Origin of the sequence: Rhodanobacter sp. FW104-R8 (genome assembly GCF_001617365.1) — a bacterium.
GTDB lineage: Bacteria > Pseudomonadota > Gammaproteobacteria > Xanthomonadales > Rhodanobacteraceae > Rhodanobacter.
In genome coordinates, this window is sequence record NZ_LVJR01000003.1 from 1 (window position 1) to 55,078 (window position 55,078).

Genomic DNA, 55,078 nt, shown 5'->3' on the forward strand with positions numbered 1-55,078 from the left:
CTTCGGCGTCCTCAAGTCCGGCAAACCGTTCGACCCAATCCTTCATGGGGCTTGATCTCGATAACAGTATCTACGCGAGCGACAACTCAGCCGGAGCGGTAGTTGTCCACCTCGCGATAACGCCGCGCATACAGCGCGAACGCCAGCGCGGCGAGCAACGCGAACGCGGCGAAGAAGAACATCTGGAACGCGGTGACGCTGAGCCCCGAACGCGCGATCGAGCCGGTTACCGCGTCGTTGCGCACCGCCGCGTTGGCCAGCAGTACCCACAGGTTGCCGGCCGTGGTGGTGAGGTTCCAGAAGCTCATCACCACGCCCTTCATCGACGCCGGCACCTGGCTGTAGGCGAACTCCAGCCCGGTCGCCGAGACCAGCACCTCGCCGAAGGTGAGCAGCGCGTACGGCAGCACCTGCCACACGATCGACAGCGGGTCGCCCCCGTCGATCACCACCTGCAGGCCGCCCACCACGATCCAGGCCAGGCTGCTGAACGCGATGCCCGCGGTCATCCGGCGCAGCGCGGTGGGCTCGTAGCCGAGGCGGCGCAGCAGCGGATACAGCACCAGGTTGTTGAACGGGATCAGCACCATCACCAGCAGCGGGTTCAGCGCCTGCATCTGCGCGGGGTGGAACCACGCGGGCATACTCATCTCGCCGCCCTGCACCACCCAGGTCGAAGCCTTCTGGTCGAACAGCGAGAAGAACGGCGTGGTCAGCGCGAAGATCACCAGCACGCGCAGCACATTGCGTGCGCCGTCCACCGCTGCGTCCGGATGCAGGCCGCGGGCCCGCTCCATCTGCAGCCAGGCACCGCCGCCGACGCCGCCGATCAGCGCCACCAGCGCGAGGCAGGCGACGATCACGAAGCCGAGCGAGCCGATCAGGCTGAAGCCGCCCAGCGCCACCAGCACGCCGGCGGCCGCGATCCACAAACCGGGCCGCGCCTGCCCGGGCCGGCGGGTCAGCAGTGCGGTGCGCAGCACCTGCGAGAACGCGTCGGGGTCCGGTGGCGGCGGCGGCAGCATCACGTACTGCCGGCGGCCCAGCCAGAACACCACGGTGGCGATGAACATCAGGCCGCCGGGAATGCCGAACGCCACCGCCGCGCCGAAGTGGTGCAGGAACAGCGGCATCAGCAGCGAGGCGAAGAACGAGCCGAAGTTGATGATCCAGTAGAACGCGTCGAACACCACCTTCGCCAGGTGTTTGTTCGACCGGTCGAACTGATCGCCCATGAACGACGCCACCAATGGCTTGATGCCGCCCGCGCCCAGCGCGATCAGGCCCAGGCCGGTGAAAAAGCCGAGGCGGTTGTGCTCGAAGATCGCCAGGCAGGCATGGCCGAGGCAATACACCAGGCTCATCCACAGCACGGTGTGGTACTTGCCGAAGAAGCGGTCGGCCAGCCAGCCGCCGAGCAGCGGGAAGAAGTACACGCCGATCACGAAGGTATGGAACACGTCCTTCGCCGCCAGCGTGCGCTGGCCTTCGGGCATGTACAGCAGCAAGGTGATCAGGAACGGGTGAGGATGTTGCGCATCCCGTAGAAGGAAAAGCGCTCGCAGCCTTCGTTGCCGATGATGTACGCGATCTGCCGCGGCAGGCGGCCCGCGGTGCGCTCGGGGTTGGTGTTCATGCTCGACTCCGGATCGGGGCGACGCGGTCTCGGCGTCACGCGACCCCGCAGTGTGCGCAATTTCTTGCGATCACGGAACCCCAAACCTCAGCCCGATCGCACCGCCGGCCGCCGCCGCCCTGCTAAGCTCGCGTCGCATCCATCCACCTACGAGTCTGCATGCGCCCACTCAAGCCGCTGATCCTGCTGGCAATCATCATCGTCACGTTGGCGCTCTGGAACCGCCACGGCAGCACGCCGCAACCCGGGATCGCGCCCACCGCCAGCGCGCCCAGCCAAGCATCGGCCACGGCCTCCCCGGCGGACGCGCTGCCGCCCGAGGCGCACGACACGCTGGAGCGAATCGCCCGCGGCGGCCCGTTCGAGCGCAGCCAGGACGGCGCCGTGTTCGGCAACTATGAAGGCCTGCTGCCGAAACAGCCGCGCGGCTACTACCACGAATACACGGTGGCCACGCCGGGCGCGCGCAACCGCGGCGCGCGGCGCATCATCACTGGCGGCACGCCGCCGGTGGTGTGGTACTACACCGACGACCACTACCGCAGCTTCCGCCGCCTCGAGGCGGCCCGATGAACGCGCACGGCTTCGACCTCGACCTGACCCGCTCCAGCCAGAACGGGGTGTACTTCGTCGGCACCGACGACCTGGACCGGCTGGCCCGCGCCGCCGCGCGCGAGGAACTGCGCGTGTGCCGCACCGACCTGGCCGGCTGCCACGGCAAGGACGAACTGCTGCGCCGGCTCGCCGCATCGCTGCAGTTGCCCGCCACGTTCGGCCACAACTGGGACGCGCTGGCCGACTGCCTGCGCGATCTCGGCTGGATGCCGGCCTGGGGCTACGTGCTGCTGTTCGACCATGCCGACCAACTGCTGCAGGCTGCGGAGGCGGACTACAACACCCTGCTCGGCATCCTCGACGACGCCGCCACCTTCGGCGGCGAGCGCGACCTGCCGTGGTTCGCGTTCCTGGCGCTGCCCGACAGCGCTTTCGACGAACACCCTGCCGCCTGATTCCCGCACCCCGGACACCCATGCAAACCATCGACTTTGAACTGGAAGGCGACTACGTCGAACTCAACATGCTGCTCAAGCTGGTCGGCCTGTGCGACAGCGGCGGCGCCGGCAAGGCGATCGTGGCCAGCGGCGCGGTGCACGTCGACGGCGCCATGGAGCTGCGCAAGACCTGCAAGATCCGCGCGGGCCAGGTGGTCGGCATCGACGACGTGGAGATCCACGTGCTGGCTGATCCCCACCCTGCCGACACGCGCCTCGGGTAGGAGCCCGCTCGCGGGCGATGCCCTGCTTTTGCGAATCCCGGCTTTCAACAGACGAATGTCTGGTCATCCCGGCTGCAAGAGCATCGCCCGCGAGCGGGCTCCTACCTTTCCCGGCGATACGGGTCAGCCCGGCAATTGACCCAGGCGCCGGTCCAGCGCCTCGCCGGGCGGCAGGCGCAACAGGAACTCTTCTTCCAGCGCGTGGCGGATGTCGGCCACGCCATCCAGTACGTACCGCACGGGCTCCTGGCCGAGCCAGCGCACGGTGTACTCGTGGTTGAGCAGGCTCATGCGCCGGTCGGCGGTGGTGCGCGCCACGATCAGGTTGCTCGGGAAGCGCGACGCCGGGTGCGTGGACACGTAATGGTTGGCCACCACGTAGTCGATCATCTGGCTGGGCCGCAGGTCGAAACGGTACAGCGTCAGCCACTGTCCACGCACCAGCGACTGCATGCGCCAGTCGCCGTCGCGCACGACCAGCCGGAACGGTTCGTGGCCGGTCGGCTGCTCGATGTCGGCCTGCAGGCGCAGGGCGCCGGTCAGCACCTGGTTGCCGAAGCCGACGTCCGCCAGCCAGCTTTCGCCGCCCAGATCGACGCGCAGCAGCATGTGGGTCTGCGCGGTGACGGCATCTTCCGGGTGCTGCCACAGCACGCGTGCGATCAGCCCCGACACTTCGAAGCCGATCGTCCGCAGCGCCGCGGCGAACAGCAGGTTCTGCTCGAAGCAGTAGCCGCCGCGGCCGTCGTGCACCAGTTTCCGCTCCAGCGCCGGCGTATCCAGTTCGACCGGCAGGCCCAGCAGCGGGTTGAGGTTCTCGAACGGGATCGCGGCCACGTGCGCCACCGCCAGGCCGCGCAAGGTGGCCACGTCGACGGCAACGTCGCCGCGCCAGCCGATACGCCCCAGATAGGCGCCCAGGTCGATGGAACCATGCATTCCGTGCTCCTTGAAGGTCGACTGGCCGTGATGGTACCGGGCCGGTCGATGCGGTACAGGTAACCGGTGGCACACGGCCGGCGAAGGACAGGTATCGGACCACCCGATGACCATTCCGGCGAGGCGCAGCATGATCCGTCGCAGCACATTCCAGGTCCTGTCGCTGGCCGCCCTGCTGATGCTGGGCGCGAGCGCGTGCCAGCCGGTGTCCGCCGCCAGCGGCGCGCTCACGGCGCCGACGGTCGATGCCCCGAAGGCCACCGTCCACGGCGAGCAGGTCGCGGTGCTGGCCGGCGGCTGCTTCTGGGGCGTCGAAGCGGTGTTCGAGCACGTCAAGGGCGTGCATGAGGTGGTCGCCGGCTATTCCGGCGGCAACGCCGCCAGCGCGCATTACGGCGAGGTCAGCGACGGCGATACCGGCCACGCCGAATCGGTGCAGGTGCACTACGACCCGGCCGAGGTCAGCTACGGCACGCTGCTGCGGGTGTTCTTCTCAGTCGCGCTCGACCCCACCGAACTGAACCGGCAGGGCCCCGACGTGGGCAGCCAGTACCGCTCGGTGATCTTCTACGGCAACGACGAGCAGAAACGCATCGCCGGCGCGTATATCGCGCAACTCGCCGCGGCCAAAGCCTTCCCCGCACCGATCGTGACCCAGCTGGTGCCGCTGCAGGCGTTCTACCCGGCCGAGGCGTACCACCAGCACTATTTCCAGCACCACCCGGACAACCCGTACATCGTTTTCAACGACGCGCCAAAGGTGGCGCGCCTGCAGCGCTTGTTCCCGACGCTGTACCAGCCGGACCGGCAGGTCGTGGAAGTCCGGCTGCACTGACTTGCCCGCACCGACATGCCCGGGGCGACACGCCCCGTCTTGCGCGAAGCGGCACAGCCCCCATCTCGGGAGTTCCGCGCAAGCCGCGCCGACGACCTGACGACGTCACCACGTGCCGCCCCACCATTCCGCCGAACCCGCCGAATCGACCGAACTCACCCGCAGTTTCCTGGGCGTGTTCCGCTACAGCGGGCGCGCGCTGGAACTGGTGTGGAGCACCAGCCGGCCGCTGACCATCGCGCTGGCGCTGCTGACCCTGGTCGCCGGCCTGCTGCCGGCCGGCGTGGCGTACGTCGGCGCGCACATCGTCGATGCGGTGGTGAACGCCAGCAAGGCATGGACCGCCAGCGGCCGTGCCTCCCTGCGCCCGGTGTTCGAATGGGTGGCGCTGGAAGGCGTGCTGGTGGCCGCGCTGGCCGGTGCGCAGCGCGGGCTGTCGATGTGCCAGTCGCTGCTGCGCGCGCAACTGGGGCAGCGTGTCAACGTGATGATCCTGGAGAAGGCGCTGACGCTGCAGCTGGCGCACTTCGAGGATTCGGAGTTCTACGACAAGCTCACCCGCGCCCGCCGCGAGGCGTCCAGCCGGCCGCTGTCGCTGGTGACGCGCACGTTCGGGCTGGGCCAGAACGCGATTTCGCTGCTCAGCTACGGCAGCCTGCTGCTGCAGTTCTCGCCGTGGGCGGTGGCCGTGCTGCTGCTGGCCGGGCTGCCGGCATTCTTCGCCGAGACGAAATTCTCCGGCGACGCGTTCCGGCTGTTCCGCTGGCGCTCGCCGGAAACGCGCATGCAGCTGTACCTGGAAACCGTGCTGGCGCGCGAGGACCACGCCAAGGAAGTGAAGCTGTTCGGCCTCGGCCCGCTGCTGCTGGGCCGCTACCGCGGCATCTTCGACAAGCTCTACCGCGACGACCGCGACCTCACCGTGCGCCGCGAGAGTTGGGGCTTCGGGCTGGGCCTGCTCGGCACGCTCACGCTGTACGGCGCGTATGCATGGATCGCCGCCAGCACCGTTGTCGCGCGCATCACGCTGGGCCAGATGACGATGTACCTGATGCTGTTCCGCCAGGGCCAGTCGGCGGTGTCGGCGATGCTGTCGGCGATCGGCGGCATGTACGAGGACAACCTGTACCTGTCGACCCTGTACGAATACCTGGAAACCCCGGTGCCGCCTTCGCCGGGTATCGCGCAACGCGGCGCGAAGCCCGACGACGGCATCCGCTTCGAGCACGTCGGCTTCACCTACCCCGGCGCCGGCGAGCCCACGCTGCACGACATCAACCTGCACATCCGTCCCGGCGAATCGCTGGCCCTGGTCGGCCAGAACGGCTCGGGCAAGACCACCCTGATCAAGCTGCTGACCCGGCTGTATACGCCGGACAGCGGCCGTATCCTGCTCGACGGCACCGACCTGCGCGAGTGGGACGATGCCACCCTGCTGCAGCGCATCGGGGTGATCTTCCAGGATTTCGCGCGCTACCAGATGCGCGTGGGCGAAAACGTGGGCGCCGGCGACGTCCGCCACTTCGAGGACGCCACGCGCTGGCGCGAGGCCGCCGACAAGGGCATGGCCAGCGAGTTCATCGACAGCCTGCCGGCCGGCTTCGAGACCCAGCTCGGCAAGTGGTTCAACGACGGCCGCGAACTGTCCGGCGGGCAGTGGCAGAAGATCGCGCTGGCGCGCGCCTTCATGCGCTCGCGCGCCGACATCCTGGTGCTGGACGAACCCACCGCAGCGATGGACGCGCAGGCCGAGGCGACCATCTTCGAGCACTTCCGCGAACTGGCCGGCAACCGCATCGCGATCCTGATCTCGCACCGCTTCTCCACCGTGCGCATGGCCGACCAGATCATCGTGATCCAGGACGGCCGCATCGTCGAGCACGGCAGCCACGAGCAGCTGATGGCGCTGGGCGGCCACTATGCGCACCTGTTCTCGCTGCAGGCGCAGGGCTACCGCTGATCCGCCCAGTCGGCTTGACCATCGCCGCCCGCGCGCCCCATGCTTTGTCGTCTTGTCTGGATCGAAACACACGCATGAGCAGTCGCTACAACGCCGCCGACATCGAAGTCCTCTCCGGCCTGGATCCGGTCAAACGCCGCCCCGGCATGTACACCGACACCACCCGCCCGAACCACCTGGTGCAGGAAGTGGTGGACAACTCGGTGGACGAGGCGCTGGCCGGCCACGCGAAGACCATCGAGGTCGTGCTGCACGACGACGGCTCGGTGGAAGTGAGCGACGACGGCCGTGGCATGCCGGTGGACATCCATCCCGAGGAAGGCGTCTCCGGCGTCGAGCTGATCATGACCCGGCTGCATGCGGGCGGTAAGTTCAGCGGCAAGAACTACAACTTCTCCGGCGGCCTGCATGGCGTCGGCGTGTCGGTGGTCAATGCGCTGTCCGACCGGGTCGAGGTGACGATCCGACGCGACGGCTCCGAATACCGGATGGTGTTCGCCCACGGCGACAAGGTCAGCCCGCTGGAAGTGATCGGCACGGTGCCGAAGCGGCGCACCGGCACCACCTTGCGCTTCTGGCCGGAAGCGAAGTATTTCGACTCGCCGAAGATCTCGCTGCCCAAGCTCAAGCACCTGCTGCGCGCCAAGGCGGTGCTGTGCGCGGGCCTCAACGTGAAGCTCACCGACGCGGTCTCGGGCGAAGTCGTCGAGTGGCACTACGAGGACGGCCTGCGCGACTACCTGCGCGGCGAACTCGACGGCATCGAAGCGCTGCCGAACGAGCTGTTCGTGCACCACATGGCGCGCGACGTCGAAGGCCTGGAAGTGGCGCTGGCCTGGCTGCCGGAAGGCGATCTGGTGCAGGAGAGCTACGTCAACCTGATCCCCACCGCGCAGGGCGGCACCCACGTCAACGGCCTACGCTCGGGCCTCACCACCGCGGTCCGCGAGTTCTGCGACATCCGCAACCTGCTGCCACGCGGCGTGAAGCTGGCGCCGGAAGACGTGTGGGAGCGGCTGTCGTTCGTGCTGTCGGCGCGGTTGCAGGATCCGCAGTTCGCCGGCCAGACCAAGGAGCGGCTGTCCTCGCGGCAGACCGCCGGCATGGTCGAGAACGTCATCCACGATGCCTTCAGCCTGTGGCTCAACCAGAACGTGGAGATGGGCGAGCGGATCGCCCAGCTGGCGATCGAGCGCGCCAGCGCGCGGCTGAAGGCCGCCAAGCAGATCGTCCGCAAGAAGATCACCCAGGGCCCGCAACTGCCCGGCAAGCTGGCCGACTGCACCGCCACCGACCTCAGCCGCACCGAGCTGTTCCTGGTCGAGGGCGACTCCGCCGGCGGCAGCGCCAAGCAGGCGCGCGACAAGGAGTTCCAGGCGATCCTGCCGCTGCGCGGCAAGATCCTCAACACCTGGGAAGTCGAATCCACCTCGGTGCTGGCCTCGGAGGAAGTGCACAACCTGGCCGTGGCGATCGGCTGCGACCCGGGCAAGGACGACCTGTCCGGCCTGCGCTACGGCAAGGTGATCATCCTCGCCGACGCCGACTCCGACGGCCTGCACATCGCTACCCTGCTGTCCGCGCTGTTCCTCAGGCATTTCCCGAAGCTGGTCGGCGAGGGCCACGTGTTCGTGGCGATGCCGCCGCTGTTCCGCGTCGACGTGGGCAAGCAGGTGTTCTATTGCCTCGACGAAAGCGAGAAGGAAGCGATGCTGCAGCGGATCGAGCGCGAGAAGATGAAGGGCGCGGTCAGCACCACCCGCTTCAAGGGCCTGGGCGAGATGAACCCGCCGCAGCTGCGCGAGTCCACCATCCATCCCGACACCCGCCGGCTGGTGCAGCTCACCGTGGACGACGGCGACGGCACTGCGCGCATCATGGACCTGCTGCTGGCGAAGAAACGCGCCGGCGACCGCAAGTCCTGGCTGGAAGAAAAGGGCGACCTGGCGACACTGGAAGTCTGAATAACCGGGCCGCTTGCCGCCGTCCCATGCAGCCCTCATGCTGGCGGCATGACGCTCCCCGCCCAGCCTACCCATGGCCTTCCCGAAAGCGGGGCCGCAAACCCGTGAGCGCCGGCAGCCCCGCCGCACGCGAGGAACTCAACGAGCTGTTGATTCGTGCAGGCCGCGGCGACCAACAGGCATTCGCGGCGCTGTACCAACGCACCTCGTCGAAATTGTTCGGCGTGTGCCTGCGCATGCTGCGCGAACGCGGCGAAGCCGAAGAAGTGCTGCAGGAAACCTATATCGCGGTGTGGCGCCGCGCCGCCAGTTTCGACGACGGCAAGGCGAGCGCGATCACCTGGCTGGTAACGCTTGCGCGGAACAAGGCGATCGATCGGCTGCGCCAGCATCGCGAGGAACAACTGGACCCGCTGCAGCTGGAAGAAACCGCCGACGGCCAACCCACGCCGGCCGCCGACGCCGAAACCAGCCAGGAGCACCAGCGCCTGCAACGATGCCTGGATGCGCTGGAACCGCGCCAGCGCAGCGCCGTGCGTGAAGCCTTTTTCACCGGCGCGACGTATAACGAACTGGCGGCGCGCTGCCGGATACCGCTGGGCACCATGAAAAGCTGGATCCGCCGCAGCCTGCTGCAATTGCGCACGTGCCTGGAGCAATGAACACACCCGCCGACCACCGCGACGACGACCTGCGCCATGCCGAGTACGTGCTCGGCGTGCTGGATGCCGCTGCGCGCGCAGCGGTGGAGCGGGAAATCCGCGACGACCCGCAGGCCGCCGCCGCGGTCGCCGCGTGGCAACGCCGTCTGGCGCCGCTCGCCGACGAAGTCGAGGCGAGCACTCCGGCACCTTATGTCTGGGCACGGATCCACGATGCGCTGCAGCTCGCTGCGCCGGCGGCGCCACGACCGCGCCCCAGCCTGTGGAACAACCTGCACCTGTGGCGCTGGCTCGGCCTCGGCGCCAGCGTGGTGGCGGCGGCCAGCGTGGTGGTCATGCTGGTGCAACCGCACCGGGCGGCCGTGCCAACCACGACCCGTGCCGGCTACATGGCCGCTGCCATCGAACAGGACAACGGCGTCACCGGCTGGACCGCCACGATGGACCTGCAGCACGCAAGGATGATCGTGGTGCCGGCCACACCGGTTGCGTTTGCGCCGGGACGCACGCCCCAGTTGTGGCTGATCCCGCCGGGGGAGAAGCCCATTTCGCTGGGGGTGATCGCGCGCGACAGACCCACGTCCATCGCGTTGCGCGCCGATCTGCTCGCGCGCCTCGATACCAGGGCCCTGCTGGCCGTTTCGGTGGAACCGAGCGGCGGCTCACCCACCGGCCAGCCCACCGGCCCGGTGGTGGCCAAGGGCGCGATCGGCGGCGCCTGACCTCACGGTTGCGCACCGGGCCGTCGCCGGCTGCGTCTTTTTTCGTTCCGCCTGCATCCGGCGACATCGCCGCCCCGTATCTCCATGCGCTTCCGATCCGCGAAGCGGACACCACTGGAGAACACGATGAAGATCCAACAGCACATGCACACCCTTGCCATCGGCCTGGCGCTGGCATTGACCGCGGCGGCCGTGACGCCGATCGCCATGGCCGGCCCGATGAGCATGGAGAAAACCGTCATGGTCGGTGGCGCGGCCATGTACCCGTCGAAGAACATCATCCAGAACGCGGTCAACTCGAAGGATCACACCACCCTGGTCGCCGCGGTGAAGGCCGCCGGCCTCGTCGACACGCTGTCGGGCCCCGGTCCGTTCACCGTGTTCGCGCCGACCGACGAGGCGTTCGCCGCCCTGCCCGCCGGTACCGTCGACAACCTGCTGAAACCGGAGAACAAGGCCACGCTCGCCAAGATCCTCACCTACCACGTCGTGGCCGGCCGCCTGACCGCGCACGACCTGGCGGCCAAGGTCGCCGCCAGTGGCGGCAAGGCCAGGCTGAAGACCGTCGAGGGCGACTGGATCACCGCGAGCAGGGACGGCGACGGCTGGGCGCTCACCGACGACAAGGGCAACGTCGCCCACGTCAGCATCGGCGACGTGATGCAGTCCAACGGCGTGATCCACGTGATCGACAAGGTACTGATGCCGTAGGCCCGGCATGTCGCCAGCCGCCCGGCTTCCCGCCAGGGCGGCTTTTTTTGCAGTTGCGGCAGCGCTATGGTGTTCGCCACTTTTCCGGGAACCGCCACCATGGCCTTGCTGCCGCCCATCGACCTGCAGCGCTGGATCGACGAGCACCGCCACCTGCTGAAGCCGCCGGTGGGCAACAAGTGCATCGTCGACGGCGACTTCATCGTCATGATCGTGGGCGGTCCCAACGCGCGCACCGACTACCACCACGACGAAGGCCCGGAGTTTTTCTACCAGATCGAGGGCGAGATGGTGCTGAAGGTGCAGGACGAGGGCCACGCGCGCGACATCCCGATCCGCGCCGGCGAGATGTTCTACCTGCCGCCGCGCGTGCCGCATTCGCCGCAGCGCATGCCGGCGTCGATCGGGCTGGTGATCGAGCGCCGCCGCACCGCCGGCGAAAAGGACGGCCTGCTGTGGTTCTGCGAGCGCTGCAACCACCAGCTGTACGAGGAATACTTCGTGCTCGACAGCATCGAGCACGATTTCCCGCCGGTGTTCGACCGCTTCTACGGCTCGCGCGAATCGCGCACCTGTAGCGCCTGCGGCCACCTCAACCCCGCGCCGGCGAAGTACCTGTAGGAGCGCAGCCTGTCCGCAAGGGACTTCCTTCGGTCGTGCGCGATGCTCTGATGTCGATCAGAGCCAGGAGCATCGCGGACAGGCTGCGCTCCTACAGCAAGCGCCCCAACCACTTGCGCGCCATGCGCCGCAACGAGGGGTCGAGGCCGTCGTCGGCAGCCACGTCTCTCACTGCCCGCCACGCCAGCGCACGGGATTCCTGGTTGATCGTGAAGCGCTCGTCCGCTCCCGCGCGCACCACATGACGCACGTCGTAATGCCAGTGTCCAGGTTCGTTCGCACGGGCCGCGATGCGGTGCCGGTCGAGGTCGAAGACGCCGCCTTCGATGCGCAGGCCAGCCACGCCGGTTTCCTCCTGCGCCTCGCGCAATGCCACCCGCGCCAGGTCCGCGTCGCCATCGGCATGGCCGCCCGGCTGCAGCCAGCGATCCAGCTTGCGGTGGTGCATCAGCAACACGCGCTCGCCATCCGCACTCACCAGCCAGGCCGAGCCGGTGAAGTGGCCCACGGCATGGCTGCGTTCGAACACCGCTGCGTGCGAGGCGAGGAAAACATCGAAGTCGGCAACCACCTCGAACTCCTCCGGATGGCGTGCGAGATAGTCGTCCAGCGCAGCGGCAAGTGGGGGAAGAATGGGAGACATGACTTGTGGCAGGGGATGCGGGGGGCCTCGTCGATTCTAGCTGCATCGCAACTTGTACCCCTCCAGACGCTCCGCTATGGTTGGCCGTCCGTCGGCTCTCGCGTCCATCTTCGTCGCGTTTTTGTTCGAGCGCGACGTCGTCGTTTCCCGGGGAGCCACTGCATGCTGTTCAAGCGCATCAAGCCGATCGACCAGATCATCGCCACGGCCGAGAAGAAGAGCCTCACCCGCCAGCTCGGCGCCTTCCAGCTCACCATGCTCGGCATCGGCGCGATCATCGGCACCGGCATCTTCGTGCTCACCGCGGAAGCGGGCCAGAAGGCCGGCCCCGGCATGATGGTTTCCTTCGTGATCGCGGCAGTGGTCTGTGCGCTCGCCGCGCTCGCCTACGCCGAGCTGGCTTCGATGGTGCCGGTGGCCGGCTCGGCCTACACCTATACCTACGGCGTGCTCGGCGAGAGCGCCGCCTGGGTGGTGGGCTGGGCGCTGGTGCTGGAATACACCATCGCGGCGAGCACGGTCTGCGTGGGCTGGGCCGGCTACGTCAACGGACTGCTGGCCCATGCCGGCTACGGCCTGCCCACGTTCCTGCGCGTGGGACCCATGGACGGCGGCAGCTTCAACCTGCTGGCCTGCCTGATCGGCCTGGCCGTCACCTTTCTGCTGGTGATCGGCACCTCGAAGTCGGCCAAGGTCAACACCGTGCTGGTGCTGATCAAGATCACCGCACTGATCGTCTTCATCTTCATCGCGCTGCCGGCGGTGAAGGATCCGAACTTCAAGCCCTTCGTTCCCAATGGCTGGGGCAGCCCGATGGGTGGCCTCGGCGTGCTCGGCGCAGCAGCCTCCATCGTCTTCGCCTACATCGGTTTCGATGCCGTCTCCACCGCGGCCGAGGAAACCAAGAACCCGAACCGCAACATCCCGATCGGCCTGATCGGCTCGCTGGGCGTGTGCACCGTCTTCTACCTGCTGGTGAGCTACGCCGCGGTGGGATCGGTGGGGGCGCAGCCCATGCTGGGCCCGGACGGCGCGGCGCTGCAACCCGGCACCCCGGAATTCGCGGCAGCCTGCCAGAGTTCGCAGGCGCTGGTGTGCAGCAAGGAGGCGCTGGCCCACGTGCTGCGCCTGCTCCACCACGACCAGCTGGGCAACCTGATCGGCTTCGCCGCCAGCATCGCGCTGCCGTCGGTGATCCTCACCATGACTTACGGCCAGACGCGCATCTTCTTCACCATGGCGCGCGACGGCCTGCTGCCGGGCTCGCTGGCGAAGATCCATCCGCGCTTCCATACGCCCCACGTCATCACCCTGATTACCGGCACCTTCGTCTCGCTGTTCGGCGCGCTGTTCCCGGTGGGCATCCTGGCCGACATCACCAATTCGGGCACGCTGTTCGCGTTCATGATGGTGGCGCTGGGCGTGCTGATCCTGCGCCGCACCCAGCCCGACCGCCCGCGCCCGTTCCGCACCCCGCTGCCGTGGCTGGTTTGCCCGCTGGCCGTGATCGGCTGCCTGCTGCTGTTCCTCAACCTGTCCGAGAAGGCCATCGCCACCTTCTTCGTGTGGGGCACCATCGGTCTGGTGGTCTACCTCCTGTACGGCTACCGCAAGAGCAACCTGGCCCGCGGTATCGAGTCGGACTGATCTTGCGCCCGTGAACCGCCACGCCACCGGCACGACGCGTGTCGTGCCGTCTTCACGCCCGGAAGCCCCATGCTCAAGCAACTGCTCGCCCGCAAGACCGATTTCAACGAACCCGACGACACGCACGGCCCCACGCTGCGCCGTACCCTCGGACCCTGGGGCCTGACCGCCCTCGGCATCGGCGCGGTGATCGGCGGTGGCATCTTCGTGATCACCGGCCAGGCGGCGGCCGACCATGCCGGGCCGGCGGTGATCCTGTCCTTCATCCTGGCGGCGATCTGCAGCACGTTCACCGCGCTGTGCTACGCCGAGTTCGCCACGCTGATCCCGGTTTCCGGCAGCGCCTACTCCTACGCCTATGCCACCCTGGGCGAGCTGATGGCCTGGTTCATCGGCTGGAACCTGGTGCTGGAATACGGCGTGTCCGCCTCCGCGGTGGCGGTGAGCTGGACCGGCTACTTCCTCAGCCTGCTCGACCACGTCGGGCATGCCTTCAACATGGACCTGAGCCTGCCCACGGCGCTGACCCGGGCGCCGCTGGCGTTCACCGCCGACCACCACCTGGTTGCCACCGGGGCGCTGTTGAACCTGCCGGCAGTGGTGCTGATCATGCTGCTGACCTGGATCTGCTACGTCGGCATCCGCGAGTCGAGCCTGGCCAACGCCGCGATGGTGGCGCTCAAGGTCGGCCTCATCACCCTGGTGATCGTGGTCGGCTGGCGCTACGTCGACCCGTCCAACTGGCACCCGTTCGTGCCCGAGTCGCAGGGCCACTACAAGTACGGCTGGGACGGCGTGCTGCGCGGCGCGGCGATGGTGTTCTTCGCCTACATCGGCTTCGAAGCCACCTCGGTGGCCGCGCAGGAGTCGCGCAACCCGCAGCGCGACCTGCCGATCGGCATCCTCGCCTCGCTGGCGATCTGCACCGTGCTGTACATCGCGATGGCCGCGGTGATGACCGGCCTGACCTCGTACACCCTGCTCGGCACCGACGAGCCGGTGGTGACTGCCCTGCACGGGCATCCGCAACTGGAATGGCTGCGCTGGCTGGTGGAGGTCGGCGCGCTGCTCGGCCTGTCGTCGGTGGTGCTGGTGATGGTCATCGCGCAGCCGCGCATCTTCATGATCATGGGCCGCGACGGCATGCTGCCGAAGGTATTCACCCGGATCCACCCGCGCTACCGCACGCCGCACCTCAACACGCTGATCACCGGTGCCGGCATCTCCCTGCTCGCGGCGGTCTTTCCGCTGGACGTGCTGGGCGACCTGGTGTCGATGGGCACGCTGATCGCGTTCATCGCCGTCTGCGCCGGCGTGTGGATCCTGCGGCATACCCGGCCGGAGCTGCCGCGCACCTTCCGCGTGCCGTTCGCGCCGGTGATCTGCACGCTCGGCATCCTCAGCTGCCTCGCCCTGCTGTCCACCATGGCCTGGTACAACTGGACGCTGATGGTGGTCTGGACGTTCATCGGCCTGCTGGTCTATTTCGGCTACAGCCTCCGGCACAGCCACCTGCGCGGCGCGGCAACGGACGCCACCTCGCCCTGACGCATAATTTCGTCGAATATCGTCGAAAAAACGCCATTTACCGACAGGTGTCGGGAATGATGCTTATCCGCAGGAACTGCAAAAATTTTCGGGAAATCTCGAAATCAATGGAATATTTCTTTATATTTCAAGGTGTTAACGAGAATTTTCCAAGAGAAATCCCGGGATCGGTCGCCCATTCGGCGAACTCGGGAGTATCATCCTCAGTCCGCGGGTTGATCACTTGGCAGTGGGCCCCGGATCGCGGCTCGGCGCGTCAGGTGGGTAGCTCCTCGACCTGATGTGTCCGGGCCGCACTTTTGTCTGCGCACCGGACTGCATCACGCCCCACCAGGCCGCCTCTTCCGGAACACGACAACAAAAAGGCCGGCGATGAGCCGGCCTTTCCATGCGATTCGCGGCAAGGTGTGATCAGGCTTTCTTCGGCGTGTGCGACACGCACCAGCCCTTCGCATTCACCGACTTGCCCGGGAACAGCTGGCACGGACCGCGACCGGTGGCGCCGCCCGTGTAGAACTGGCAATTGGTGCAGTCGTCGCCGGCCTTGTACTTCGCGTTGGTGGTCTTGGTGGCGTCTTCCACATAGCCCAGTGCCTTCGCGGTCGGATCCGACTCGCTCACCGGCGGCAGGTCCGCCGCCCGCGCAAAGCGCGGCAAACCACCCATCACCACGGCTGCCGCCGTGGTGCCGGCGGCCACCTTGAGGAACCGGCGACGCGATTCGACATCTTGTTCTTTCGACATGGGCAAGCCTCCGTCGTGATCTGTCCGGCACACCCTGCACCGGATTCGCGCCGATGTTACGCCCGCCATGTCAATTTTTCCTGACTTGCGAGAATGGCTCTCATTCCTGTCGGGCCGCAGATCGGCGCATGGTATAGTCCAAGCTCATTTGGACGTCCAAACTGCATGAGCCAGACCCTGCCCTCCGCCGTTCCCGCCAGCCTGTTCGAGCAACGCGCCGACGCCATCGCCGAGGCCGCACGCGAGTTGTCGGCGCTGGGCTGGACGCCGGCAACCAGCAGCAACTTCTCGATGCGGGTCGATGCCGATCACGCGGCGATCACCGTCTCGGGCAAGCACAAGGGACGGCTGGGCCGCGACGACATCATGCTGATCGACCTGGACGGCAATCCGGTCGGCACCGACGCCCGCCCCAGCGCCGAAACGGCGCTGCACACCCAGATCTACCGGCGCTGGCCGGAGGTGAACGCGGTGCTGCATACCCATTCGCACGTGCAGAGCGTAGCCTCGCGGCTGTTCGCCGGCGGCGGTGTGATCCGGCTGCAGGGCTGGGAGCTGCAGAAGGCGATCACGGGCTACCACACCCACGAGAGCGTGCTGGAGATCCCGGTGTTCCCGAACACCCAGCGCATGCCCGAACTGGTGGCCCGGGTCGACGCCTGGCTGGACGCGGGCAAGCCGTTGCACGCCTACCTGATCGACGGCCACGGCATCTACACCTGGGGCCGCGACATGGCCGAGACCCGGCGCCACCTGGAAGCGCTGGAGTTCCTGCTCGGCTGCGAACTTGACCTGAAAAGACTGAGGGCATCATGAGCCGATTGCGCATCTTCGACGAAACCCGACCGCAATCGCCGCTGGCGGCGATCGACGAGCACGCCGCGATCGCCGCGGAACTCGGCAAGGTGGGCGTTCGCTTCGAGCGGTGGGAGGCGAGCCAGCCGATCGCGCCCGGTGCCAGCCAGGACGAGGTGATCGCCGCCTACCGCGGCGACATCGACCACCTGATGCGCGAGGAAGGCTACCAGGCCGTGGACGTGATCAGCCTCGCCCCGGATCACCCCGACCGCGCCGCGCTGCGCCAGAAATTCCTCAGCGAACACACCCACAGCGAGGACGAGGTGCGTTTCTTCGTCGCCGGCTCCGGCCAGTTCACCCTGCATCTCGGCGGCAAGGTCTACGACATCCTGTGCGAACAGGGCGACCTGATCGGCGTACCCGACGGCACCCGCCACTGGTTCGACATGAGCGAGGCACCGTACTTCGTGGCGATCCGGCTGTTCACCAACAAGGAAGGCTGGGTGGCCAACTTCACCGGCGACGACATCGCGCAGCGTTTCCCGCGGATGCAGCCCACCCGGGAAAGCGTGTGATACCGCCGGCCCGGCGCCATGCCGGCTCCATCCTTCGCGAACCATCGCCATGATCGAAATCCGCGCCATCGTCACCGACATCGAGGGCACCACCAGCTCGATCGACTTCGTGCGCGACGTGCTGTTTCCGTACGCGCGCAAGCGCCTGCCCGCTTTCGTGGAGACCCACGGCGACAAGCCCGAGGTGCAGCACTGGCTGCACGAAGCGGCCATGGAAGCCGGGCTGGTGGAAGCCCGCCGCCAGGACATCATCGAACTGCTGCTGCGGTGGATCGGCGAGGACCGCAAGTCCACCGCGCTGAAGGCGCTGCAGGGCATGATCTGGAAGGACGGCTACGAGGCCGGCGACTACCGCGCGCACGTCTATCCGGAGGTGGCCGCGCGGCTGCGCGAGTGGCGCGCCGACGGGCTGCGCCTGTACGTCTACTCCTCCGGCTCGGTGCCGGCGCAGAAACTGTTCTTCCGCCACAGCGAGGCCGGCGACCTGGGCGCGCTGTTCGCCGGCTACTTCGACACCGAAACCGGCCCGAAACGCGAGTCCTCCTCCTACCGGCGCATCGCCGAGGCGATCGGCGAACAGCCCCGCCACCTGCTGTTCCTGTCCGACATCGTGGAGGAACTCGACGCCGCGCAGGCGGCCGGCTTCCACACCGGCTGGCTGGTGCGCGAGCCGCAGGCCCTGCCCGAGTCGCCGCGCCACACCGTCTACCGCGACTTCGACGCGATCGCGCCGTGAATCCGCACGCGTATCCCCCATGCGCCACGCCCTGACCACCCTGCTCGCATTCGCCGCCGGCGTGCTGCTGGCCCTCTGGTGGCCGGGCCATCGGCCGGCGCCGGCAGCCGCCGACCACCCCGCGCCGGCGACATCCGCCAGCATGGAGGAGCTCGCGGGATCCGACGCCGACATCGCGCTCGACAACTGGCCCGGGCAGGGGCCGACCCCGGAGCAGGTCCTGTACGCGCAGCCGCGGATGATGCGCGAAGCGCTGGCCGGGCTCGGTCCGCGCGTGCCCGGCAGGCCGAACCTCTACCTGGTGGCCTTCGCCGGCGACGGCAGCGAGGACGTGTTCCGCAACGAGGCCGAGTACGCCGCGCAACTGTTCGCGCAGCGCTTCGGCGCCAGCGCCCACAGCCTGGTGCTGGAGAACAACCCGGCCACGCTCGCCACCCGTCCGCTGGCCAGCTGGAGCAACCTGGAAACCGCGCTCGAGGGCCTGGGCAAGACGATGCAGGCGGACCAGGACATCCTCCTGCTGTACCTCACCAGCCACGGTGACGAGGAACACAACCTGCTGCTCGACATGGACCCGCTGCCGCTGGACCCGATCGGCGCCAGCGACCTCGCCGGCATCCTGGCGATGCACCCGTTCAAGTGGAAGGTCGTGGTGGTCAACGCCTGCTATTCGGGCGGCTTCGTGCCGCCGCTGCGCGGCCCCGGCACCCTGGTGCTCACCGCCGCCCGCGCCGACCGCAGCTCGTTCGGCTGCGGCAGCGACTCGGACATCACCTACTTCGGCAAGGCGTGGCTGGTCGATGCGCTGAACCGCACCGACAATTTCGCGGACGCCTTCAAGCAGGCCAGCGGCGAGATCCGCCGGTGGGAACAGCAGGACAAGCTCACTCCTTCCGAGCCGCAGATCGACATCGGCAGCGGCATCAGCGGGCAGCTCGCCTTGTGGCGCAAGGGCATCACGCCCGGACCGGCGCTGCCGTTCAAGCCGGCAACGCCGGCCGGCAACGCGTCCGTCGCCACTCCCCGATAGCCCGATTCAGCCGCGTCCCGCGTGCCGATCGGCCAGCACGCGAACGACGTCGGCCAGCCCAAGCCCGCGCGCGCGCAGCGCCACGGTGAGATGGAACACCAGGTCCGCCGCCTCGCCCAGCAGCTCGGCGTCGTCCTGCGCCACCGCGGCCAGCGCAGTCTCCACGCCTTCCTCGCCCACCTTCTGCGCGATGCGGCGAATGCCGCCGTCGAACAGCCTGGTGGTGTAACTGCCTGCCGGACGCTCCGCGTGGCGTTGCGCGACCAGCGCGTCGAGCTCGGCGAGGAAACCGAGCGGCGGGCGCTGGTTTTCGCCGAAGCAGCTGGAGGTGCCGAGGTGGCAGGTCGGGCCATGCGGCTCGGCCCGGACCAGCAAGGTATCGGCGTCGCAATCGACGCGGATCGACTTCAACGCCAGCACGTGACCGGAGCTTTCGCCCTTGGTCCACAGGCGTTGCTTGCCGCGGCTGTAGAACGTGACCTGGCCGCTGGCCTGCGTCTGCGCCAGCGCCTCGGCATTCATGTAGCCGAGCATCAGCACCTCGCCGCTCAGCCAGTGCTGCACGATCGCCGGCAGCAGGCCGCCGCCCTTGGCCCAGTCGAGGCGGGAGATGTCAGTGTTGGCGTCAGACATGGGACAACTCATTGGCAGGAGTGAGTGGAGAGAAGTAAGCAGAGAAAGAATGCAAAAGCGAGAGGCCACAAGCGTGCATGCTTTCTCTCACCTCTCACTCCTCTTCACTCATTCCTCACTTGTACGCCTTCGGCTTGCAGATAGCGCTTCAACGCGGGAATCGCGATCGCTCCCGAATGGAACACGCTCGCCGCCAGCGCGCCGTCCACGTCGGCCTCGACGAAGGCATCGCGGAAATGTCGCGGTTCGCCGGCGCCGCCGGAGGCGACCAGCGGCACGCGGCAGAGCGCGCGGGCCGCGGAGAGCTGCTCCAGGTCGTAGCCGCGGCGCACGCCGTCGCTGCCCATGCAGTTGAGCACGATCTCGCCGGCGCCGCGCCGTTGCGCCTCGACCATCCAGTCCAGCGTGCGGCGCGGCAGCGCCTGGGTCTTCGCGGGGTCGCCGGTGTACTGGCGCACGCGCCACTCGCCGTCGGCGTCGCGTAGCGAGTCGATACCGACCACCACGCACTGCACGCCGAACGCGGCGGCCAGCTCGTCGATCAGCGCGGGACGCTCCAGCGCCGGCGAGTTCACCGAGATCTTGTCGGCGCCCGCATGCAGCACCGCGCGCGCCTCGTCCACCGAGCCGATGCCGCCGGCGACGCAGAACGGGATGTCGATCACCCGCGCCACCCGCTCGACCCAGCCGCGGTCCACGCTGCGCCCTTCCGGGCTGGCGGTGATGTCGTAGAACACCAGCTCGTCGGCGCCCTCGTCGCGATAGCGCAGGGCCAGTTCCACGATCTCGCCCATCACCACGTGGTCGCGGAAGCGCACGCCCTTGACCACATGGCCATCGCGCACGTCCAGGCAGGGAATGATGCGGCGGCTCAGCATAAGGCACGCCCCACGCCCTCTCCCTCCCCTGCTTGTCCCTTTGGGGCATGCAGGGGGAGGGGCAACATCGACCTGTGTAGCAAATTTTTCATGCAGCCAACGCCTCCGCCACGGTGAAGCGCCCTTCCAGCAGCGCGCGGCCGAGGATCACGCCCCGCGCGCCGGCTTCGCGCGCGGCGCGGATGTCGTCCAGCGAGCGCACGCCGCCGGAAGCCTGCACGGCCAGCGACGGCACGGTAGCGGCGAGGTGGCGATAGAGATCGAGGTTGAAGCCGGCCAGCATGCCGTCGCGGTCGATGTCGGTGCACAGCAGGTGGCGCGCGCCGCGCGCGGCGTACCACGGCGCCAACTCGTCCAGCGTGCGCGCCTCGATTTCGGTCCAGCCGGCGCTGGGCAGGCTCCAGCGGCCACCGAGGCGGCGCGTATCGAGCGCGAGGGTCAGCCGTTCGGCGCCGTACCTGCCCAGCCAGCCGGCCACGAGTTCGGGATCGCGGATCGCCACGCTGCCCAGCACCGCGCGCTGCACGCCGGCGTCGAACAGCCGGCGCAGGTCGTCTTCGCCGCGTACGCCGCCGCCGGCCTGGATCTGCATGCCATCGGCCGCGATCGCCTGGATCACGGCGAGATTGGCGAGGCTGCCCGAGCGCGCGCCGTCCAGGTCGACCAGGTGCAGCCAGCGCGCACCTGCCTCGGCATAGCGCCGCGCCAGTGCGCGCGGATCGGCGGCATAGGTGGTCTGCTGCGCGTAGTCGCCCTGCTTCAGGCGCACCACCTGGCCGCCACGCAGGTCGATCGCGGGAATCACGTCGAAGTTCATAGTTCGAGGAAGTTCTTCAGCAGCCTCGCGCCGACGGCGGCCGAGCGTTCGGGGTGGAATTGCATGCCATGGAAGTTGCCATGCGCGATCACCGCCGAGAACGCGCCGCCGTAGTCGGCCGTGGCCAGGGTCCAGTCGCCCACCGGTACCGCATAGCTGTGCACGAAGTAGGCCTGCTCGCCGTCGTCCAGGCCGGCCAGCAACGGATGCTTCCGCCGGATCGACAAGCCATTCCAGCCCATATGCGGCACGCGCAGGCCCGGCGCTTCGACGAAGCGGCGTACCGGGGCGGGAATCAGACCCAGACACTCGGTATCGCTCTCTTCGGAATGCGCGCACAGCAATTGCATGCCCAGGCACACGCCGAGCACGGGCTGTTCCAGCGAACGCAGCACGTCGACCAGGCCCAGCTCGCGCAACCGCGCCATGCCGGGGCCGGCGGCGCCCACGCCGGGCAGGATCACCTTGTCGGCGGCGCGGATCGCCGCCGCGTCCGCAGTGAGCGCGGCATCCGCGCCGAGGCGCTGCAGCGCGTAGCGTACCGAGCCGATATTGGTGCCGCCGGCGTCGACAAGGACCACCATCACACGTACCTCGCACGCAGGAGCACACCTTGTGCGCGATGCTTTCCATCGCGTGGCGAAGAGCTAACGCGCACAGGGTGCGCTCCTGCGCCGATGTGCATTGATCGCCACATTACAGGCTTCCCTTGGTGCTGGGCAGTTCGCTGCCGGAGCGGGCGATCGCCTGGCGCAGCGCGCGCGCCACCACCTTGAAGCAGGCCTCGACCATGTGGTGCGCGTTGTCGCCGCGCACGCTCAGGTGCAGGTTCGCGCCCAGCGTCTCGCACAACGAACGGAAGAAATGCGGCACCAGTTCGGTCGGCACCTCGCCTACGCGCTCGCGCGGAAAACTGCCCTCGAACACGAAGTACGGCCGGCCGGACAGGTCCAGCGCGGCGCTGGCCTGCGCCTCGTCCATCGGCAAGGTGAAGCCGTAGCGGCCGATGCCGCGCTTGTCGCCCAGCGCCTGCTTCAAGGCGCTGCCGAGCGCCAGCGCGCAATCCTCGATGGTGTGATGCTCGTCGATGTGGGTGTCGCCGTCGCAGTCGAGCTTCAGCGCGAAGCCGCCGTGCTTGCCGATCTGCTCCAGCATGTGGTCGAAGAAGCCGAGCCCGGTGTGCGCCTGCGGTTCGGCCACCTTGTCCAGGTCCACGCTGACCGTGATGCGGGTTTCCTTCGTGTTGCGCACCACCGTGGCCACGCGCGGCGCATCGAGCAGCTGGTGGGCCAGTTCCTCCCAGCCCACGCCCTGCGCGCCGACGCGGAACCCGCGCACGCCCATGTTCGCGGCGAACTGCAGGTCGGTTTCGCGGTCGCCGACCATCGCCGACGCCGCACGACTCCAGCCGTCGTCGGCCAGGTAGTGGCGCAGCATGCCCACGCCGGGCTTGCGCGTGTCCCTGCCCTCATGCGGGAAGCTGCGGTCGATCAGCACTTCGCGGAAGCGGATGCCCTGCGAGGCGAGGATGCGCATCAGCAGTTCGTGCGGCCCGGTGAAATGCGGCTCCGGGAAACTGTCGGTGCCCAGGCCGTCCTGGTTGGTCACCATCACCAGCTCGTAGCCGGCGGCGACGAAGCGCTGCAGCGCGGCGATCACGCCGGGCAGCAGGGCCAGCTTCTCGTAGCTGTCGATCTGTTCGTCGGCCGGCTCCTCGATCAGGCAGCCGTCACGGTCGACAAAAAGTATCTTGCGCTTGTTCATGCCGATCCCTCGGCAGAAACCCTGCCATCCATGGCCGGACTCTTCAATACGGCCAGCACCCGATCGTTCTCCGCGGGGGTGCCGATGGTGATGCGCAGCGCGTCGCCGAGGTTCGGGTAGCGGCGCACGTCGCGCACCACGATGCCGGCGGCAAGCAGGCGCCGGTAGGCGGCGCCGGCATCGTCGAAGCGTACGGCGAGGAAGTTCGCCTGCGACGGCAGCACCTCGCGCACCCCGGGCAACCGGCGCAGCGCCACCTGCATCCGTGCGCGCTCCCCGCGCACGATGCCGATGCGCTCGCGCGCGTTCGCCTGGCCCCAGCCGGACAGCGCCAGCAGCGCCGCATCCACGCTCGGCAGCGGCAGCGGGTACGGCGCCATGATCCGGCGCAGCAGCGCGATCACGTCGGCGTTCGCCAGCAGGCTGCCGATACGCACGCCGGCCAGCGCCCAGGCCTTGGACAAGGTGCGCAGCACGGCAAGGTTGTCGTAGCGGTCGATCAGGTCGGCCGCACTGCCCCGCTCGGCGAATTCCACATAGGCCTCGTCCACCACCAGCAGCGCACGGCCGGCCAGCGCCTGCGCCAGCCGTTCGACATCGGCACGCGGCACCAGCTGGCCGGTGGGATTGTTCGGCGTGCAGATGAAGACCAGCTTCACCGCCGGGGTCAGCGCGGCCAGCACGGCATCCGCGTCCAGGGTGAAATCCGCCGCCAGCGGCACCTCGACGATGCCCGCGTCCTGCACCCGAGCGCACACCGCGTACATGCCGAACGTGGGCGGCTGGATCAGTATCGCGTCGCGGCCGGCGCGGCAGAACGCGCGCACCAGCAGGTCGATCGCCTCGTCGCTGCCGCGGCCGACCAGCAACTGTTCGCGCCGCACACCGTAGAGCGCCGCCAGCGCCTCGAGCAGCGCCGCCGGCTGCGGCTCGGGGTAGCGGTTGCAACCGAGGCCGCCGTCGCCCACCGGCGTCCACGCCGATTCGTTGGCGTTGAGAAAGACCTCGCCGCCGCTGGCCTCCATCCGTGCCGAGGAGTACGGCTGCATCGCGCGGATCTCCGGCCGCGCCAGATCGAGCACGCTCATGCCAGGGCCTCCAGCCGCAGGGTCACCGCACGGCGGTGCGCCTCCAGCTGCTCCGCCGCCGCCAGCGTGGCGGTGCACGGGCCGATATTGCGCAGGCCGTCGGCGCTGACTTCCTGCACGCTGATCTGCTTTTGGTAACTGCCCACCGACACGCCGCTGTAGCTGCGCGCGTAGCCGTAGGTCGGCAGCACATGGTTGCTGCCGCTGCAGTAGTCGCCCACCGATTCGGGCGTCCACTGGCCGAGGAAGACCGAGCCGGCACTCTCGATGCCGTCGAGCAGCGCTCGCGGCGCGGCCACCTGCAGGATCAAGTGTTCGGGCGCGTAGCGATTGCTCACTTCCACCGCCTGCGCCAGCGAATCGACGGCGATCAGCCGGCTCTGCGCCAGCGCCCGGCCGGCGATCGCCCCGCGCGGCAATTCGGCGCACTGGCGTTCGACCTCGGCCGCCGCCCGGTCGAGCAGGCCGGCGGACGGGCTCAGCAGGATCACCTGCGAATCCGGCCCGTGCTCGGCCTGCGACAGCAGGTCGGCGGCGACGAACACCGGGTTCGCCTCGGCATCGGCGATCACCAGCACTTCCGACGGGCCGGCCGGCATGTCGATAGCGGCGCCGTCCGGGTCGGACGACACCTGCAGCTTCGCCTCGGTGACCCAGGCGTTGCCGGGGCCGAACAGCTTGTCGCACTTCGGCACGCTGGCGGTGCCGTAGGCCATCGCGGCGATCGCCTGCGCGCCGCCCAGCTTGAACACTTTGTGCACGCCGGTGAGGCGCGCGGCATACAGCACCGCCTCGTCGCAGCGGCCGTCGGCGCGCGCCGGCGAGCACAGCACCACCTCGCGGCAACCGGCGATGTGCGCCGGCACGCCCAGCATCAAGGCGGTCGACGGCAAGGGTGCGCTGCCGGCCGGCACGTACAGGCCGACCCGGCCGATCGGCCGCAGCATGCGCTCCACCCGCACGCCGGGCGCGGTATCCACCGCCACCGGCTGCAACGCCGCCGCGCGGTGGAATAGCTCGATGCGCGCCGCCGCTTCGCGGATCGCTGCCTTCAGGGCCGGATCGAGGGAAGCCTCGGCCGCGGCGAATTCGGCCTCGCCCACCGCGATCGCGTCAAGTGCGCAGCAGTCGTATTTCGCGCTCAGTTCGCGCAGCGCCGTGTCGCCGCGTTCGCGCACGGCAGCGATGATCCGCTCGACGCCGCGACGCAGTTCATCGGCACGCGACTGCGCGGGGCGCGCCAGCGCTTCGCGGCGCGCCGCTTCATCCAGGGCGTTCCAGTCCAGACGTTTCATGCGAACCTGCTCTTCATGTCAACCTGACTCATGCCAACATTTTCTCCACCGGCAGCACGAACATCTCGCGCGCCCCGGCCTTCTTGATCTCTTCCAGCTGCCGCCAGCTCACCTCGCCGGCACACAGCGCCTGCAGCATCAATTGATCCGGTTGGCCGGCCACCGGCAGCAGGGTCGGCTGCGGGCCGCCCGGCAGCAGCCGGGTCACCGCCTCCAGCGAGTGGCGCGAGGTCTGCAGCAGCAGCAGGCGCGACTCGCGCACCTGGATCACCCCGTCCAGCCGCTTCAGCAGCAGCTCCAGCAGGTCGCCGCGTTCGTCCGCCGGCAGCGCCAGCGGGCCGGCCAGCACCGCCTCGCTCTGCAGCAGCACGTCGGCTTCGCGCAGCTGGTTCGCCACCAGCGTACCGCCGCTCTGCACCAGGTCGCAGATCGCATCGGCGGTACCGAGCTTCGGCGCGATCTCGACCGAGCCGGCCAGGGTCACCACGCCGGCATCGACGCCCTGCGCGCGCAACCATTCACCGAGCAGGCCGGGATACGAGGTGGCGATGCGCCGCCCCTGCAGCTGCCGCGGCTCGCGGTAATCCAGCTCCTGCGGCACCGCGATCGACAGCCGGCAGCGGCCGAAGCCGAGCGGGCGCAGCTCGGCCAGCGGCTCGGCCTCGCGTCCGCCGGTGAGCTGGAATTCGCTGAGCACGTTGCGCCCGACGATGCCGAGATCGCACACGCCCTGCGCGATCAGGCCGGGGATGTCGTCGTCGCGCACCAGCAGCAGATCCACCGGCTCGCCTTCGCCGAAGCAGAACAGCTTGTCGCGGCTCTGCCGGAAGGTGAGCCCGCAGCGGGTCAGCAGGTCCAGCGCCGGCTCGGTGAGCCGGCCGGATTTCTGCATCGCGATGCGCAAACGGTCGCGCGGCTTCATGCCTTCTTCCTCGTGGTTTGGGCCTGCCGCCGCGCCGCGCGGGCCGCAGCGGCCAGGTAGCCGCCGTTGCCCTGGTTGAGATAGCGCGCGACCCGGCCGATGGTGGTGATGCTGACCGCCGTGTGCTCGTGGATCTCGCGGTACGGCACGCCATCGAGCAGGAACGGCACTACCCGCCAGCGGTCCACCAGCACCTCGAGCTCGGCCGGGGTGCACAGGTCGCCCAGGAAGGCAGCCATCTCCTCGACGTTCTTCAGCGACAGCAGCGCCTCGCACAGGCTCTGCTCGGCGGACTCGGCCGGGGTCTCGGGATCGCGCGATCGACGCTTCATAACGTACTAATGCATTAATACAATGGTGCGCATCATACATGGCATGCGGCACCGCCGCAAACCGGGCAGCCGGCACGGATCGAGCTACCATTCAGTTTGGCCGGCGTGCACGCCGACGCAGCATGCGGCAGGCCTGCCGCGCGGCGCGGACCGGCGGGAACCTATCCGCCCGCCGACGCATCCAACCCGCGTCCGGCCCTGGGTCAGCCAGTTGCGGCGTCACGCCGCAACTGGCGCAGCCGTCGCGGTGGGACAATGACGAAGTCAATCCAGCCCATCGAGAGCGCACGTGGAACATCCGGACTCATACCAGTCGCACATCGGCTCCCGGTCGCCGCGGCCGTGCGCACGCCATCGACGCCTCGCCGCCGCCACGCTGTTCGCGGTCGCACTGGCCCCGGCGCTGGCGAACGCCTGCTCCACCTGCGGCTGCTCGCTCAACTCGGACTGGTCCAGCCAGGGCTACGCCACCAGCAGCGGCCTGCACCTCAGCGTGCGCGAGGACTACTTCGACCAGTCGCGGCTGATGCACGGCACCGATACCGTCAACCGCTCGGCATTCCAGTACCCCGCCGACGAGGAGGTGCAGCGCAAGACCATCAACCACACCACCCTGCTCGGCGCGGACTACAACTTCTCGCGCTACTGGGGCATCTCGGCCCAGTTGCCGTACACCGACCGCCACCACCAGACCATCGCCACCGGCGACACCGACATCTCCACTTCCGATGCGCGGGGCATCGGCGACCTGCGCCTGCTCGCGCGCTACCAGGGCTTCAGCGAGGATGCCGGTCTCGGCATGCAATTCGGCGTGAAACTGCCCACCGGGCGCTTCACCCAGAACTTCGCGGCCGGCCCGCAGGCCGGCCAGCCACTCGACCGCGGCCTGCAACTGGGCACCGGCACCACCGACGCGCTGATCGGCGTGTACAAATTCGGCTACCTCAGCGATGCGCTGGCCTACTTCGGCCAGGCCATGGCGCAGGTTCCGCTGGACGCGCGGAGCGGTTTCCGGCCCGGCAATTCGCTGAATATCGACTTCGGCGTGCGCTATCTCGGCATGAAGCGCATCACCCCCCAGCTGCAGCTCAACATCCACAGCGAGCGGCGCGAAAGCGGCCCGCAGTCCGACCGCCCCAACAGCGGCGCGACGTTCGCCTACCTCAGCCCGGGCATCAGCGTGAAGCTCGGTCCGCGGCTGAACGCGTTCGCTTTCGTCCAGCTGCCCGTCTGGCAGCGCGTCAACGGCCTGCAGCTGGAGCCGCGCCGGCTGTGGTCGGTGGGCGCGCAGTACCGTTTCTGACCCGCGACCGCCTGCCACGCGGCGCGGTCCGCCCACAAAAAAGCCCCGCCGAGGCGGGGCTTTTTTTGCTCGATGCAAACCGGCTCAGGCCGACTTCTTCTTTGGCGCGGCCTTCTTGGCGGCGGCCGGCTTGGTCACGGTCGGCTTGGCGCCGACCACGGCCGGCAGCACGCCGTGCGTACGGGTATTGCCGTAGCTGCCGCGATAAGTCTTGCCGCGGCGGGTCTTGCGATCGCCCTTACCCATGGGAACTCCTTGATTTATCGGATGAACGGCCGGTGATCATAGCAGTGTCGGACCGCTGCGTCATGTCAACGGTGCGCGTGCCCGGCGCAGTCCCCGCTGGCGTCGAAGCACTCGCCCGGATCGATCTGCACGGTCACGTGCTGGATCCCGAAACGCTCCGCCAGCATCCGGTTGATCGCCTGCAGGGCTCTCGCGCCATCGGCATGCTCGCCCAGTTCGGCATGCAGGGTCGCCATGCGCGAACCGGATGCCAGCTGCCACACATGCAGGTGGTGGATGTCGCGGATGCCCGGATCGGCGGTGCGCAGCGCCGCCTCCACCTGGGCGCTGTCCATGCCGTCGGGTACGCCTTCCAGCAGGATGTGCGCGGACATCCGCAGCAATCGCCACGCGCTGCCCAGGATCAGCAGCGACACCAGCAGCGACAGCAGCGGATCGGCCCAGAGCCAGCCGAACCAGCGGATCGCCAGCGCCGCCAGCACCGCCGCCAGCGAGCCGAGCAGGTCACCCAGCACGTGCAGGCTGGCGCTGGCCAGGTTGACGTCGTCGTGCGCATGCCCGTACAGGATGCGCAGCACCAGCACATTCACCAGCAGGCCCACGATCGCCACCACCAGCATCACCCCGGACAGGATTTCCCCAGGGTGCAGCAGGCGCGCAACCGCTTCGTAGACGATCCAGCCGACCAGCACGAACTGGCTCAGCGCATTGACGAAACCCGCCAGGACCTCGATCCGGCCGTAGCCATAGCTGCGCCGCGCATCGGCCGGCCGGGTCGCCATCCAGGCGCCGACCACCGCCAGCAGCAGGGCCAGCGCATCGACCATCATGTGGCCGGCGTCGGCGAGCAGGGCCAGCGAGCCGGACCACATGCCGCCGACCACCTCGGCCACCATCATCAGGACGGTCAGCACGAACGCGAACAGCAGCTTGCGCGCGCGCCCGCCAACCGCCGCGGCGTGTTCGTGCGGATGCGCATGATGGTGGTGGTGGGCGTGCGTGGCGTTCACGCGCGCATGCTAGGAACGACGGTCGCCGTTACACAATCACGAGGGGCCGCGGCGCGGCTCAATGCGCGCACTGCGGGCCGTGCACGTGATCGCGGGCATAGCGCCGATCACGGCGCAGGTTGACGAAATGCGCGCCGGCCAGCAGCAGGCCGCCGGAAGTCACCAGCACGCCGTGCAGGGCGGTCGCATACCCCTCGGCATAGGTGACCCCGAGCAGCAGCAAGGCCAGCCCGGGAACCGCCAGCAGCAGCGGCAGCGGTTGCTCGTGGCGGCGAAAGCCGCGGACCAGCGCCACCAGGGCCAGTGCACAGGCGAACATCACGAAGCCGCGCTCGAAGCGATGGTCGGCCAGGAATTCCAGGCCCACCAGCGGCAGCACCGCCAGCACGAACGGCAGCAGCGCGCAGTGGATCGCGCACAGGAACGACGCCGTCGCGCCTATGCGATCGGCCGCGTGCCACCAGCGCGTTTTGCCTGTCTGCTCGGAATCCATCGGCCCGTGCCGGCGTCGCCAGACGTGGCGACTCTGTACCCGGTCGGCACAATGTTACTTTATAACATCACAAAACGCCAGATCCCGGTACCGCCGCTCAACCCTTGCGGCAATGCCTGCAGGTGCCGTGCACCTCCAGCGTCTGCGCCTGCGGCCGGAAACCGAGCGCCCTGGCCTGCGCCTCGATGAGTTCGGCCACCCGTTCGTCGCAGACCTCTTCCGCGCTGGAGCAGGTGTCGCAGATCAGGAACGGCACCTGGTGCGCCTCGGCCGGGTGGTGGCAGGAGACGAAGGCGTTGATCGACTCCAGCTTGTGGATGAAGCCGTTCTCGAGCAGGAAATCGAGCGCACGGTAGACCGTGGGCGGCGCCGCATTGCCATGCCGCTCGCGCAACTGGTCGAGCAGATCGTAGGCCTTGATCGGCTTGTCCGCGGCGGCAACCAGCTCCAGCACCTCGCGGCGCAGCGTGGTCAGGCGCAGGCCGCGCTTCTCGCTGGCGAGTTCCACCGCCGCCACGAACCCCCTGGGGTCGTCGTGGTGATGATGGTGATGCGGGTGCGGCTTGGCGGAGATGGCAGTCGTCAATGGGGTCACCTCGGCAGCGATCATACACCCCTGCCACGCCCCCGCCCGGGCAGCGGCGGCGGCACGCGACGCGGCCGGGCCAGCACCACCAACCAGCCCAGCGGCCCCAGCAGCGCGGCCCACACGATGCCCTCGACCAGCCGTCCCCGCCACCAGCCGAGCAGCGCGCCGACCAAGACGAACAGCAGGCTCCACCAGAACAGCGCCGCCCACGGCACCAGCCGCATCAGGTTGAGGAAGATCTGCCAGAAGGCATCCGGTGCGGCGGGGTCGATTCCCGCGGCCGCCCTGTCCAGCCATTCGTTCATGCGATGCGCACGCCTGCCGTTAGGATAGGCGCGATGCTGTCCGCAGGCGGCGCCCGCACGCAAGCGGGCGCCGCCGTCGAGCCCACGAGGAACCATCGCCCATGCGCTGCCTGCTGATCGAGGACGACCTGGCGACCGCCGAACTGGTCCGCCAAGGGCTGGAGCGGGCCGGCCACGTGGTGCGGGCATGCCATGAAGGCGATGCCGGATTGCGCCTGGCGCTGGACGGCAGCTGGGATGTGGTGGTGCTGGACCGCATGCTGCCCGGCGGCGTGGACGGCCTCGGCGTGCTCGCCGCGTTGCGCAGCCACGGTGTCGCCACGCCCGTGATCGTGCTGAGCGCGCTGTCCAGCCTGGACGAGCGCGTGCGCGGCCTGCGCAGCGGCGGCGACGATTACCTGGGCAAGCCGTTCGCGTTCGACGAGCTGCTGGCGCGGATCGAGGCGCTGGCGCGGCGCGCGGTGCAGCGCGGCGAACCGGACGTGATCGAGATCGGCGACCTGCGCGTGGACACCCGCAACCGGCGCGTGCACCGCGGCACCCAGGCCATCGCGCTGCAGCCGCGCGAATACCAGCTGCTCGAATACCTGGCACGCCACCAGGGCATGGTGGTTACCCGGCGGATGCTGCTCACCGCGGTGTGGGGCTATCACTTCGATCCGGAAACCAACGTCATCGACGTGCAGATAAGCCGGTTGCGCAACAAGGTGGACCGCGACTTCCCGGCGCCGCTGATCCACACCGCACGCGGGGTCGGCTATACCCTGCGCGCCGAATGAGTGCCATGGGCGGCGGCCTGCGCCATTCCGTCGTGCTGCGCATGGCGCTGGGCTACGGCCTGCTGCTGCTGGTCTCGGTCGCGGTGGTTTCGGCGATCTTCTACATCGGCACCGCCGGCCTGCTCGCGCGCAACATCGACAAGCAGCTCGAGCTGGGGGCGCGCCGGCTGGTGCAACTGCACGACCACCAGGGAATGCCCGCGCTGCGCCAGGAGATCTTCGGCCTGCTCAACGACGACCAGGACGTCAACACCGAGATCTACCAGCTCGACGCCCCCGACGGCGGCGTGCTGATCGGCAACCTCGACCGCTGGCGCGCCACCGGCACCGCCACCGGGGAACTGCTGGAGCAGCAGGTGCGGCGGCGCGGCCAGGACACCGTGGGACGCCTGCTCGTGCACCGCTTCCCGGACGGCGCGGTGCTGGTGGTCGGGCGCGACCTGCAGGACCAGCGCGACCTCGAACGCATGGTGCTGGCCGCGCTGGCCATGGGCGGCCTGATCGCCTTCGCGCTGGCGGCAGGCGGCGCGCTGCTGGTGCGGCTGCAGCTGCAACGCCAGCTCAAGGCGATCCACCGCACCACCGAGGAAGTCGCCGCCGGGCGGCTGGACCGGCGCATCGCGGTCGGCCGTTCGCGCGACGAGTTCGCGATGGTGGCGCGCGACGTCAACCGCATGCTCGACCAGATCGAGCAGCTGATGGACAGCGCCCGCGACGTCTCCAACGCGATCGCGCACGACCTGCGCACGCCGCTGGGCCGCATCCGCGCCGTACTGGAGGACGCGCTGCATCCGCAGCAGCCGCCACAGGCCCTGCGCGAAGGCGCGGCAAGCGCGATCGACGAGATCGACGCGGTCACCCGCCTGGTGGACAAGCTGCTGCAGATCGCCGAGGCGGAAGCCGGCGTGCGCCGCCAGAACTTCGAACCGGTCGCGCTGCGCGAACTGGTCGGCGACATCGTCGAGCTGTACCAGCCGGCGGCCGAGAACGAGGGCATGACGCTCACGCTGGCGGTCGAGGGCGAGCCGCAAGTGGAGGCCGACCGCGACCTGCTGGCGGGCGTGCTCGCCAACCTGCTCGACAACGCGCTCAAGTATGCCGGCCATGGCACCGTGGTGCGGGTCGACGTGCGCGCCGCGGCGAAAGGCGTGCGCATCGAGGTGGCCGACAACGGCCCCGGCATTCCGCCCGGGCTGCTGGGCCGGGCGACCGAGCCGTTCTTCCGCGTCGACGCCAGCCGCTACCAGCGCGGCAACGGCCTGGGCCTGTCCATCGCGGCGGCCGTGGTCGCCCTGCATCGCGGGCGGCTTCGGCTGGAGGATGCGGCCCCCGGCCTTCGCGTGGTCATCCGGCTGCCGCGCGGGAGCGACGACAACCTTTCCGGACGGTAACTGTTCCCTTCCGGGTCGCGCGACTAACTTAGCGCCGCCCAGCACGCGTAGCGCCGCCCGGCACGCGGCCTTCCGCAGCGGTCCACGCCGAGGCGGCGGCCTCGCCCCGCACGCCGCCCATGGCCGCGCGACCTGCGCATGCCCCCGCCCCAAGGAATGCGTGATGCATGACCTCATCCGAACGGTGCGCCCGGCGCTGCACCCGTGCCTGCTCGCGGCACTGCTGGCCGCCCTCGCCGCCCTCGCCGCCTGCGGCCGCCGGGCCGACCCGCCCGCCGCCGCGGCCCGGCCCGGCGACAGCGTCACGCTGACCGAGCGCCAGGCGCAGCAGGTGGCCGTGCTGCCGTCCCAATGGCGCGCGTTCGACCGTCGCCTCCAGGCCGTCGGCTACATCGACTTCGACCAGGACCGCCTGGCCCAGGTGTCCTCGCCTTACCAGGGGCGCGTGCGGCAGGTGCTGGTGCAGGTCGGCGACCGCGTGGCCAGGGGGCAGGTGCTGTTCACCGTCGACAGCGCCGACCTCACCCAGGCCGAATCGAACCTGGTCGCCGCCACCGGCATGCGCGCCCTGGCCAGCCATACCCTCGAACGCGCGCACCATCTGTTCGACATCCAGGCCAACGCCGGCAAGGACCTGGAACAGGCCGTCGCGGACCAGCAGACCGCCGAGGCCAGCTACCGCTCGGCACGCACGGCGCTGCGCCTGCTCGGCCTGACCGACGCGCAGATCGACCGCATCGCCGCCCGCCGCGCCATCGACGGCGAGCTGCGCGTGACCAGCCCGATCGCCGGGCGGGTGGCGACGCGCGCGGTGGCCCCGGGCGACTGGCTGCAACAGGGCGGCGCCGCGCCCATCAGCGTGGCGGCCGACGATGCCCTGTGGATGGTGGCCACCGTGCCGGAAGACGAGATCGCCGAGATCCGTCCCGGCGATCCGGCCAGCGTGCGGGTGGATGCGCTGCGGGGGCTGACGTTGCAGGGCCGGGTCGACCTGGTCGGCAGCAGCGTCGATCCGGCCACCCACCGCGTGCAGGTGCGCACGGTGCTGCACGGCGCCGACGCACGGCTGCGCCCGCAGATGCTGGCCAGCATGGAGGTGCGCACCGCGCCGCCGGCGCAAGCCGTGGCGGTGCCGGCGGACGCGGTGGTGCGCGAGGGCGACGGCACCATGACGGTATACGTCACCACCGACGGCCGCCGCTTCACGCGGCGCCCGGTGGAACTGGGCCGGCAGCAGGACGGCCAGGACGAGATCGTCGCCGGCCTCGCCGCCGGCGAGCGCGTGGCCGGCACCGGCGCGCTGTTCCTGAGCAATGCGCTGGCGCTGCAGTCGCAGTAACCGCCGGCAGCCCACCCGCAAGGAAACGGATCGTGCTCAGAGGCATCGTCGCATTCGCGCTCAATCGCCGCTCCATCGTGCTGATGGCGCTGCTGGCGTTCCTGATCGCCGGCCTGGTGGCGTATTCGAAGCTCAACATCGAGGCCTATCCGAACCCGGCCCCGGTGATCCTGGAAATCACCGCGCAGGCACCCGGCCTGTCGGCCGAGGAAATGGAGCGCTCCTATACACGCCTGATGGAACTCGGCCTGGCGACCACGCCTGGGGTGGACACGATCCGCTCCACCTCGTTCTACGGCCTGTCCTTCGTGCGCGTCACCTTCAAGTACGGCGTCGGCTACTACCAGGCGTACACGCAGGCCGCCCTCAACCTGCAGCAGAACGTGAACCTGCCCAACGGCGTGCAGCCGCAGATCCAGGCCTCCAGCCTGGTCGGCGAGATCTACCGCTACCAGTTGGTCGGCCCGCCGCACTTCGGGTTGACCCAATTGCGCACGCTGCAGGATTGGGTGGTCAGCCACCGCCTGCTGTCGGTGCCCGGCGTGGCCCAGGTGGTCACCTGGGGCGGCACCACCAAGGCCTACGAGGTGGACGCCGACCTGCACCGGCTGCAAGGCTACGGCATCACCTTGCCCCAGCTGATCGCGGCGATCGGCAATGCCAACACCAACGTCGGCGGGCGCACGATCAACATCGGCCAGCAGTCGGTGAACATCCGCGGCATCGGCCTGATCCGCGACACCGGGGACATCGGCGACATCGTGCTGGCGCAGTCGCACGGCACGCCGGTGCTGGTGAAGGACGTCGCCCGGGTCTCGGTCGGCCACGTGCCGCGCCTGGGCCAGGCCGGCCGCGACGATCAGGACGACGTGGTGACCGGCATCGTGGTGATGAACCGCACCGAGAAGACCAGCGACGTGGTGGCCCGAGTCAAGGCCGAGGTCGACAAGCTGAACAGCGACGGCACCCTGCCCGCCGGCGTGCATCTCGCGCCGATCTACGACCGCTCCACCCTGGTCGCGGTCACCACCCGCACGGTGCTGCACAACCTGCTGTTCGGCTGCCTGCTGGTGTTCCTGATCCAGTGGACCTTCCTCGGCGACCTGCGCAGCGCGGTGATCGTCAGCGCCAACATACCGGTGGCGCTGTTCTTCAGCATCATCCTGATGGTGGCGCTGGGCGAGTCGGCCAACCTGCTCTCGGTGGGCGCGGTGGACTTCGGCATCATCGTCGACTCGGCGGTGATCCTGATCGAGAACATCTTCCGCAACTTCCAGAAGAGCGCCGACGAGCGGCAGGAACTGCTGCACGAGCACGCACAGAACGAGTTCGCCATGTACGCCCGCGGCGGCGCCGCGCACAGCTGGAAGGAGCGCCTGCGCCTGCTGTTCATCAGCGCGATCCAGGTCGACCGGGCGGTGCTGTTCTCTTCCGCGATCACGGTAGCCGCCTTCATCCCGCTGTTCACCATGCAGGGCGTGGAAGGCCAGATCTTCAACCCGATGGCGCGCACCTACGCCTACGCGCTGTCCGGCGCGCTGATCGCCACCTTCACGGTGACGCCGGTGCTGGCCTCGCTGCTGCTGCCGCGCCATGTCGCGGAAACGGAGACCTGGTTCGTGCGCGCGATCCGCCGGCTCTACTCGCCGGTGCTGTGCTGGGCGCTGCGCCGGCGCCGGCTGACCGTGCTGATCGGCCTGGGCTTCCTGCTGGTCGCCGGGCTGCTGGTCATCCGCATCGGCACCGAGTTCATGCCGACGCTGGAAGAAGGCAACCTGTGGATCCGCGCCACCATGCCCACCACCATCTCGCTGGAGGCCGGCGAGGCCCAGGCGGGCCGCATGCGGCGCCTGATCAAGGCGCATCCGGAGGTGATCACCGTGGTTTCCCAGCATGGCCGCCCGGACGACGGCAGCGATGCCTCGGGCTTCTACAACGTCGAGCTGTTCGTGCCGCTGAAGCCGCAGGACGAGTGGCCCGCCGGCGACACCAAGGAGAAGCTGGTGGATGCGCTGCAGCGCGAGTTCGAGCAGGCCTTCCCCGGGGTGCAGGTCAATTTCTCGCAGTACATCCAGGACAACATCGAAGAGGGCCTGTCCGGCGTGAAGGGCGCCAACTCGGTGAAGATCGTCGGCCCGGAACTGCCGGTGCTGGAGAAGCTGGCCGACCAGGTGATGGAGCAGATGCGCCGGGTGCGCGGCGTAGAGGACCTCGGCGTGTTCCACGTGCTCGGCCAGCCCAACCTCGACATCACCATCGACCGCGCCAAAGCGGCGCGCTACGGCCTCAACACCGGCGACATCAACAGCGTGATCCAGGCGGCGGCCGGCGGCACCCAGGCCACCACGGTGATGGAGGGCGACCGCCAGTTCCCGCTGACCGTGCGGCTGGCGCCGCAGTACCGCTCCGACGTGCAGGCGATCGGCGGCATCCAGGTCGGCTATGCCGCACCGAACGGCGCCACGGCCTACGTGCCGCTGCGCGACGTGGCGGACATCTCGCTCGACACCGGCGCCTCCTACATCTACCACGAGCGCAACGAGCGCTTCATCCCGGTGAAGTTCAGCGTGCGCGGCCGCGACCTCGGCGGCACCGTGGCCGAAGCGCAGCGGCGCATCGCCGAGCACGTCGTGCTGCCGGCCGGCTACCACCTGGCATGGGCGGGCGAGTTCGAGGACATGCAGCAGGCCAAGGCGCGCCTGGCGGTGGTGCTGCCGATCGCCGTCGGCCTGATCCTCGCCCTGCTCTACACGCTGTTCAACTCGCTGCGCGACAGCCTGCTCACGCTCGCCGCGATCCCCTTCTCGATCGGCGGCGGCCTGATCGCGCTGTACCTGACGGGGCTCAACCTGAGCGTGTCGGCCGCGATCGGCTTCATCTCGCTGTTCGGCGTGTCGGTGATGAACGGCATCCTGGTCATCACCCACTTCAACCACCTGTTGTTCGAGGGCCAGCCGCCGGCGGAGGCGATGCGCCTGGCGGCCGAACAGCGCATGCGCCCGATGCTGATGACCGCGCTCTCGGCCTGCATCGGCCTGCTGCCCGCGGCACTGTCCAGCGGCATCGGCAGCCAGGTGCAGCGCCCGCTGGCCACGGTGGTGGTGGGCGGCATGCTGCTCGGGCCGGTGATGCTGCTGGTGGTGGCGCCCGCGCTGCAGGTGCTGGTGGTGGAGTGGTCGCAGCGGCGGAGCCGGCGCCGTGCCGCGGCGGAGGCTGCGCCGTGAACGCACCCGTGATCCGTTCCGTCACCTGTTTCGCCGCCGCGGTGCTCGTCGCCGGCTGCGCGGTCGGCCCCGACTACCGGCGCCCGGCGTTGCCGGCAGCGGACGCCTACCTGCGCGGACCGTTGCCGGCGACGGTGGGCAGCCACGGCGACAACCAGCGCCTGGCACTCAGCACCGATGATGCCGGGGCATGGTGGCAGGCCTTCGGCTCGCCGCCGCTGGATGCCTTGGTGCGTCGAGTCGCTCGCCGCGCAGGCGCAGGCGCAGCGCCTGCAGCTGGAAGCCGTGCGGCAGGCGCTGGCCGCGAACGTGGTGGCGGCGGCCATCCAGGAAGCCTCGCTGCGCGCGCAGATCGAGGCGACCGAAGGCATCGTCACGGACGCCACCCGCGCGCTCGCGCTGGTGCGCCGGCAGGCGGAACTGGGTGGCGCTTCCGGCCTCGACGTGGCGGCGCAGGAAACCGCCCTGGCGCAGGCCCGGTCCAGCCTGCCCGTGCTGCAGAAGCAGGAGGAACAGAACCGCGACCTGCTCGCGGTGCTGGCCGGCGAACCGCCCGCGCAGGCGAGCGATCCGCCGTTCGCGCTGGACGGGCTGCAGCTGCCGCGCGAGGTGCCGGTGGCGCTGCCCGCCACGCTGGTCGAGCGGCGCCCGGACGTGCGCGCGGCCGAGGCCCAGGTGCATGCCGCCAGCGCCCAGGTCGGCGTGGCCGTGGCCAGCCGTTTCCCGCAGTTCTCGCTGTCCGCGCAGTACGGCGGCAGCGCCACCGCGTTCGGCCGGATGTTCGCCTCGGGCAACACGTTCTGGAGCCTGACCGGCGGCGTGGCGCAGAGCGTGCTCGACTTCGGTGCGCTGAAGCATCGCCAGCGCGCCGCCGAAGCCGCCTTGCAGCAAGCCGTGGCGCAGTACCGCGGCGCCGTGCTGGTCGCGTTCCAGAACGTCGCCGACGCGCTCTACGCGCTGGAAGCCGACGCCCGCGCGACCGAGGCCGCCACCGCCGCGGCAGCCGCGGCGCGGCGCACGCTGGAACTCACCCGCCGGCAGCAGCAGGCGGGCCAGGTGGGCGGGCTGGCCGTGCTCGCGGCGGAACAGGCCTGGCGGCAGGCGCGCATCGCCGCGGTGCAGATGCAGGCGGCGCGCTACGCCGACACCGCGGCGCTGTACCTCGCGCTCGGCGGCGACTGGTCGGATGCCACGCCGAAGCCATGATCCGCGCGGGGCTCAGCCCTGCGCGCGGGCTCGTGCGTCGTCGAGGCGCCGCAGCGCCTCGCTGCGGCCGGCCAGGTAGACGGTGTGGTCGATCGAGGGCGACACCTGGGTGCCGGTCATCGCCACCCGCAGCGGCTGGGCGATCTTGCCCATGCCCAGGCCGAGCTTGGCGGCGAGCTGCTCCACCGCCTGGTGGATCGCCTCGGGAGTCCACGCACACTCGGCCAGCAGCGCCTTCGCCTCGCCCAGCACGGCCGGTGCGCTGTCGTTCTTCAGGTGCTTGGCGACCGCCTTGTCGTCCCACTCGGTGATCGGGCCGTACCAGATCTTCGCGCGCTCGGCCATTTCCTTCAGCGTGTGCACGCGGTCGCGCAGCGCCACGATCACGTCGACCGGCTTCGGGCCATGCGCGAAGTCGATGCCGGCCCGCTGCAGGTGCCACTCGAATTCGGCGGCCAGCGACTGCGGGGCGTCGGTCTTCAGGTAGTGCTGGTTGAGCCAGGCCAGCTTCTCGGTGTCGAAGCGCGAGGCGGCCTTGTTGACGTCGGCGATGTCGAACAGCGCGATCATCTCCTCGCGCGAGAAGATTTCCTGGTCGCCGTGCGACCAGCCCAGCCGCACCAGGTAGTTGAGGATCGCGTGCGGCAGGAAGCCGTCGGCGCGGTACTCCATCACGCTGACCGAGTTGGTGCGCTTGGAGAGCTTCTTGCCTTCCTTGTCGAGGATCATCGGCAGGTGCGCGAACTCCGGCACCGGCGCGCCCAGCGCGTGGTAGATGTTGATCTGCCGCGGCGTGTTGTTGACGTGGTCGTCGCCGCGGATCACCTCGGTGATGCCCATGTCGATGTCGTCCACCACCACGGCGAAGTTGTAGGTGGGCCAGCCGTCGGAGCGGAAGATCACCAGGTCGTCCAGTTCGCTGTTGGCGATCTCGATGCGGCCCTTCACCTTGTCGTCGAACACCACCGAGCCTTCGCTCGGGTTGCGGAAACGGATCACGCGATTGGGATCTTCACGGAAAGATTCGTTGCGATCGCGGTAGTGGCCGTTGTAGCGGGGCTTCTCGCCCTTCGCCATGGCGGCCTCGCGCATCGCCTCGATCTCTTCCTTGCTCTCGTAGGCGTAGTAGGCCTTGCCCGCGGCGACCAGCCCGTCGGCGACCTGCCTGTACCGCGCCAGCCGCTGCGTCTGGTAGAACGGGCCCTCGTCGGCGTCGAGGTCGAGCCAGTGCATCGCATCGAGGATCGCCTGCACCGCCTCGTCGGTGGAGCGCTCGCGGTCGGTATCCTCGATGCGCAGGATGAACTGGCCGCCGCGCCGGCGCGCCTCCAGCCAGCAGTACAGCGCGGTGCGCGCCCCGCCGATATGCAGGAAACCGGTGGGGCTGGGGGCGAAGCGGGTGCGGACGGTCATGGGATTCTTCGGACGGACGTCAAACCGCGCATTTTAGCCGAACCCACCCGGCCCGCGGCATGGACGGGACGCTCAGTGGGCGCCCCGGCATCCCCAACTGCTGCACACGTACATGTTGGGATCGCGAAAAACAGTGCCCAGCGGCACGACCGGCCACTGCCCGCCCGACAGCGGCACGGCATGGATCGCCGCCCGGCCATCGCCCGGATCGAGCCGGGGGACGTCCTTCGCCTCCGGCGGCGCGTCCACCAGCACGTACTTGACGATGAACAGCGGCTGGTGGGGCCTGGCCGGGGTGGCGGGCGTGCCGGGCTCGGCCGCCCGCCGTTCCTGCAGCATGGGCGTCGCGGAGGCCATCGCGGCCAGCGGCATGGACAGGGCGAACGCGAGGATCGGCAGTTTCATGGCAACGCTCCGGAAGGATCCGGCGCCATCGGCGCACCGGCCTACCTGACGTGGATGGTGATCTTCCTCGACACCACGGCCGGCTCGAACGGCACGTGGTTCTCGTCGCCCAGTTCCAGCTGCAAGGTGTGCGTGCCGGGCTTCAGCTTCAGCGTGGTCTCGGTCTGGCCGCCGCCGAAGTGGAGATGGTCGTCGTCCTTCGCGATCGGCTGGCCGGCGGGCGGCAGCTCCTTCACGTCGACCAGCAGGTGGTGGTGGCCGGTATGCTCCCGAGCCACGCCCGCCGGCGCTACGCCCATGCCCTTGAGGCCGAAGCGCACGGTGACCTCCCGGCCCACGGTGGCGCCGTCGACGGGCGAGATGATGTAGACCCCGGCGCCGGCGGGGGCCGGCGTGACCGGCAAGCCGGCGGGGACATCGGCGGCGATCGCGGCACCGGCCAGTCCGGTCAGTGCCAGGGCGAGCAGGATGCGTTTCATCGTCGGGCTCCAGCGCGGGAAGCATGGCCCAGTGTAAGCGCAGCGTCATGCGCCCGCCACGCCAGCGCAACGCCGCCCCGCGAAGCTGCGCCAAGCCAGCACGGGTATCCGCATGCGCATCGGCATCGTCAGCGAAACCTATCCACCGGAAATCAACGGCGTCGCGCTGACCGTACATAGCCTCGCCGCCGGACTCGCCGCCCACGGCCACAGCATCGACCTGATCCGCCCGCGCCAGTCGCCGCCGCACCGCGACGAACCCGGCATCGCCGCGCTCGACGTGCGCGGCGGTGCGCTGCCCCGCTACCCGGGGCTGCGCTTCGGCCTGCCCGCCGGCCGCACGCTGCGCGAACACTGGTCGCGGCAACGCCCCGACGCGGTCTACGTCGCCACCGAAGGCCCGCTGGGCTGGTCGGCCGTGCGCACCGCCAGGCGGATGGGCATTCCGATCAGCAGCGGTTTCCACACCCGTTTCGACCAGTACGCCGGCCATTACGGCGTGGGCCTGCTCACGCCGCTGGTGCGCGGCTACCTGCGCCGCTTCCACATGCGCGCCGTCGCCACCCTGGTGCCGACCAACGCACTCGCACTGGAGCTGCACGCCATGGGCATTTCCAACGCACGCCTGCTGCGTCGCGCGGTGGACACGCAGCTGTTCCATCCCAGCCGGCGCGACGAGGCGCTGCGCGCGAGCTGGGGCGCCGACGCCGCCACGCCGGTGGTGCTCTACGTGGGTCGCATCGCCGCGGAAAAGAATCTGGAGCTCGCGGTGCAGGCGTTCCAGGCGGTCCAGCAGCAGGTGCCGCAGGCGCGCTACGTGTGGGTCGGCGACGGTCCCGCCCGCGCCGCGCTGCAGGAAGCCCACCCGGATTTCATCTTCGCCGGGATGCAGCGCGACGAGGCGCTGGCGCGGCACGTCGCCAGCGCCGACCTGTTCCCGTTTCCCAGCCTCAGCGAAACCTTCGGCAACGTGATCATCGAGGCACTGGCCGCCGGCCTGCCGGTGGTGGCGTACGCCGAGGGCGCGGCGCGCGAGCACCTCGTCGACGGCGTCAACGGCTGCTGCATCGCCTCGGGCGACCAGGCGGCCTTCATCGACGCCACCGTGAGGCTGGCCAGCAACCCGGCGCTGATCCGGCACATGGGCCGCGCGGCGCATGCCGGCGTGGCGGGACTCTCGCCGGAATCGGTGATCCGCGATTTCGAAAACCTGCTGCGCGAAATGGCCGAGGAGAACCTGCATGAACACGCCTCCGTCGCTGCCCACGTCTGAACTCCTGCCCGGGCCGCGTTTCGCGCTGGACCGCCGCGTCTGCGTGATCGCCAACCATTGGGGCGCCCGCCGCGTGGTGGGGGCATTCTTCGGCATGGTCAGCCGGCTCGGCGACGGCGTGTTCTGGTATGCGCTGATGGCGGCGCTGGCGGCGTTCGGCGGCCGGCACGGGCTGGTCGCGGCCGCGCACATGGCGGTCACCGGGCTCGCCGCGCTGCTGCTGTACCGCCTGCTCAAGCGCTGGACGCGCCGCCCGCGTCCGTACCGCGCCTGTCCCGGCGTGATCGCGCACGTGCCGCCGCTGGACGAGTTCAGTTTCCCGTCCGGGCATACCCTGCAGGCGGTGGGCTTCACCATCGTGGCGCTGGCCTGGTATCCGTCGCTGGCGCCGCTGCTGCTGGGCTTCACCGCGCTGGTCGCCGCGTCGCGGGTGATCCTCGGCCTGCACTACCCCAGCGACGTGCTGGCCGCCATCGTGATCGGCGGCGGCCTCGGCAGCGCCTCGATCTGGTTGATCGCGGCGCCGCTCTGAACACGCCGCTGCGCAACTTCTGCGCACGCCGTCGGCGTTGCCTTTGCGCTCAGGCAGATAGCCTACTTGTCCACAGGCTTTGCCGCGCGCGTTCCACAACCGCTGTGGAGAACTTCGCGCCGCTGCGCAAAAAAACCGCAGCGCGTGACAAGTGCCTGTCGACAAAGGCGCGCGCCGCGCTTGTCCACAGGCTTGTACAGAAGACACCCACCATCGCTGTGGAAAAAAACGCATGCCGACCGCCTGCGCAGCCGGCAGCGCTGCGCAACCCCTGCGCAACGCGTAGCAAGTGCCTGACGGAAAAGCGCCGCACGACGCTTGTCCACAGGCTTTGCCGATGCGCTTCCACAGCGTCTGTGGAAAACCCGACCGCGAAAACGGCGATGCCGCCCGCAGGCGGCATCGCATCGTCGTGGCGACCCCGGATCAGGCCGCGCGCGGCGCCTTCATCAGGATGCCGAGCAGGTCGGCCAGCTTGTCGCGCATCTCGCGGCGGTCGACGATCAGGTCGATCGCGCCGTGGTCCAGCAGGAACTCCGAACGCTGGAAGCCTTCCGGCAGGGTCTCGCGCACGGTCTGCTCGATCACGCGCGGGCCGGCGAAGCCAATCAGCGCCTTCGGTTCGCCGATGTTGATGTCGCCCAGCATCGCCAGGCTGGCGGAGACGCCGCCGGTGGTCGGGTTGGTCAGTACGCTGATGTACGGCACGCCGGCGTCGCGCAGGCGCGCCAGCGCGGCGGAGGTCTTGGCCATCTGCATCAGCGAGAACAGCGCTTCCTGCATGCGCGCGCCGCCGGTGGCGGAGAAGCACACCAGCGCGCTCCGGTCGGCCAGCGCACGCTCGGCGGCGCGCGCGAACTTCTCGCCGACCACCGAACCCATCGAACCGCCCATGTAGGCGAACTCGAACGCCGTCGCCACCAGCGGGCGGCCCTTGAGCCGGCCGCTCATCGCGACCATCGCGTCCTTCTCGCCGATCTTCTTCTGGGTCGCGACGATGCGGTCGCGGTACTTCTTGGAGTCGCGGAACTTCAGCGGATCGGTCGGCTCCAGGCCGGCCCACAGTTCCTGCGCCGAACCTTCGTCGAGCAGCGCATCGAGCCGCGCACGCGCGCTGATGTAGTGGTGATGGCCGCACTTGGGGCAGACCATCAGGTTGCGCTCGAGCTCCGGCTTGTACAGCACCGTGCCGCAGCCGCTGCACTTCTCCCACACGCCCTCGGGCACCGAGCCCTTGCCGCCGTTCGAGGCCTGCGGGCGGGTGCGCGGGTTCATGATTTTCTGCAGCCAATTCATTGCATCACCCTGACTGTTCGTGAGCGCGCCGCCATCCGGCGGTGCGTGCTCTCAATGTGCATCCAGCGCGGCGCGGATCGGCGCCAGGAACGCCTGCGTGCGTCGGACGATTTCCTCGGCATCCGTCGCCCCGGCCAGCCGATCCACCAACGCGCTGCCGATCACCACCGCGTCGGCGAAGCCGGCGATCGCCTGCGCGCTCGCCGCATCGCGGATGCCGAAGCCCACCGCCACCGGCGCCTTCGCCCGGGTGCGGATATCCGCCACGCGCGCAGCGATGTCGCCGGTGCTCAAGTGTGCCGCACCGGTGATGCCGGCGAACGAGACATAGTACAGGAAACCCTCGGCCGAACCGCACAGCTGCGCCATACGCGAGGGTTCGGTGGTGGGCGCGGCGAGCAGGATCTGCTGCAGTCCGGCGTCGCGCAGCGGCTGCAGCACGGCGGACTCCTCCAGCGGGCAATCGACCAGCAGCAGGCCGTCGACGCCGGCCTGCACGGCCTCCTGCGCAAAGCGCGCGTAGCCGTGGATCTCGACCGGATTCAAGTAGCCCATCAGCACGATCGGCGTGTCCGCATCGCGCCGGCGGAACGCGGCGACCCAGCCCAGCACGTCGGCCAGGCCCACGCCCTTGGCAATCGCCCGCTCGCTGGCGTGCTGGATCACCGGGCCGTCGGCCATCGGGTCGGAGAACGGCACGCCCAGTTCGATGAGGTCGGCGCCGGCGTCCACCAGCGCGTGCATCAGCGCCACCATGTGCTGCGGCGACGGATCGCCGGCGGTGACGAACGGGATCAGGCCGGTGCGGCCGGCGGCTTTCAGCGCGGCGAAGCGACGGTCGATGCGGCTCATACCTCGACTCCTTCGCGCGCGGCGATCGTGTGCACGTCCTTGTCGCCGCGGCCGGACAGGTTGCACAGCACGATGCCGTCCTTCGGCATGCCACGCGCCAGCTTGATCGCCTGCGCCACCGCGTGGCTGGATTCCAGCGCGGCCAGGATGCCTTCGGTGCGCGCCAGCAGGTGGAACGCCTCCAGCGCCTCGTCGTCGGTGACGCCGACATAATCGGCGCGGCCGGTGTCCTTCAGGAACGCGTGCTCGGGGCCGACGCCGGGATAGTCGAGGCCGGCCGAGACCGAGTGCGTCTCGGTGATCTGGCCGTTGTCGTCGCACAGCACGTAGGTGCGGTTGCCGTGCAGAACGCCGGGGCGGCCCGCGGCCAGCGAGGCGGCATGATGTCCCGTCGCGATGCCCTCGCCCGCCGCCTCGGCGCCGACGATGCGCACGCCTTCGTCGTTGAGGAACGCATGGAACAGGCCGATCGCGTTGGAGCCGCCGCCCACGCAGGCGGTCAGCACGTCGGGCAGACGGCCGTACTGCTCCAGCATCTGCGCGCGCGCCTCGCGGCCCACGATCGCATTGAAATCACGCACCATCATGGGATACGGATGCGGGCCGGCCACCGTGCCGATGATGTAGAAGGTGTCGGCGACGTTGGTGACCCAGTCGCGCATCGCTTCGTTCAGCGCGTCCTTCAGCGTCTTTGAGCCGGAGGTCACCGGCACCACCTCGGCGCCGAGCAGCTTCATGCGGTAGACGTTGATCTTCTGCCGCTCGATGTCGACCGCGCCCATGTAGACCACGCACTTCAGGCCCAGCCGCGCGGCCACCGTGGCGCTGGCCACGCCGTGCTGGCCGGCGCCGGTCTCAGCGATGATGCGGGTCTTGCCCATGTTGCGCGCGACCAGCGCCTGGCCCACGGTGTTGTTGATCTTGTGCGCGCCGGTGTGGTTCAGGTCCTCGCGCTTGAGCAGGATACGCGCGCCGCCGACATGCTGCGACAGCCGTTCGGCGTGATAGATCGGACTCGGTCGGCCGACGTAGTGCTTGAGGTCGCGGTCGAGTTCGGCGATGAACGCCGGATCGTCGCGCAGGCGCAGGTACGCCTCGGTCAATTCCGCCAGCGGCGCCATCAGGGTCTCGGCAACGTAGCTGCCGCCGTAGTTGCCGAAACGGCCGTGCGCGTCGGGGTAAGCGTTGTAATCCACGATCTTGCTCATGTCCTCACTCGGTAGCATGCCGCACTGCGGCAAGCGATCATCTTAGCGGCAAGCCCGCCTGATGGGTCACAGGTAACGCCGGATGGTTTCCCTCAGCCCGGCCAGCTGCTCGGACGTCAGCGGGCCGAGTATCCCGCGCCGGTCGGCGGGGATATGCGCGGCGGGATCCTCGTCGTCGAATACGTAGTAGTCCAGCAACGTCTTCCACGCGGCCCGCTCCGCGGGCGGCAGCGAGAGGAAGGTGAGGATGCAATGCATCAGGCAGCCCAGCGCCGTGTCCGGTGCGTAGCCGCCGGCAGGCACGGGTTTCCACCAGTAGTTCACCAGCGCGTTGATGCGCTCCAGCGACTCGACGTGGTGCCACCACATCGGCGGGATGTAAATCGCGTCGCCGGGGTGCAAATCAGCCACCTGTGCCTCGGCCAGGGCCAGCTTCAGCCGAGGGAAGCGCGGATCGTCGGGGCGGTCAAGCCGGGCGATGCCGATCGCCGCGCCGGTGGGCGCGAAATCCAGTGGCCCGACGTACAGGTTGCGCGCCTGTTCCGGCGCGAACAGGGTGAAGCGCCTGGCGCCGCATACCACGCAGGCGACGTTGTGGTACTCGTCGAAATGCGCCGGCGTGGTGACCCGGTTGCCGATCCAGATGCGCGGCTGGATGCTGCGGTCGAGGAAGGGCAGCGCGTGACCGTCCAGCAACCCCGGCAGGCAGGCGGAGATCAGCGCGCTCTGCATCGCCAGGCCCGGCGCATCCGGCTGGCGGCTGTACTGCGCCAGCCGCTGCAGGCCCTGGCTGATCGAGACGCGGTGATGCGTGTAGTTGAAGCCGTCGAACGCCGCGTTGTAGCCGATCACCCCGTCCCCGCCCGGCGGCATCAGCAGCGCGTCGACCTCGCTGCCGTTGTCCAGCCGCGCCAGCTCCCGGGCGAATGCGGTGTCCGACTGCCGCGCCCACGCCACCATCGGCCAGTCGCGGCACAGGCCGCGGATGACCAGCGGTCGGCCGCGACCGACCAGGTCGGCGAGTGCGAGGGGGTGGCCGGTATCCTGATGTTCCTCGATCGCGATGGGCATGCCGCTTACGCCGCGTCCGCCGCGCGCACCGCACGGATGAAAGCTCCCAGCCGGGCCGGATCCTTGATTCCTGGCGCCGACTCCACCCCGCTGGCCACGTCCACCGCCCACGGACGCGCCGCGCGCACGGCGTCGCCCACGTTACCGGCGTGCAGGCCGCCGGCGAGGATCAACGGCTGCGCCAGCCCGCGCGGCAGCAGTGACCAGTCGAAGGTCCTGCCGCTGCCGCCGGCCTCGCCCGTCACATGGCCGTCCAGCAGCAGGCTGGCAGCCCGCGGGTACTCCCGCAGCCGCGACAGCGCCGCCGCGCCCCCGCCCATCGCGATGGCCTTCAGGAACGGACGGCCGAACTGCGCGCACCAGTCGTCGCTCTCGTTGCCGTGGAACTGCAGCAAGGTGGGCCGTACTTCATCGAGCACCTGTTGCACCAGGCTCGCCTCGTCGTCCATGAACAAGGCGACGGTGGCCACGAACGGCGGCAATGCCGCCACGATCTCGCGCGCCCGCGCCAGCGTTACCTGCCGTCTGCTGCGTGCGGTGAACACCAGCCCGATCGCATCGGCGCCGAGCTGCGCGGCGAGCAGCGCGTCCCCGGTCCGGGTCATGCCGCAGCACTTGATGCGGGTCATTGGCCGGCTCCCGCCAGGCAGACTTCCGCCGGCAAGCCCCAATGCACCTCGTAGCGCGGCCCGACGAAGGTCAGCCCGGAAGCCGGCGCGGTCGGCCCGGCCACCTGACGGTCGCGGCCGGCCAGCAGTTCGGCCATCCATTCGACCGGCTGCTCGCCGCGGCCGATCAGCAGCAGCGAGCCGACGATGTTGCGCACCATGTGGTGCAGGAACGCATTCGCCTCGATGTCGACGAACAACTGCCCGTCGTCGCGCCGCACGCCCACCGCCAGCACGCTGCGGCGCGGGTGCGCGGCCTGGCAGGACAAGGCGCGGAACGCGCTGAAATCGTGTTCGCCCAGCAGCGCCTGCGCCGCCGCATGCATGCGCGCGGCATCCAGCGGCAGGCGCTCCCAGGTGACGTAGCGCGCGTCCAGCGCCGCGCGCACCGGCCGGTTGAGGATGTGGTAGCGATAGCGCCGGCTGCGCGCCGCGTAGCGCGCGTGGAAACTGTCCGGCACCGGCTGCGCCCACAGCACCGCCACGCTGGGGGGGAGGTTGGAGCAGCCGCCGAGTACCCAGCCGCGCATGTCGCGGCGGGCCTCGGTGTCGAAATGCACCACCTGGCAGCGACCATGCACGCCGGCGTCGGTGCGCCCCGCGCAACTGACCTCGACCGGATGGTCGGCGACCTTCGACAACGCCTGCTCCAGCGCTCCCTGCACGCTGGCCTCGTCCTTCAGGCGCTGCCAGCCGCTGAAGTCGGTGCCGTCGTATTCGATGCCGAGAGCGATGCGCATGGGGTCGTGCGGGATTCCACGTGAAAACGGAAAGATTAGCAGGCCGCAACGGCATCGGGCCGGCATGAGCCGGCCCGATGCGCGGGACTGATGGCCCCGTCGGCTCAGTGCATGCCGTCGAGCAGGCGCTTGGCGACGTCCCTCTGCATCTGGCTGCCTTCCTTGACCACCTCGTCCAGCATGGCGCGCGCGCCTTCGGCATCGCCCATGTCGATGTAGGCGCGGGCCAGGTCCAGCTTGGTATCCACCGGGTCGTCGCTGAACTCGCTCAGATCGTGGCCCGGCACATTGGCCAGGTGCGCATCGTCCGCGTCGTCGAAATGCCAGCTCGAGGCCGTTGCGGCCGGCGCCGATGCGGGCGCAGGCGCGGGTGCCGGTGCCGGCTCCCTGGCCAGCGGGGCCACCATCGTGGCATCGTCCGCACCGGGTCGTGCCGGCGTTTCGGTCGCCGCCCGGGTCAGGTCGAAGTTGAAGTTGTACTCGCTGACCTTCTTCGGGCCGCCCGGCGGCAGCGGTGGCATCGACGACGCCACCGTGGACGCGTCGCCTTCGTGGGCGTAGTCGTCGATGTCGAATTCGCCGATGGCATGGGCATCCTTGTGGGCGGGCGGCGCGGCGTGGTGATCGAACAGCGGATGGCCCGGCACCAGGTCCTCGCCCATGTGCAGCACGTCCTGCCACTCGTCCTGCTGCGGGTCGGTGATGTGGGCGTACATCGCCTCGGCAGCCGCCTCGAAGTGCTCGACGTCGCGGCGCGAGTAATACAGGGTGACCAGTTCCAGGTGCAGGCCGATGTCGTCCGGATGCTCGGCCAGCTGGTCCAGCAATTCCTCCTGGTCGACGTCGTCACCCGGGAGGTACTCCGCATCGCCGCCCGGCGCCGAGCCGAAGCGATCGGCCAGCGACGCCGCGGATTTCGACGTGGCAGCTGCTTCGGCCGGCTTCCGCCGGCGGCGTCCCAGCAGGGCCAGCAGGGCCAGCAGCAGCACCGCAGCGGCGCCGGCAGCCTGCGCCCAGGCCTGCATGTACCACGGCTCCTCGACAACCGGCGCATGGGGCTGCTGCCGGGCAGCCGGCTTCTCCACCGGCTTGGCCGGCGCCGGCGTGGCGAGCGGCGTGGTCACCACGGATGACGTCGTGGCCGGCGATGTGGCGTGTGGCGCCGAACCGGCAGCGGCCGGCACCACGGCGGTGTGCGTACCGGTCGCCGTGCCGGCGGTGGCGATAGCGGTTTCCAGCGTGGCAGCCGATGGCGGTGCGGCGGTCTTCGCCGCGGCGACGGCCGGCGCGGGGACCGCGGCGGCCGGCGTGCCGGCGGACTTGCGCGCGGCGGCCAGCTTGGCCTGCAGTTCGGCAATCTCGCTGTCCTTCAGCGACAGCAGGTGCTCGTTCTTGCTGTTGATGTCCCCCAGGTCCTTCAGGCGCGCCTTCAGCTCGGCGCTCTGCTGCTGCAGGCTGGCCAGGCTCTCCTTGGTGCGCAGCAGTTCCTGGTGCAGGCCGTTGCCGGCCGCGCCGCCGCCCTGCGTGCCGGCACCGCTGCCGGCCTTGGCGGGCACCAGGGTCAGCCGGTCACCGGTGTCGGGCGTGCCGGCGGGGGCGCCGGTATCGGATGCGCGGGTGGCAGCATTGGCCACGACCGCCGGCTTGCCCGGCGTGCCGGCGCGCCAGTCGCCGTTCTGCCGGCGCACCTCGGCGGCGGCGGCGGCGATCGTCATGGCCTGCGCCTCGGCCGAGGTCGGCACGCGCAGCACCACGCCGCTCTTCAGCGCATTGATGTTGCTGCGGTAGAACGCGTTCGGGTTGGCCTGCTGCAGCGCCAGCATCATCTGCTGCACGTCGACGCCGGCCGGGGTCACGTTGCGCGCGATGCCGGACAGCGTCTGGCCGCGCTCGACCGGACCGACCTGGCCATTGCCGGCGGCCGATGCCGCCGGGGCGGCCGCCGCGGGCGCCGGCTTGGGCCTGGACACGGGTTTGGCTGGTGCGGCGGCGACCGGCGCCGCCGGCGCAGTGGCCTTGCCGGGCGCCTTGGCTGCCGCCGGACGACTTGCCGCGGGCGGCACCGGTGCGGGTACGGCGGCAACCGTTGCCGCCGGGGCGTTCGGCGGATCGAGCAAGACGGCGTATTCGCGCACGCTCTTGCCAGCCTTGCCGCTCACCTCGATCAGCAGGTCGAGGAAGGGATCGTCCACCGGCGCGCTGCTGGTGATGCGGATGACCGGGGAACCGCCGCTGGTATGGGTCACGCTGAAGCTCAGCGGGATCGAGGTGCGCCCGCCGGCGACGCCGGCGCGTGCGAATTCCTCGCTGGAGGCCAGCTGAACCGTGAGGTTCTGCAGCTCCGCCGGATTGGCGGGATGCAGCGGAATCTCCGCCAGCAGCGGCTGGCCCAACGCCGACTTGACCTGGATCTGGCCAAGATCCAATGCCATGACCTGGCTACTCCCCAGTGCCAGGGCCATCAGCATCGACAATTTCAACGAACGGTTCATGCGTGTTCCCCCGAACAAATCCTTGGCGCAGCTCTCAATCCGGCGTCGCCGCCACGGTGGTGACGGCAGCAAATGAGGTGCCACTTTAAGTTACATGTAGGCCAATCAACAATAGCTGCGGCGAATACTTGCAGTGCATTGCTAGGGTGCGTTCTCACCCGGATGCCGCCTTCAGCGCTGCCCGGCGGCCTGGCCGGCCTGCAGTTCCTGCAGTTGCCTGCGCAGTTCGGCGATCTTCTGGTCCTGCTGCTGCAGCCGCTCGCCGGCTTGCCGGTTGTCCGATTCCTGCTTGTGGAGATCCCGCTTGAGGCGCTCCACTTCGGACTGGCTGCGGGTCAGCCGCTTGCTGTCGGCCGCGCGCGGCGACGCGGCACCGGCCGAACCGGACGGCGGTACCGCCTGACCGCCGGCCCAGGCCGCCGACGTGAAAACGAACCCCATGGCAATTGCGAATCGCGCCACACGCATCTTCAGAGATAGTCCTCGATCAGCAATTCGGCGATCTGCACCGCGTTCAGCGCCGCGCCCTTGCGGATGTTGTCCGAGACGATCCACATGTCCAGCCCGCGCTCGTGCGAGATGTCCTCGCGGATGCGCCCCACGTACACCGGGTCGTTGCCGGCCGCCTCGCCCACCGGGGTCGGATAGCCGCCCGGCTTGCGCTCGTCCACCAGCACCACGCCCGGCGCCTGGCGCAGCAGCTCGCGGGCCTGCTCGGCGGTGATCTTGTCGCTGGTCTCGATGTGCACTGCCTCGGAATGGCCATAGAACACCGGCACGCGCACGGCGGTCGGATTCACCTGGATCGACTCGTCCTCCAGGATCTTGCGGGTTTCCCACACCAGCTTCATCTCTTCCTTGGTGTAGCCGTTCGGCTGGAAATCGTCGATCTGCGGGATGACATTGAACGCGATCTGGGCCGGGAATTTCTTGCCCGGCTCCACGCTTTGGAAGTTCAGCAGGGCCGCGGTTTCCCGCCCCAGCTCCTCCATCCCGCTGCGGCCGGCGCCGGAAACCGACTGGTAGGTGGCCACGTTGATCCGCTCGATCTGCACCGCGCGGTGGATCGGCGCCAGCGCCACCAGCATCTGCATGGTCGAGCAGTTCGGGTTGGCGATGATGCCGCGCGTGGTGTGCTGCGCGATCGCGTGGGGGTTCACCTCGCTGATCACCAGCGGGATGTCGTCCTGGTAGCGGAACTCGGAGGTGTTGTCGATCACCACCGCGCCGGCTGCGGCCGCCCGCGGCGCGTGCACGCGGCTGACCGAGCCGCCGGCCGAGAAGAAGGCGATGTCGACGCCGGCGAAATCGTAGGTGTCCAGCAACTGCACGGTGATGTCCTTGCCGGCGAAGCTGACCTTGCTGCCGGCGGAACGCTCGCTGGCCAGCGGCACCAGCTCGCTGACCGGGAACTCGCGCTCGGCGAGGATCGCCAGCAGGGTCTCGCCGACCGCGCCGGTGGCGCCGACCATGGCGACCTTGTAACTGCTCTTCTGACTCATGGGGATTGTCTGCTCAGGTGTGGAGGGTGTGCCGGTCACTTGCCCAGCACGGAGGGATTGAGGATGGTCGGCGGCCGCCCGGCGTGCGGGCCATGGCCGAACATGGCCAGCACATTGTCCACGGCCAGGGCGGTCATGGCACGGCGCGTTTCGGTGCTGGCGCTGGCGATATGCGGGCTGAGCACGACGTTGTCCAGTTCGAGCAGGCCCGGATACAGCGCCGGCTCGCCCTCGAACACGTCCAGTGCGGCGCCGGCCAGCCGCCGCTCGCGCAGGGCCGCGGCCAGCGCCTTGTCGTCCACGATGCCGCCGCGGGCCACATTGACCAGCATGGCGGTGGGCTTCATCGCGGCCAGCTCGGCGGCGCCGATGGCGTGCCGGGTCTGCGCCGCCAGCGGCAGCACCAGCATCAGGAAATCGGATTCGCGCAGCAGTTGCGCCTTGTCGACGAAGCGCGCACGACAGGCGCGCTCGGTTTCCGCCGGCAATGGCGAACGGTTGTGGTACAGCACCGGCATGTCGAAGCCCGCGGCGCGACGGGCGATGGCCTGGCCGATCCGGCCCATGCCGAGGATGCCCAGGGTACGCCCGCGCACGTCGCTGCCCAGCCACTGCGTGAAGCCGTTGGCCTGCCAGTGCCCCGCGCGCAGCCAGCGCTCGGCCGCGGTCATCCTGCGCGCCGCGCCCAGCAGCAGGGCCCAGGCGTAGTCGGCCACGCTCTCGTTGAGCACGTCGGCGGTGTTGGAGGCGGCGATGCCGGCTCCGCTCAGCGCATCCAGGTCGAGGTTGTCGTAGCCGACGCCGAGGTTGGCGACGATGCGCAGCCGGGTCGCCCGGGCGATCTCCGCCGCGCCGACGCAGTCCTTCAGGCCCACGATCGCGGCATCCTGCCCGGCCAGTTTCGCCGCCAGTTCGGCCGGGCTGAACTTGCGCTCCTCCGCTTCGGCGGTCACCTCGAAATGCGGTTCGAGCCGGGCGATGACTCCCGGAAAGGTGGGTCGCGAGATCCAGACACTCGGCTTGTCGCTCATCGTTGCGGCTCCGGCTGCAGCAGTCGATCCATCAGGGGATGCGCGGCGCCACCGCGCCCACGTCGCCGCACTGGGCGCGGTTGCGCAGCGCGTGGTCGATCAGCACCAGCGCCATCATCGCCTCGGCGATCGGGGTGGCGCGGATGCCGACGCAGGGATCGTGGCGGCCCTTGGTCACCACCTGCACCGCTTCGCCGGCCAGGTTCACGCTGTGGCCGGGGATCAGGATGCTGGACGTGGGCTTCAGCGCGATCGAGGCGACCACCGCCTGGCCCGTGCTGATGCCGCCGAGGATGCCACCGGCGTGATTGGACGTAAAGCCGTCCAAATACATTTCGTCGCGATGCTCGCTGCCGCGTTGCGCCACCGCGGCGAAGCCGTCGCCGATCTCGACGCCCTTGACCGCGTTGATCGACATCAGCGCGCTGGCCAGGTCGCCGTCGAGCTTGCCGTAGATCGGCTCGCCCCAGCCCGGCGGCACGCCGTCGGCGACCACGTTGACGCGCGCACCGACCGAATCGCCGGACTTGCGCAGCGCGTTGATGTAGTCCTCCAGCGCCGGCACCTGGGCCGCGTCGGGCCAGAAGAACGGGTTCTGCTCCACCGCGCCCCAGTCGAACGCATCCGGCACGACGCCGCCGATCTGCGCCAGGTAGCCGCGCACGCGCACGCCGTGATGCTCGGCCAGCCACTTCTTGGCGACCACCGCGGCGGCCACGCGCATGGTGGTCTCGCGCGCCGAGGAGCGCCCGCCGCCGCGCGGGTCGCGGATGCCGTACTTCTGCCAATAGGTGTAGTCGGCGTGGCCGGGACGGAAGGTCGATACGATGTCGCCGTAGTCCTTGCTGCGCTGGTCGGTATTGCGGATCAGCAGCGCGATCGGTGTGCCGGTGGTCCTGCCCTGGTAGACGCCGGAGAGGATCTCCACTTCGTCCGCCTCGTGCCGCTGCGAGGTGTAGCGGCTGCGGCCGGTGGCGCGGCGGTCGAGGTCGTCGCGGAATTCCTCCGCGCCTAGCGCCAGCCCCGGCGGGCAGCCGTCGATCACGCAGCCGATCGCCGGCCCGTGGCTTTCGCCGAAGGTGGTGACGGTGAACAGTTTGCCGAAGGAATTGCTGGACATGGGACATCCGGGACTAAAGATCGAAGCATACCGGCAGTGACCTCCGGTAGGAGCCCGCTGGCGGGCGATGCTCGTGTCTTGATGCCCGGTGGAGATTCAGAACAAAAGCATCGCCCGCCAGCGGGCTCCTACGGTGGAGGCGCCGGCCACTCGCGGGCCAACAGGGCGAAGATCACGTCGTCGACCCATTCGCCGCGCAACCACAGGCTCTCGCGGTGGTGGGCCTCCTGGCGCATGCCCAGCGCGCGCAGCAGCGCCACGCAGGCCAGGTTGCGCGGGTCGGCCGAGGCCTGGACACGGTGCCGGCCCCACGCGCCGAACGCCTGCTCGAACAG

At 69.4% G+C, this 55,078-nt stretch carries 55 protein-coding genes and 2 pseudogenes (1 of these 57 cut by a window edge); 24 read left to right on the top strand and 33 right to left on the bottom strand.

Annotated elements, in window-relative coordinates:
* Positions 1-86: 86 nt before the first annotated feature.
* A pseudogene (locus tag RHOFW104R8_RS00010) lies at positions 87-1,636 on the bottom strand (oligopeptide:H+ symporter).
* A gap of 159 nt (positions 1,637-1,795) precedes the next feature.
* On the opposite strand from RHOFW104R8_RS00010, the gene RHOFW104R8_RS00015 reads away from it, so the two are divergent.
* The 3 genes from RHOFW104R8_RS00015 to RHOFW104R8_RS00025 are packed head-to-tail and all read left to right on the top strand — an operon-like array spanning position 1,796 to position 2,912.
* The gene (locus tag RHOFW104R8_RS00015; RefSeq protein WP_068090467.1) at positions 1,796-2,209 is read left to right on the top strand and encodes a ribonuclease domain-containing protein; all 414 of its coding nucleotides are present in this window, start codon (positions 1,796-1,798) and stop codon (positions 2,207-2,209) included.
* On the top strand, positions 2,206-2,646 hold the full coding sequence (locus RHOFW104R8_RS00020) for a barstar family protein (protein ID WP_068090469.1): 441 nt from the start codon (positions 2,206-2,208) through the stop codon (positions 2,644-2,646). Before RHOFW104R8_RS00015 ends, RHOFW104R8_RS00020 begins: the two co-directional genes overlap by 4 nt.
* A gap of 20 nt (positions 2,647-2,666) precedes the next feature.
* Complete coding sequence (locus RHOFW104R8_RS00025; protein WP_068090471.1) at positions 2,667-2,912, top strand: RNA-binding S4 domain-containing protein; 246 nt, start codon at positions 2,667-2,669, stop codon at positions 2,910-2,912.
* A gap of 123 nt (positions 2,913-3,035) precedes the next feature.
* Here the strand turns inward: RHOFW104R8_RS00025 and RHOFW104R8_RS00030 are convergent, their stop codons facing one another.
* Positions 3,036-3,851: an arylamine N-acetyltransferase gene (locus RHOFW104R8_RS00030; RefSeq protein WP_068090473.1), complete on the bottom strand. Its 816-nt coding sequence runs from the start codon at positions 3,849-3,851 to the stop codon at positions 3,036-3,038.
* A 130-nt stretch (positions 3,852-3,981) separates the two neighbouring features.
* Here RHOFW104R8_RS00030 and msrA point away from each other — a divergent pair, with 130 nt between their 5' ends.
* The 7 genes from msrA to RHOFW104R8_RS00065 all read left to right on the top strand — a co-directional run bounded on the left by msrA (position 3,982) and on the right by RHOFW104R8_RS00065 (position 11,326).
* Positions 3,982-4,686 carry a peptide-methionine (S)-S-oxide reductase MsrA gene (msrA, locus tag RHOFW104R8_RS00035; protein ID WP_068090475.1) on the top strand — a complete coding sequence of 235 codons (705 nt, stop codon included), beginning with the start codon at positions 3,982-3,984 and terminating at the stop codon, positions 4,684-4,686.
* 112 nt (positions 4,687-4,798) lie between these two features.
* Complete coding sequence (locus RHOFW104R8_RS00040) at positions 4,799-6,646, top strand: ABC transporter ATP-binding protein (protein WP_235604422.1); 1,848 nt, start codon at positions 4,799-4,801, stop codon at positions 6,644-6,646.
* Positions 6,647-6,720: 74 nt separating this feature from the next.
* On the top strand, positions 6,721-8,610 hold the full coding sequence (parE, locus tag RHOFW104R8_RS00045) for a DNA topoisomerase IV subunit B (protein ID WP_068090477.1): 1,890 nt from the start codon (positions 6,721-6,723) through the stop codon (positions 8,608-8,610).
* Positions 8,611-8,714: 104 nt separating this feature from the next.
* The gene (locus RHOFW104R8_RS00050) at positions 8,715-9,272 is read left to right on the top strand and encodes a sigma-70 family RNA polymerase sigma factor (protein ID WP_068090479.1); all 558 of its coding nucleotides are present in this window, start codon (positions 8,715-8,717) and stop codon (positions 9,270-9,272) included.
* Positions 9,269-9,994: an anti-sigma factor domain-containing protein gene (locus RHOFW104R8_RS00055; protein ID WP_068090481.1), complete on the top strand. Its 726-nt coding sequence runs from the start codon at positions 9,269-9,271 to the stop codon at positions 9,992-9,994. Before RHOFW104R8_RS00050 ends, RHOFW104R8_RS00055 begins: the two co-directional genes overlap by 4 nt.
* Positions 9,995-10,126: 132 nt before the next feature.
* Complete coding sequence (locus RHOFW104R8_RS00060) at positions 10,127-10,705, top strand: fasciclin domain-containing protein (protein ID WP_407071420.1); 579 nt, start codon at positions 10,127-10,129, stop codon at positions 10,703-10,705.
* Positions 10,706-10,804: 99 nt separating this feature from the next.
* Positions 10,805-11,326, top strand: coding sequence for a 3-hydroxyanthranilate 3,4-dioxygenase (locus tag RHOFW104R8_RS00065; protein WP_068090646.1), 522 nt, complete (start codon positions 10,805-10,807; stop codon positions 11,324-11,326).
* A gap of 91 nt (positions 11,327-11,417) precedes the next feature.
* Here the strand turns inward: RHOFW104R8_RS00065 and RHOFW104R8_RS00070 are convergent, their stop codons facing one another.
* Positions 11,418-11,969, bottom strand: a complete 552-nt coding sequence (locus tag RHOFW104R8_RS00070; RefSeq protein WP_068090485.1) for an NUDIX hydrolase — start codon at positions 11,967-11,969, stop codon at positions 11,418-11,420.
* Between the two features lie 162 nt (positions 11,970-12,131).
* On the opposite strand from RHOFW104R8_RS00070, the gene RHOFW104R8_RS00075 reads away from it, so the two are divergent.
* Positions 12,132-13,616: an amino acid permease gene (locus RHOFW104R8_RS00075; RefSeq protein WP_068090486.1), complete on the top strand. Its 1,485-nt coding sequence runs from the start codon at positions 12,132-12,134 to the stop codon at positions 13,614-13,616.
* Between the two features lie 69 nt (positions 13,617-13,685).
* The gene (locus tag RHOFW104R8_RS00080; protein WP_068090487.1) at positions 13,686-15,164 is read left to right on the top strand and encodes an amino acid permease; all 1,479 of its coding nucleotides are present in this window, start codon (positions 13,686-13,688) and stop codon (positions 15,162-15,164) included.
* A gap of 411 nt (positions 15,165-15,575) precedes the next feature.
* On the opposite strand, the gene RHOFW104R8_RS00085 is transcribed toward RHOFW104R8_RS00080, so the two are convergent.
* Entirely contained in the window at positions 15,576-15,908 is a 333-nt protein-coding gene (locus tag RHOFW104R8_RS00085) for a high-potential iron-sulfur protein (protein WP_068090489.1), read from the bottom strand.
* Between the two features lie 165 nt (positions 15,909-16,073).
* Here RHOFW104R8_RS00085 and RHOFW104R8_RS00090 point away from each other — a divergent pair, with 165 nt between their 5' ends.
* The 4 genes from RHOFW104R8_RS00090 to RHOFW104R8_RS00105 are packed head-to-tail and all read left to right on the top strand — an operon-like array spanning position 16,074 to position 19,047.
* Positions 16,074-16,724: a methylthioribulose 1-phosphate dehydratase gene (locus RHOFW104R8_RS00090; protein ID WP_068090492.1), complete on the top strand. Its 651-nt coding sequence runs from the start codon at positions 16,074-16,076 to the stop codon at positions 16,722-16,724.
* Positions 16,721-17,281: an acireductone dioxygenase gene (locus RHOFW104R8_RS00095; RefSeq protein ID WP_068090496.1), complete on the top strand. Its 561-nt coding sequence runs from the start codon at positions 16,721-16,723 to the stop codon at positions 17,279-17,281. The genes RHOFW104R8_RS00090 and RHOFW104R8_RS00095 overlap by 4 nt, the downstream gene beginning before the upstream one ends.
* A 49-nt stretch (positions 17,282-17,330) precedes the next feature.
* Entirely contained in the window at positions 17,331-18,017 is a 687-nt protein-coding gene (gene mtnC, locus RHOFW104R8_RS00100; RefSeq protein ID WP_068090498.1) for an acireductone synthase, read from the top strand.
* Between the two features lie 19 nt (positions 18,018-18,036).
* A complete protein-coding gene (locus tag RHOFW104R8_RS00105; protein WP_068090500.1) occupies positions 18,037-19,047 on the top strand; it encodes a C13 family peptidase in 1,011 nt (336 codons plus the stop codon).
* A 6-nt stretch (positions 19,048-19,053) separates the two neighbouring features.
* Here RHOFW104R8_RS00105 and hisIE read toward each other — a convergent pair whose 3' ends face one another.
* The 9 genes from hisIE to RHOFW104R8_RS00150 all read right to left on the bottom strand — a co-directional run bounded on the left by hisIE (position 19,054) and on the right by RHOFW104R8_RS00150 (position 26,776).
* The gene (hisIE, locus tag RHOFW104R8_RS00110) at positions 19,054-19,680 is read right to left on the bottom strand and encodes a bifunctional phosphoribosyl-AMP cyclohydrolase/phosphoribosyl-ATP diphosphatase HisIE (RefSeq protein ID WP_068090502.1); all 627 of its coding nucleotides are present in this window, start codon (positions 19,678-19,680) and stop codon (positions 19,054-19,056) included.
* 104 nt (positions 19,681-19,784) lie between these two features.
* A complete protein-coding gene (gene hisF, locus RHOFW104R8_RS00115) occupies positions 19,785-20,654 on the bottom strand; it encodes an imidazole glycerol phosphate synthase subunit HisF (protein ID WP_407071421.1) in 870 nt (289 codons plus the stop codon).
* Complete coding sequence (gene hisA / locus RHOFW104R8_RS00120; protein WP_068090505.1) at positions 20,647-21,375, bottom strand: 1-(5-phosphoribosyl)-5-[(5-phosphoribosylamino)methylideneamino]imidazole-4-carboxamide isomerase; 729 nt, start codon at positions 21,373-21,375, stop codon at positions 20,647-20,649. Before hisA ends, hisF begins: the two co-directional genes overlap by 8 nt.
* Positions 21,372-21,962 carry an imidazole glycerol phosphate synthase subunit HisH gene (gene hisH / locus RHOFW104R8_RS00125; protein WP_201028768.1) on the bottom strand — a complete coding sequence of 197 codons (591 nt, stop codon included), beginning with the start codon at positions 21,960-21,962 and terminating at the stop codon, positions 21,372-21,374. The genes hisA and hisH overlap by 4 nt, the downstream gene beginning before the upstream one ends.
* 109 nt (positions 21,963-22,071) lie before the next feature.
* Positions 22,072-23,139, bottom strand: coding sequence for a bifunctional histidinol-phosphatase/imidazoleglycerol-phosphate dehydratase HisB (gene hisB / locus RHOFW104R8_RS00130; RefSeq protein WP_068090507.1), 1,068 nt, complete (start codon positions 23,137-23,139; stop codon positions 22,072-22,074).
* Complete coding sequence (hisC, locus tag RHOFW104R8_RS00135) at positions 23,136-24,227, bottom strand: histidinol-phosphate transaminase (protein ID WP_068090509.1); 1,092 nt, start codon at positions 24,225-24,227, stop codon at positions 23,136-23,138. The genes hisB and hisC overlap by 4 nt, the downstream gene beginning before the upstream one ends.
* Complete coding sequence (gene hisD / locus RHOFW104R8_RS00140; protein ID WP_068090510.1) at positions 24,224-25,522, bottom strand: histidinol dehydrogenase; 1,299 nt, start codon at positions 25,520-25,522, stop codon at positions 24,224-24,226. Before hisD ends, hisC begins: the two co-directional genes overlap by 4 nt.
* A gap of 28 nt (positions 25,523-25,550) precedes the next feature.
* Positions 25,551-26,444 carry an ATP phosphoribosyltransferase gene (gene hisG, locus RHOFW104R8_RS00145; protein WP_068090511.1) on the bottom strand — a complete coding sequence of 298 codons (894 nt, stop codon included), beginning with the start codon at positions 26,442-26,444 and terminating at the stop codon, positions 25,551-25,553.
* Positions 26,441-26,776 (bottom strand): YerC/YecD family TrpR-related protein, encoded by a 336-nt coding sequence (locus tag RHOFW104R8_RS00150; protein WP_068090512.1) that lies wholly within the window; start codon positions 26,774-26,776, stop codon positions 26,441-26,443. Before RHOFW104R8_RS00150 ends, hisG begins: the two co-directional genes overlap by 4 nt.
* A gap of 289 nt (positions 26,777-27,065) precedes the next feature.
* On the opposite strand from RHOFW104R8_RS00150, the gene RHOFW104R8_RS00155 reads away from it, so the two are divergent.
* A complete protein-coding gene (locus RHOFW104R8_RS00155) occupies positions 27,066-28,079 on the top strand; it encodes a hypothetical protein (protein ID WP_068090518.1) in 1,014 nt (337 codons plus the stop codon).
* A gap of 84 nt (positions 28,080-28,163) precedes the next feature.
* Here RHOFW104R8_RS00155 and RHOFW104R8_RS16800 read toward each other — a convergent pair whose 3' ends face one another.
* From RHOFW104R8_RS16800 to RHOFW104R8_RS00175, 5 genes are all read right to left on the bottom strand, one after another.
* Positions 28,164-28,325 carry a 30S ribosomal protein THX gene (locus tag RHOFW104R8_RS16800; RefSeq protein WP_082823467.1) on the bottom strand — a complete coding sequence of 54 codons (162 nt, stop codon included), beginning with the start codon at positions 28,323-28,325 and terminating at the stop codon, positions 28,164-28,166.
* Positions 28,326-28,390: 65 nt separating this feature from the next.
* Positions 28,391-29,335, bottom strand: coding sequence for a cation diffusion facilitator family transporter (locus RHOFW104R8_RS00160; protein WP_068090520.1), 945 nt, complete (start codon positions 29,333-29,335; stop codon positions 28,391-28,393).
* Positions 29,336-29,393: 58 nt separating this feature from the next.
* Complete coding sequence (locus tag RHOFW104R8_RS00165; RefSeq protein WP_068090522.1) at positions 29,394-29,828, bottom strand: MerC domain-containing protein; 435 nt, start codon at positions 29,826-29,828, stop codon at positions 29,394-29,396.
* Positions 29,829-29,925: 97 nt separating this feature from the next.
* Complete coding sequence (locus tag RHOFW104R8_RS00170; protein ID WP_068090523.1) at positions 29,926-30,438, bottom strand: transcriptional repressor; 513 nt, start codon at positions 30,436-30,438, stop codon at positions 29,926-29,928.
* Positions 30,435-30,722, bottom strand: coding sequence for a hypothetical protein (locus RHOFW104R8_RS00175; protein ID WP_068090525.1), 288 nt, complete (start codon positions 30,720-30,722; stop codon positions 30,435-30,437). Before RHOFW104R8_RS00175 ends, RHOFW104R8_RS00170 begins: the two co-directional genes overlap by 4 nt.
* Positions 30,723-30,823: 101 nt before the next feature.
* On the opposite strand from RHOFW104R8_RS00175, the gene RHOFW104R8_RS00180 reads away from it, so the two are divergent.
* The 5 genes and pseudogenes from RHOFW104R8_RS00180 to RHOFW104R8_RS00200 all read left to right on the top strand — a co-directional run bounded on the left by RHOFW104R8_RS00180 (position 30,824) and on the right by RHOFW104R8_RS00200 (position 38,661).
* Positions 30,824-31,501, top strand: coding sequence for a response regulator transcription factor (locus RHOFW104R8_RS00180; protein ID WP_068090527.1), 678 nt, complete (start codon positions 30,824-30,826; stop codon positions 31,499-31,501).
* A complete protein-coding gene (locus RHOFW104R8_RS00185) occupies positions 31,498-32,892 on the top strand; it encodes a HAMP domain-containing sensor histidine kinase (protein WP_082823468.1) in 1,395 nt (464 codons plus the stop codon). The genes RHOFW104R8_RS00180 and RHOFW104R8_RS00185 overlap by 4 nt, the downstream gene beginning before the upstream one ends.
* 163 nt (positions 32,893-33,055) lie before the next feature.
* Positions 33,056-34,231, top strand: a complete 1,176-nt coding sequence (locus RHOFW104R8_RS00190) for an efflux RND transporter periplasmic adaptor subunit (protein ID WP_068090530.1) — start codon at positions 33,056-33,058, stop codon at positions 34,229-34,231.
* A gap of 32 nt (positions 34,232-34,263) precedes the next feature.
* Entirely contained in the window at positions 34,264-37,455 is a 3,192-nt protein-coding gene (locus RHOFW104R8_RS00195; RefSeq protein WP_068090531.1) for an efflux RND transporter permease subunit, read from the top strand.
* 8 nt (positions 37,456-37,463) lie between these two features.
* Positions 37,464-38,661: pseudogene (locus RHOFW104R8_RS00200) on the top strand (efflux transporter outer membrane subunit).
* Positions 38,662-38,673: 12 nt separating this feature from the next.
* Here RHOFW104R8_RS00200 and gltX read toward each other — a convergent pair.
* The 3 genes from gltX to RHOFW104R8_RS00215 all read right to left on the bottom strand — a co-directional run bounded on the left by gltX (position 38,674) and on the right by RHOFW104R8_RS00215 (position 40,958).
* The gene (gene gltX, locus RHOFW104R8_RS00205) at positions 38,674-40,074 is read right to left on the bottom strand and encodes a glutamate--tRNA ligase (RefSeq protein WP_068090537.1); all 1,401 of its coding nucleotides are present in this window, start codon (positions 40,072-40,074) and stop codon (positions 38,674-38,676) included.
* Between the two features lie 72 nt (positions 40,075-40,146).
* Positions 40,147-40,479, bottom strand: coding sequence for a hypothetical protein (locus RHOFW104R8_RS00210; RefSeq protein WP_068090539.1), 333 nt, complete (start codon positions 40,477-40,479; stop codon positions 40,147-40,149).
* A gap of 41 nt (positions 40,480-40,520) precedes the next feature.
* A complete protein-coding gene (locus tag RHOFW104R8_RS00215) occupies positions 40,521-40,958 on the bottom strand; it encodes a DUF4399 domain-containing protein (protein ID WP_068090543.1) in 438 nt (145 codons plus the stop codon).
* Positions 40,959-41,070: 112 nt separating this feature from the next.
* Between RHOFW104R8_RS00215 and RHOFW104R8_RS00220 the strand changes: the two genes are divergently transcribed.
* Complete coding sequence (locus tag RHOFW104R8_RS00220; protein ID WP_068090544.1) at positions 41,071-42,231, top strand: glycosyltransferase family 1 protein; 1,161 nt, start codon at positions 41,071-41,073, stop codon at positions 42,229-42,231.
* Entirely contained in the window at positions 42,200-42,763 is a 564-nt protein-coding gene (locus tag RHOFW104R8_RS00225) for a phosphatase PAP2 family protein (protein WP_068090546.1), read from the top strand. Before RHOFW104R8_RS00220 ends, RHOFW104R8_RS00225 begins: the two co-directional genes overlap by 32 nt.
* A gap of 426 nt (positions 42,764-43,189) precedes the next feature.
* Here RHOFW104R8_RS00225 and accD read toward each other — a convergent pair whose 3' ends face one another.
* From accD to RHOFW104R8_RS00285, 12 genes are all read right to left on the bottom strand, one after another.
* Positions 43,190-44,059, bottom strand: coding sequence for an acetyl-CoA carboxylase, carboxyltransferase subunit beta (accD, locus tag RHOFW104R8_RS00230; protein ID WP_068090548.1), 870 nt, complete (start codon positions 44,057-44,059; stop codon positions 43,190-43,192).
* A gap of 51 nt (positions 44,060-44,110) precedes the next feature.
* A complete protein-coding gene (trpA, locus tag RHOFW104R8_RS00235; protein ID WP_068090550.1) occupies positions 44,111-44,911 on the bottom strand; it encodes a tryptophan synthase subunit alpha in 801 nt (266 codons plus the stop codon).
* A complete protein-coding gene (gene trpB, locus RHOFW104R8_RS00240) occupies positions 44,908-46,119 on the bottom strand; it encodes a tryptophan synthase subunit beta (protein ID WP_068090552.1) in 1,212 nt (403 codons plus the stop codon). Before trpB ends, trpA begins: the two co-directional genes overlap by 4 nt.
* Before the next feature lie 66 nt (positions 46,120-46,185).
* The gene (locus RHOFW104R8_RS00245; RefSeq protein WP_068090556.1) at positions 46,186-47,190 is read right to left on the bottom strand and encodes a cupin-like domain-containing protein; all 1,005 of its coding nucleotides are present in this window, start codon (positions 47,188-47,190) and stop codon (positions 46,186-46,188) included.
* Between the two features lie 5 nt (positions 47,191-47,195).
* On the bottom strand, positions 47,196-47,819 hold the full coding sequence (locus tag RHOFW104R8_RS00250; RefSeq protein WP_068090557.1) for a phosphoribosylanthranilate isomerase: 624 nt from the start codon (positions 47,817-47,819) through the stop codon (positions 47,196-47,198).
* Positions 47,816-48,598 (bottom strand): tRNA pseudouridine(38-40) synthase TruA, encoded by a 783-nt coding sequence (truA, locus tag RHOFW104R8_RS00255; protein WP_068090558.1) that lies wholly within the window; start codon positions 48,596-48,598, stop codon positions 47,816-47,818. The genes RHOFW104R8_RS00250 and truA overlap by 4 nt, the downstream gene beginning before the upstream one ends.
* Positions 48,599-48,702: 104 nt before the next feature.
* Positions 48,703-51,090: a FimV/HubP family polar landmark protein gene (locus tag RHOFW104R8_RS00260; protein ID WP_068090559.1), complete on the bottom strand. Its 2,388-nt coding sequence runs from the start codon at positions 51,088-51,090 to the stop codon at positions 48,703-48,705.
* Between the two features lie 171 nt (positions 51,091-51,261).
* Positions 51,262-51,531: a DUF724 domain-containing protein gene (locus RHOFW104R8_RS00265; RefSeq protein ID WP_235604451.1), complete on the bottom strand. Its 270-nt coding sequence runs from the start codon at positions 51,529-51,531 to the stop codon at positions 51,262-51,264.
* A gap of 29 nt (positions 51,532-51,560) precedes the next feature.
* The gene (locus tag RHOFW104R8_RS00270) at positions 51,561-52,592 is read right to left on the bottom strand and encodes an aspartate-semialdehyde dehydrogenase (RefSeq protein ID WP_068090561.1); all 1,032 of its coding nucleotides are present in this window, start codon (positions 52,590-52,592) and stop codon (positions 51,561-51,563) included.
* Between the two features lie 35 nt (positions 52,593-52,627).
* Positions 52,628-53,623 (bottom strand): D-glycerate dehydrogenase, encoded by a 996-nt coding sequence (locus RHOFW104R8_RS00275; protein ID WP_068090566.1) that lies wholly within the window; start codon positions 53,621-53,623, stop codon positions 52,628-52,630.
* Positions 53,624-53,654: 31 nt separating this feature from the next.
* Positions 53,655-54,743 carry a chorismate synthase gene (gene aroC, locus RHOFW104R8_RS00280; RefSeq protein ID WP_068090568.1) on the bottom strand — a complete coding sequence of 363 codons (1,089 nt, stop codon included), beginning with the start codon at positions 54,741-54,743 and terminating at the stop codon, positions 53,655-53,657.
* A 128-nt stretch (positions 54,744-54,871) separates the two neighbouring features.
* Positions 54,872-55,078 carry the end of a GNAT family N-acetyltransferase gene (locus tag RHOFW104R8_RS00285; protein WP_068090570.1) on the bottom strand. Its footprint extends 330 nt past the window's final position, so the window shows 207 of its 537 coding nt (coding positions 331-537); the start codon falls outside the window, past its right edge — the gene reads right to left on this strand; its stop codon occupies positions 54,872-54,874.

Excerpts from the sequence above, each read along its gene's own strand:
- RHOFW104R8_RS00015 (WP_068090467.1), top strand. The coding sequence starts at position 1,796 with ATGCGCCCACTCAAGCCGCTGATCCTGCTGGCAATCATCATCGTCACG.
- RHOFW104R8_RS00020 (WP_068090469.1), top strand. The coding sequence starts at position 2,206 with ATGAACGCGCACGGCTTCGACCTCGACCTGACCCGCTCCAGCCAGAAC.
- RHOFW104R8_RS00025 (WP_068090471.1), top strand. The coding sequence starts at position 2,667 with ATGCAAACCATCGACTTTGAACTGGAAGGCGACTACGTCGAACTCAAC.
- RHOFW104R8_RS00030 (WP_068090473.1), bottom strand. The coding sequence starts at position 3,851 with ATGCATGGTTCCATCGACCTGGGCGCCTATCTGGGGCGTATCGGCTGG.
- msrA (WP_068090475.1), top strand. The coding sequence starts at position 3,982 with ATGATCCGTCGCAGCACATTCCAGGTCCTGTCGCTGGCCGCCCTGCTG.
- parE (WP_068090477.1), top strand. The coding sequence starts at position 6,721 with ATGAGCAGTCGCTACAACGCCGCCGACATCGAAGTCCTCTCCGGCCTG.
- RHOFW104R8_RS00055 (WP_068090481.1), top strand. The coding sequence starts at position 9,269 with ATGAACACACCCGCCGACCACCGCGACGACGACCTGCGCCATGCCGAG.
- RHOFW104R8_RS00065 (WP_068090646.1), top strand. The coding sequence starts at position 10,805 with ATGGCCTTGCTGCCGCCCATCGACCTGCAGCGCTGGATCGACGAGCAC.
- RHOFW104R8_RS00070 (WP_068090485.1), bottom strand. The coding sequence starts at position 11,969 with ATGTCTCCCATTCTTCCCCCACTTGCCGCTGCGCTGGACGACTATCTC.
- RHOFW104R8_RS00075 (WP_068090486.1), top strand. The coding sequence starts at position 12,132 with ATGCTGTTCAAGCGCATCAAGCCGATCGACCAGATCATCGCCACGGCC.
- RHOFW104R8_RS00080 (WP_068090487.1), top strand. The coding sequence starts at position 13,686 with ATGCTCAAGCAACTGCTCGCCCGCAAGACCGATTTCAACGAACCCGAC.
- RHOFW104R8_RS00085 (WP_068090489.1), bottom strand. The coding sequence starts at position 15,908 with ATGTCGAAAGAACAAGATGTCGAATCGCGTCGCCGGTTCCTCAAGGTG.
- RHOFW104R8_RS00090 (WP_068090492.1), top strand. The coding sequence starts at position 16,074 with ATGAGCCAGACCCTGCCCTCCGCCGTTCCCGCCAGCCTGTTCGAGCAA.
- RHOFW104R8_RS00095 (WP_068090496.1), top strand. The coding sequence starts at position 16,721 with ATGAGCCGATTGCGCATCTTCGACGAAACCCGACCGCAATCGCCGCTG.
- mtnC (WP_068090498.1), top strand. The coding sequence starts at position 17,331 with ATGATCGAAATCCGCGCCATCGTCACCGACATCGAGGGCACCACCAGC.
- RHOFW104R8_RS00105 (WP_068090500.1), top strand. The coding sequence starts at position 18,037 with ATGCGCCACGCCCTGACCACCCTGCTCGCATTCGCCGCCGGCGTGCTG.
- hisIE (WP_068090502.1), bottom strand. The coding sequence starts at position 19,680 with ATGTCTGACGCCAACACTGACATCTCCCGCCTCGACTGGGCCAAGGGC.
- hisA (WP_068090505.1), bottom strand. The coding sequence starts at position 21,375 with ATGAACTTCGACGTGATTCCCGCGATCGACCTGCGTGGCGGCCAGGTG.
- hisB (WP_068090507.1), bottom strand. The coding sequence starts at position 23,139 with ATGAACAAGCGCAAGATACTTTTTGTCGACCGTGACGGCTGCCTGATC.
- hisC (WP_068090509.1), bottom strand. The coding sequence starts at position 24,227 with ATGAGCGTGCTCGATCTGGCGCGGCCGGAGATCCGCGCGATGCAGCCG.
- hisD (WP_068090510.1), bottom strand. The coding sequence starts at position 25,522 with ATGAAACGTCTGGACTGGAACGCCCTGGATGAAGCGGCGCGCCGCGAA.
- hisG (WP_068090511.1), bottom strand. The coding sequence starts at position 26,444 with ATGAAGCCGCGCGACCGTTTGCGCATCGCGATGCAGAAATCCGGCCGG.
- RHOFW104R8_RS00150 (WP_068090512.1), bottom strand. The coding sequence starts at position 26,776 with ATGAAGCGTCGATCGCGCGATCCCGAGACCCCGGCCGAGTCCGCCGAG.
- RHOFW104R8_RS16800 (WP_082823467.1), bottom strand. The coding sequence starts at position 28,325 with ATGGGTAAGGGCGATCGCAAGACCCGCCGCGGCAAGACTTATCGCGGC.
- RHOFW104R8_RS00165 (WP_068090522.1), bottom strand. The coding sequence starts at position 29,828 with ATGGATTCCGAGCAGACAGGCAAAACGCGCTGGTGGCACGCGGCCGAT.
- RHOFW104R8_RS00170 (WP_068090523.1), bottom strand. The coding sequence starts at position 30,438 with ATGATCGCTGCCGAGGTGACCCCATTGACGACTGCCATCTCCGCCAAG.
- RHOFW104R8_RS00175 (WP_068090525.1), bottom strand. The coding sequence starts at position 30,722 with ATGAACGAATGGCTGGACAGGGCGGCCGCGGGAATCGACCCCGCCGCA.
- RHOFW104R8_RS00180 (WP_068090527.1), top strand. The coding sequence starts at position 30,824 with ATGCGCTGCCTGCTGATCGAGGACGACCTGGCGACCGCCGAACTGGTC.
- RHOFW104R8_RS00185 (WP_082823468.1), top strand. The coding sequence starts at position 31,498 with ATGAGTGCCATGGGCGGCGGCCTGCGCCATTCCGTCGTGCTGCGCATG.
- RHOFW104R8_RS00190 (WP_068090530.1), top strand. The coding sequence starts at position 33,056 with ATGCATGACCTCATCCGAACGGTGCGCCCGGCGCTGCACCCGTGCCTG.
- gltX (WP_068090537.1), bottom strand. The coding sequence starts at position 40,074 with ATGACCGTCCGCACCCGCTTCGCCCCCAGCCCCACCGGTTTCCTGCAT.
- RHOFW104R8_RS00210 (WP_068090539.1), bottom strand. The coding sequence starts at position 40,479 with ATGAAACTGCCGATCCTCGCGTTCGCCCTGTCCATGCCGCTGGCCGCG.
- RHOFW104R8_RS00215 (WP_068090543.1), bottom strand. The coding sequence starts at position 40,958 with ATGAAACGCATCCTGCTCGCCCTGGCACTGACCGGACTGGCCGGTGCC.
- RHOFW104R8_RS00220 (WP_068090544.1), top strand. The coding sequence starts at position 41,071 with ATGCGCATCGGCATCGTCAGCGAAACCTATCCACCGGAAATCAACGGC.
- RHOFW104R8_RS00225 (WP_068090546.1), top strand. The coding sequence starts at position 42,200 with ATGAACACGCCTCCGTCGCTGCCCACGTCTGAACTCCTGCCCGGGCCG.
- accD (WP_068090548.1), bottom strand. The coding sequence starts at position 44,059 with ATGAATTGGCTGCAGAAAATCATGAACCCGCGCACCCGCCCGCAGGCC.
- trpA (WP_068090550.1), bottom strand. The coding sequence starts at position 44,911 with ATGAGCCGCATCGACCGTCGCTTCGCCGCGCTGAAAGCCGCCGGCCGC.
- trpB (WP_068090552.1), bottom strand. The coding sequence starts at position 46,119 with ATGAGCAAGATCGTGGATTACAACGCTTACCCCGACGCGCACGGCCGT.
- RHOFW104R8_RS00245 (WP_068090556.1), bottom strand. The coding sequence starts at position 47,190 with ATGCCCATCGCGATCGAGGAACATCAGGATACCGGCCACCCCCTCGCA.
- RHOFW104R8_RS00250 (WP_068090557.1), bottom strand. The coding sequence starts at position 47,819 with ATGACCCGCATCAAGTGCTGCGGCATGACCCGGACCGGGGACGCGCTG.
- truA (WP_068090558.1), bottom strand. The coding sequence starts at position 48,598 with ATGCGCATCGCTCTCGGCATCGAATACGACGGCACCGACTTCAGCGGC.
- RHOFW104R8_RS00260 (WP_068090559.1), bottom strand. The coding sequence starts at position 51,090 with ATGAACCGTTCGTTGAAATTGTCGATGCTGATGGCCCTGGCACTGGGG.
- RHOFW104R8_RS00265 (WP_235604451.1), bottom strand. The coding sequence starts at position 51,531 with ATGGGGTTCGTTTTCACGTCGGCGGCCTGGGCCGGCGGTCAGGCGGTA.
- RHOFW104R8_RS00270 (WP_068090561.1), bottom strand. The coding sequence starts at position 52,592 with ATGAGTCAGAAGAGCAGTTACAAGGTCGCCATGGTCGGCGCCACCGGC.
- RHOFW104R8_RS00275 (WP_068090566.1), bottom strand. The coding sequence starts at position 53,623 with ATGAGCGACAAGCCGAGTGTCTGGATCTCGCGACCCACCTTTCCGGGA.
- aroC (WP_068090568.1), bottom strand. The coding sequence starts at position 54,743 with ATGTCCAGCAATTCCTTCGGCAAACTGTTCACCGTCACCACCTTCGGC.